Raw genomic sequence first — 56,737 nt, 5'->3', positions numbered from 1 at the left:
TCCCGCGCCAAGGGCGAGCTGCAACAGGTGGCCGTGCTCGCCGCCGAGGCCGCCGACGAGCTGCGCGCCGCCGTCGTCGAGTTGCGCCCCGCGGCCCTCGACGAGGACGGCCTCGTCGCCACCCTGCGCACCCAGATCCACGTCCTCGACCGTGCCCACACCGCGCGCGTGACCTTCGACAGCTGCGGCGTGCGCGCACTGCCCGCCGCCCAGGAGGAAGCCCTCCTGCGCGTCGCCCAGGAGGCCCTGCACAACGCCCTGCGGCACTCCGGGGCGGAGCAGGTGGACGTGGCCCTGGCCCGGCGCGGCACCGGAGCCGTCCTGCGCGTGACGGACGACGGCAGCGGCTTCGACCCCCAGTCGATACGACGGGCCGGACGCCACCTGGGCCTGGTGTCCATGCGTGACCGCACGAGCGGGGTCGGCGGCAGTCTGACGGTGCAATCGGAGCCCGGCAAGGGCACCACGATCGAGATGGAGGTCCCCGGTGGCTGACGCAATCAAGGTGCTGCTCGTCGACGACCACCAGGTGGTCCGCCGCGGCCTGCGCACGTTCCTCGAAGTGCAGGACGACATCGAGGTGGTGGGCGAGGCGGCCGACGGGGTCGAAGGAGTAGCGCGTGCGGAGGAGTTGAAGCCCGACGTCGTCCTGATGGACGTCAAGATGCCGGGCATGGACGGCGTCGACGCGCTCCGCAAGCTCCGCGAGCTGGCGAACCCCGCACGCGTACTGATCGTCACCAGCTTCACCGAACAGCGCACGGTGGTCCCGGCCCTGCGCGCGGGCGCCGCCGGTTACGTCTACAAGGACGTGGACCCGGACGCGCTCGCCGGAGCCATCCGCTCGGTCCACGCCGGGCACATCCTGCTCCAACCCGAGGTGGCCGGCGCCCTGTTGTCCCAGGAGGAGGCCAACTCGGGCCAGGGGAGAGGCGGTTCGCTCACGGAGCGGGAGCGCGAGGTGCTCGGCCTGATAGCGGACGGCCGCTCGAACCGGGAGATCGCGCGGGCCCTCGTCCTGTCCGAGAAGACCGTGAAGACCCACGTCTCGAACATCCTGATGAAGCTCGACCTGGCGGACCGCACCCAGGCGGCGCTGTGGGCCGTACGCCACGGCGTGACCGGCTGATACACGCCGCTCGCGCCCGTACGTCACGGCAATACGGAGGGTTCCCTTCCGGGCTGAGATTCATACCGTCGTGGGAATGTCCCCCGGATGGCGCATCCTTCGCGGATCTCCGCCGTTCTCCAGTGCGTGCTGCGGCGATTGCCGCGGCTACCGCTAGGGAGGGCTTAAGAAAGTGAAGAACCTGAAGAAGGCTGCGGCAGTGACGATGGTGGCCGGCGGCCTGCTCGCCGCTGGTGCCGGCATGGCCTCCGCCACCGACGCGCACGCCGATGGCACGGCCGTGAACTCCCCGGGCATCGTCTCGGGCAACCTGGTCCAGGCCCCGGTTCACATCCCGGTGAACGCGGTCGGCAACAGCGTGAACGTCATCGGCGTCCTGAACCCCGCCTTCGGCAACCTGGGCGTCAACCGCTGACGACCGCCCCACGCCGCGCATAGACCTCCGGCCTTCCGGGCGCTCCCGGGAGGCCGGTCAGTTTTTCGCAGGTCTCCCGCAGACTTTTCCAAAGCCGGTCGGGCACTGTCAGCCCGTCCGGCGTTTGAGGACGAGGCCGTTCAGGCCGATACGGGAGCCTGGGGGCAGAGCCCCCAGGATCGACCACCCAAACTCCGGTCACCCAGCACGAAGAGGCTCACCGAACCCCCCGCTCCCGCTCCTCCACAACGGAGTTGTACGCAGCGACCTGAGCCCGCCGAGCCACCCGCTCCACCGGCCGCAACACCCCGGACCGGGCCGCCATCTCGGCGGAGCTGACCGCGCCCCCGTGCCCGTTCTCCTGGGCGAGGGAGACCAGCAACCCGATCCGCTGCGCCAGCTCCAGCACCCGCACCGCCCGCGGCGGATACCCGGGAGCCAGCACCTCCCGCCCCCGCTCGGCCCGCGCCCGATACGCATCGATCGCCGCCTCCGCCACCGGCCCCGACGCCGCCACGTCCAACCGGGCCAGAACCTCGGTGGCCTCCCGCAACGCCTCGGCCAGCTCCCGCTCAGCCTCGCCCAGCGAGGGCACGTCGGCCGGCGGAGCCTCCCGCACCGCCAGACAGTGCCAGACGACCTCGACATGCACATCGCCGGCCGGCCCGGCCTCGGTCACCTCGGGCACCAGCCCGAGCGCGGCGCCGTAACAGACGACCGCCTCCTCGGCCTCCATCGCCCGCGCGTTGAACTCCGCCGGCCCGCTCAGTCCCAGCGGATGCCCCGGCGCGGGCAGCGCGAGCCGCAGCCCCGTCACGCCGAGCGCCCGCAGCCGCCCCAGCGCGAGCGTGAGCCCGACCGGCCCCGACTCCCCGGGCAGCCCCTCCATCCGGTGCACGGCATCGTCCCCGACGATCGCGAGCACGGCGTCATCAGGTGAGACAAGTCCGGCCAAAAGGGCGTTTCCCCAAGCGGCAAGGCGTCCTGAACGTGGTTCCGAAAGCATGCCTCCACCCTAAGGACCGGACCGATGGAATGGAGCGGCCGACCGGTGGCGTAGATTTCTTCGAGGGCGGCGCCACAGGCGCCCGCGACCGCCGAGACGCCGAGACCGGTCACACTGCAAGGGGAGACAACGCGCTCATGAGCGATGTTCTGGAGCTTCAGGACGTATCCGTGGTCCGTGAGGGCCGGGCTCTGGTGGACCAGGTCTCCTGGTCGGTCAAGGAGGGCGAGCGCTGGGTCATCCTCGGCCCGAACGGCGCCGGCAAGACCACCCTCCTGAACGTCGCGTCCAGCTACCTCTACCCCAGTACGGGCACGGCGGCCATCCTCGGCGAGACCCTCGGCAAGCCCGGCACCGACGTCTTCGAACTGCGCCCGCGCATCGGCATGGCCGGCATCGCCATGGCCGACAAGCTCCCCAAGCGCCAGACCGTCCTGCAGACCGTGCTGACCGCCGCGTACGGCATGACCGCCGGCTGGCACGAGGACTACGAGGACATCGACGAGCAGCGCGCCCGCGCCTTCCTCGACCGCCTCGGCATGACCGAGTACGTGGACCGCAAGTTCGGCACCCTCTCCGAGGGCGAGCGCAAGCGCACCCTCATCGCCCGCGCCCTGATGACCGACCCCGAGCTCCTCCTCCTCGACGAGCCCGCCGCGGGCCTCGACCTCGGCGGCCGAGAGGACCTCGTACGCCGCCTCGGCCGGCTCGCCCGCGACCCGATCGCCCCCTCGATGATCATGGTGACCCACCACGTAGAGGAGATCGCCCCCGGCTTCACCCACGTCCTGATGATCCGCCAGGGCAAGGTCCTCGCCGCAGGCCCGCTGGAGCTCGAGCTCACCTCACGCAATCTCTCCCTCTGCTTCGGCCTCCCGCTCGTCGTCGAGCAGGTGGGCGACCGCTGGACCGCTCAGGGCCTGCCGCTGTCCTGACTCCGTCCTGACTCTGTGAAGTACCCGCGAAAACACGGGTAAGAAGCCCTTCCCGTCACATCGCGCCCTGTCGGAGGCAGGACCCGCGGTCCTACCATGACCATGTGAACGACATCGACGCATGGGTGTGGTGGCTCGTAGGCGCGGCCGCGCTCGGAATCCCGCTCGTGGTGACAGCGATGCCGGAGTTCGGCATGCTCGCGGTGGGCGCCGTCGCCGCCGCCGTCATCGCCGGACTGGGCTTCGGAGCGGTGGCCCAGGTACTCTCCTTCGTCGCCGTCTCGGTCGCCCTCATCGCCGTCGTGCGGCCCATCGCGGCCCGGCACAGTGCACAGCGCCCTCAACTCGCCACAGGCGTCGAGGCGTTGAAGGGCAAGCAGGCCGTCGTACTGGAGCGCGTCGACGGCTCCGGAGGACGGATCAAGCTGGCCGGCGAGGTCTGGTCGGCACGCTCGCTCGACACCGACAGCGCGTACGAAGTGGGGCAGGAAGTGGATGTCGTGGAGATCGAAGGAGCCACCGCGATCGTCATCTGACCTCGTGCGACTCAACTGAACCGAACGGCCCACGAGTTGTGCGTGGGTCTGTCAGACTCGACCAGCAAGATCTTCAACAACCATAAGATCTTCCGAAAGAGCCGAGGCGGAGAAGGGTACGGGGAACGACGATGGAACCGGTCATCATCGTCCTGATCATTCTGGTGGTGTTGGTGTTCATCGCCCTGATCAGGACAATCCAAGTCATTCCACAGGCCAGCGCCGCCATCGTCGAGCGCTTCGGCCGCTACACGCGGACACTCAACGCAGGCCTCAACATCGTTGTCCCGTTCATCGACACGATCCGCAACCGCATCGACCTGCGCGAGCAGGTCGTGCCGTTCCCGCCCCAGCCGGTGATCACCCAGGACAACCTTGTCGTCAACATCGACACGGTCATCTATTACCAGGTGACCGACGCACGGGCCGCCACCTACGAAGTGGCCAGCTACATCCAGGCAATTGAGCAGCTGACGGTCACCACCCTGCGCAACATCATCGGTGGCATGGACCTGGAGCGGACCCTGACCTCCCGCGAGGAGATCAACGCGGCCCTGCGCGGTGTCCTCGACGAGGCCACCGGCAAGTGGGGCATCCGCGTCAACCGCGTCGAGCTGAAGGCGATCGAACCGCCCACCTCCATCCAGGACTCGATGGAGAAGCAGATGCGCGCCGACCGTGACAAGCGCGCCGCGATCCTCACCGCGGAAGGTACGCGCCAGGCCGCGATCCTCACCGCCGAGGGCGAGAAGCAGTCCCAGATCCTGCGCGCCGAGGGTGAGGCCAAGGCCGCCGCCCTGCGCGCCGAGGGCGAGGCCCAGGCGATCCGCACCGTCTTCGAGTCCATCCACGCCGGCGACCCCGACCAGAAACTGCTCTCCTACCAGTACCTCCAGATGCTCCCGAAGATCGCCGAGGGCGACGCCAACAAGCTCTGGATCGTCCCCAGCGAGATCGGCGACGCACTCAAGGGACTGTCCGGGGCCATGGGCAACTTCAGCCCGTTCGGCGGCAATTCAGGCGGAAACTCAGGCGGCGGAGGCAACTCCGGCGGCTCGGAACGCCGAGAGAAGCCGTCCATCGACTGACCCCACCTTCCAGAACTACGTCAGACCCCGCGCCCCCTCTTTGAGGGGGCGCGGGGCTGTAGCCCGGCAGACGCCTAAGCGGCGTCCCGCGCCAACCAAGCCGGCAACGCCTGAAACTCCTCGGCCCCCAGTGTCAGCAGCATCGCATCCTGCGGCGTCGGCTCGAACGGCTGCCGCAGCAGCGGCATCCCCGCCTGCTCCGGAGTCCGGTCCGCCTTACGGTGGTTGTCCTCCGCACACGAGGCGACCGTGTTGAGCCACGAGTCCCGACCACCCTGAGCCCGAGGCACCACGTGGTCCACCGTGGTCGCCCGGCGACCGCAGTACGCGCACCGGTGCCGGTCCCTGACCAGCACACCCCGCCTCGACCACGGGGCTTGTCTTCGGAACGGCACCCTCACGTACCTGCACAGCCGGATCACCCGGGGCACGGGTATGTCGACCGCGGCTCCGCGCATGCGCAGTTCGGGGTGGGCCTGCTCGACAACGGCCTTGTCCTGCAGCACCAGAACGACGGCTCGATTCAGAGTCACCGTCGACAGCGGCTCGAAGCTCGCGTTCAGCACCAGCGTGTCCCGCATCCAGCCCACCTCCCATGCGCACCGGCCCACCCTCTGGCGGGCTTGGATCAACTCTGGCCGGGCACGCCGAGATGGACAACGCAATAAAAAATGCCCGCCTCCGATCACTTCCATGACCAGAGGCGGGCAAACGTTCAATGAACGCTCTGCTTACTCAGCTCTCCGCGGGACTCTTGTACTCGCCGATGAGCTGGGCACGCGCGATCGCGTGGAACCGCAGGTTGAAACCGACGACGGCGGGAGAGGCGTCGGAGTCCGGCCCGAGCTTTTCCTGGTCTACCGCGTACACCGTGAACACATACCGGTGCGACCCGTCCCCGGGCGGCGGAGCAGCCCCGCCGAACTCCTTGCTCCCGTAGTCGTTGCGCGCCTGCACGGCACCCTCGGGCAGCCCCTCGAACTTGCCACTGCCCGCGCCCACCGGAAGCTCGGTCACCGAGGCCGGGATGTCGAACAGGACCCAGTGCCAGAACCCGCTGCCCGTCGGGGCGTCCGGGTCGTAGCAGGTCACGGCGAAGCTCTTGGTCTCCGGCGGGAAGCCCTCCCACCGCAGCTGCGGTGAGGTGTTGCCGGCCGCGTAGACCTGAGCGTCCCTGAGCGTCGCCCCCTCCTCGACGTCCTCACTCGTGACCGTGAACGACGGCACGGGCGGATGGAAGTCATGGGGGAGCGGCCGCCTCTTGAGCTCGGTCACGTCGGTACCTCCTGATCGATTACTGGAATCAGCAGTTCCCGAGCCTAGAACCAGCTGCGCTTGCTGCCGACCTCGGACAGCCACTGGTTGAGGTACGCCGCCCAGTCGGTCCCGTGGAAGTCGTGCAGACCCACCTGGAACGACCGGAACGTGTCACTGCCCTCGCTGAACAGCCCCGGCTTCTTGTCCATCTCCAGGATGACGTCCATGGCGTGCTCGTCGGCCACGAAGCTCAACTCGACCTGGTTCAGCCCCCGGTACTGCGACGGCGGGAAGAACTCGATCTCCTGGTAGAACGGCAGCTTCTGGCGCGTGTTCCGGATGTGCCCGCGCTCCATGTCCGCGTTCTTGAAGCGGAAGCCCAGCTGGATGAACGCGTCCAGGATCGCCTTCTGCGCCGGCAGCGGATGCACGTTGATCGGGTCCAGGTCACCGGAGTCCACCGCCCGCGCGATCTCCAGCTCGGTCCGCACACCGATGTGCATCCCGCGCAGGGCCTGCCCGTCGATCGTGGTGACCGGCGTCTCCCAGGGGATCTCCAGCCCGAACGGCACGGCGTGCACGGCCCCGGCCTGCAGCTCGAAGGCGCCACCGAGCCGCACCTTCGTGAACTCGATGTTCTGCTTGTACTCCTGGTCGCCGCTCTCGACCTCGACCTGCGCCTGCAGGCCCACGGACAGGCCCTCGATCTCCTGGTTCACGGACCCGCCCTGGATCCGCACCTCGCCCTGGACGACGCCGCCCGGAACGACGTTGACCTCGGTCAGCACCGTCTCGACCGAAGCCCCACCGGCCCCCAGGCTCGCGAGCAGCTTCTTGAACGCCATGTCTCTCCTCTTACGTGTGGACCCTTGATCCCTACAAACGCGATCCGGGCGTGCCCGGTTCCGCGCCCTCACCCTGGCAAGCAGACGGAACCTTGACCACCCCTTGGCCCCCACCCGTCTGGACTAGGCTCGGGCGCCATGATCGCTTCACCGGACCGTATGCCACTCCCCAGGGAGTTCTTCGACCGACCCGTACTGGAAGTCGCCCCCGACCTCCTGGGCCGGCTCCTCGTGCGTACGACCCCGGACGGTCCGATCGCCCTGCGCCTCACGGAGGTCGAGGCCTACGACGGTGCGAACGACCCGGGCTCCCACGCCTATCGCGGCCACACGCCCCGCAACGGAGTGATGTTCGGTCCGCCCGGGCACGTGTACGTCTACTTCACCTACGGCATGTGGTTCTGCATGAACCTGGTGTGCGGCCCCGAAGGACGGGCAAGCGCGGTCCTGCTCCGGGCCGGCGAGATCGTCGAGGGTGCCGAGCTCGCGCGTAAACGTCGACTCTCGGCCCGAAATGACAAGGAACTGGCCAAAGGGCCCGCACGCCTGGCCACCGCCCTGGACGTGGGCCGGGACCTGGACGGCACGGACGTATGTACCTCCGGGGACACCCCCCTCCGCATCCTGACGGGCACGCCGATCGCTCCCGACCAGGTACGCAACGGTCCCCGCACCGGCGTGGCCGGCGACGGGGGCGTTCACCCGTGGCGCTTCTGGAGCGCCAACGACCCGACGGTGAGCCCTTATCGGGCCCACGTCCCGAGGCGCCGCCGAAGTTGACTCGCCCTGGGAAGGTGCGTAACGTGGCCCGAGCCGCTGAACCGGGTATGGCAATCGCCAGCAACCGGAAGCGGCCAAACCACTACCTACGATCACCCCTCAGCGGGGGCGAATTCGGCGTGCCCGCATGCCTGAATTCAAACTCGCGGAACTCGATTATGAGTTGCCGAGGGAATCGGCTAACGTAGTGAATGTCGAAAGGCCCCGCCGACAGGGAATCAGGCCCGAAAGGATCTGATAGAGTCGGAACCGCCGGAAAGGGAAACGCGAAAGCGGAAACCTGGAAAGCACCGAGGAAATCGGATCGGAAACGGTCTGATAGAGTCGGAAACGCAAGACCGAAGGGAAGCGCCCGGAGGAAAGCCCGAGAGGGTGAGTACAAAGGAAGCGTCCGTTCCTTGAGAACTCAACAGCGTGCCAAAAATCAACGCCAGATATGTTGATACCCCGTCCGCCGGAATCTTCCGGTGGTCGAGGTTCCTTTGAAGTAAAACACAGCGAGGACGCTGTGAACGGCTGGGCTTATTCCGCCCGGCTGTTCCGCTCTCGTGGTGTCATCCCGATTACGGGACAACATTCACGGAGAGTTTGATCCTGGCTCAGGACGAACGCTGGCGGCGTGCTTAACACATGCAAGTCGAACGATGAAGCCCTTCGGGGTGGATTAGTGGCGAACGGGTGAGTAACACGTGGGCAATCTGCCCTTCACTCTGGGACAAGCCCTGGAAACGGGGTCTAATACCGGATATCACTGTCACTCGCATGGGTGGTGGTTGAAAGCTCCGGCGGTGAAGGATGAGCCCGCGGCCTATCAGCTTGTTGGTGAGGTAATGGCTCACCAAGGCGACGACGGGTAGCCGGCCTGAGAGGGCGACCGGCCACACTGGGACTGAGACACGGCCCAGACTCCTACGGGAGGCAGCAGTGGGGAATATTGCACAATGGGCGAAAGCCTGATGCAGCGACGCCGCGTGAGGGATGACGGCCTTCGGGTTGTAAACCTCTTTCAGCAGGGAAGAAGCGAAAGTGACGGTACCTGCAGAAGAAGCGCCGGCTAACTACGTGCCAGCAGCCGCGGTAATACGTAGGGCGCAAGCGTTGTCCGGAATTATTGGGCGTAAAGAGCTCGTAGGCGGCTTGTCACGTCGGGTGTGAAAGCCCGGGGCTTAACCCCGGGTCTGCATTCGATACGGGCTAGCTAGAGTGTGGTAGGGGAGATCGGAATTCCTGGTGTAGCGGTGAAATGCGCAGATATCAGGAGGAACACCGGTGGCGAAGGCGGATCTCTGGGCCATTACTGACGCTGAGGAGCGAAAGCGTGGGGAGCGAACAGGATTAGATACCCTGGTAGTCCACGCCGTAAACGGTGGGAACTAGGTGTTGGCGACATTCCACGTCGTCGGTGCCGCAGCTAACGCATTAAGTTCCCCGCCTGGGGAGTACGGCCGCAAGGCTAAAACTCAAAGGAATTGACGGGGGCCCGCACAAGCAGCGGAGCATGTGGCTTAATTCGACGCAACGCGAAGAACCTTACCAAGGCTTGACATACGCCGGAAAGCATCAGAGATGGTGCCCCCCTTGTGGTCGGTGTACAGGTGGTGCATGGCTGTCGTCAGCTCGTGTCGTGAGATGTTGGGTTAAGTCCCGCAACGAGCGCAACCCTTGTCCTGTGTTGCCAGCATGCCCTTCGGGGTGATGGGGACTCACAGGAGACCGCCGGGGTCAACTCGGAGGAAGGTGGGGACGACGTCAAGTCATCATGCCCCTTATGTCTTGGGCTGCACACGTGCTACAATGGCCGGTACAATGAGCTGCGATACCGTGAGGTGGAGCGAATCTCAAAAAGCCGGTCTCAGTTCGGATTGGGGTCTGCAACTCGACCCCATGAAGTCGGAGTTGCTAGTAATCGCAGATCAGCATTGCTGCGGTGAATACGTTCCCGGGCCTTGTACACACCGCCCGTCACGTCACGAAAGTCGGTAACACCCGAAGCCGGTGGCCCAACCCCTTGTGGGAGGGAGCTGTCGAAGGTGGGACTGGCGATTGGGACGAAGTCGTAACAAGGTAGCCGTACCGGAAGGTGCGGCTGGATCACCTCCTTTCTAAGGAGCATCTAGACCGCCAGGCGTGCCTGGTGGTCCAGGGCCATTACGTCGGCACACGTTCGACGGTGGTTGCTCATGGGTGGAACGTTGATTATTCGGCATCTTCGGTCATCTCAGGCTGTGAGTACTGCTCTTCGGGGCGTGGAAAGCTGATCATGAGTGGTGGGGGGTGCCGGGCACGCTGTTGGGTGTCTGAGGGTACGGCTGATTGTTAGCTGCCTTCAGTGCCGGCCCCAGTGAACTCGCCGAGTGTGGCGGGGTGATGGGTGGCTGGTCGTTGTTTGAGAACTGCACAGTGGACGCGAGCATCTGTGGCCAAGTTTTTAAGGGCGCACGGTGGATGCCTTGGCACCAGGAACCGATGAAGGACGTGGGAGGCCACGATAGGCCCCGGGGAGTCGTCAACCAGGCTTTGATCCGGGGGTGTCCGAATGGGGAAACCCGGCAGTCGTCATGGGCTGTCACCCTTGCCTGAACACATAGGGCAAGTGGAGGGAACGCGGGGAAGTGAAACATCTCAGTACCCGCAGGAAGAGAAAACAACCGTGATTCCGGGAGTAGTGGCGAGCGAAACCGGATGAGGCCAAACCGTATGCGTGTGAGACCCGGCAGGGGTTGCGTATACGGGGTTGTGGGATCTCTCTTTTACGGTCTGCCGGCCGTGAGACGAGTCAGAAACCGTTGATGTAGGCGAAGGACATGCGAAAGGTCCGGCGTAGAGGGTAAGACCCCCGTAGTCGAAACATCAGCGGCTCGTTTGAGAGACACCCAAGTAGCACGGGGCCCGAGAAATCCCGTGTGAATCTGGCGGGACCACCCGCTAAGCCTAAATATTCCCTGGTGACCGATAGCGGATAGTACCGTGAGGGAATGGTGAAAAGTACCGCGGGAGCGGAGTGAAATAGTACCTGAAACCGTGTGCCTACAAGCCGTGGGAGCGTCGGAATGTGCTTGCACATTCTCGTGACTGCGTGCCTTTTGAAGAATGAGCCTGCGAGTTTGCGGTGTGTTGCGAGGTTAACCCGAGTGGGGAAGCCGTAGCGAAAGCGAGTCCGAATAGGGCGTTTTAGTAGCGCGCTCAAGACCCGAAGCGGAGTGATCTAGCCATGGGCAGGTTGAAGCGGAGGTAAGACTTCGTGGAGGACCGAACCCACCAGGGTTGAAAACCTGGGGGATGACCTGTGGTTAGGGGTGAAAGGCCAATCAAACTCCGTGATAGCTGGTTCTCCCCGAAATGCATTTAGGTGCAGCGTCGTGTGTTTCTTGCCGGAGGTAGAGCACTGGATAGGCGATGGGCCCTACCGGGTTACTGACCTTAGCCAAACTCCGAATGCCGGTAAGTGAGAGCGCGGCAGTGAGACTGTGGGGGATAAGCTCCATGGTCGAGAGGGAAACAGCCCAGAGCATCGACTAAGGCCCCTAAGCGTACGCTAAGTGGGAAAGGATGTGGAGTCGCACAGACAACCAGGAGGTTGGCTTAGAAGCAGCCACCCTTGAAAGAGTGCGTAATAGCTCACTGGTCTAGTGATTCCGCGCCGACAATGTAGCGGGGCTCAAGCGTACCGCCGAAGTCGTGTCATTGCAGCATGAGGGCCAACGCCCGCTGTGATGGGTAGGGGAGCGTCGTGTGCCGGGTGAAGCCGCGCCGGAAGGCAGTGGTGGACGGTTCACGAGTGAGAATGCAGGCATGAGTAGCGATACACACGTGAGAAACGTGTGCGCCGATTGACTAAGGGTTCCTGGGTCAAGCTGATCTGCCCAGGGTAAGTCGGGACCTAAGGCGAGGCCGACAGGCGTAGTCGATGGATAACCGGTTGATATTCCGGTACCCGCTGTGAAGCGTCAAACATTGAATCAGGCGATGCTAAGTCCGTGAAGCCGTTCCGGACCCTTCGGGGAATGGAAAGTGGTGGAGCCGACGGACCAGACTTGTAGTAGGTGAGTGATGGGGTGACGCAGGAAGGTAGTCCAGCCCGGGCGGTGGTTGTCCCGGGGTAAGGGTGTAGCCCGTCATCCAGGTAAATCCGGATGGCATGTGGGTGAGACCTGATGCCGAGCCGATTGTGGTGAAGTGGATGATCCTATGCTGTCGAGAAAAGCCTCTAGCGAGTTTCATGGCGGCCCGTACCCTAAACCGACTCAGGTGGTCAGGTAGAGAATACCGAGGCGTTCGGGTGAACTATGGTTAAGGAACTCGGCAAAATGCCCCCGTAACTTCGGGAGAAGGGGGGCCATCACTGGTGATGACATTTTCTGTCTGAGCTGGGGGTGGCCGCAGAGACCAGCGAGAAGCGACTGTTTACTAAAAACACAGGTCCGTGCGAAGCCGTAAGGCGATGTATACGGACTGACGCCTGCCCGGTGCTGGAACGTTAAGGGGACCGGTTAGTGCGCTTTCGGGCGTGCGAAGCTGAGAACTTAAGCGCCAGTAAACGGCGGTGGTAACTATAACCATCCTAAGGTAGCGAAATTCCTTGTCGGGTAAGTTCCGACCTGCACGAATGGCGTAACGACTTCTCGACTGTCTCAACCATAGGCCCGGTGAAATTGCACTACGAGTAAAGATGCTCGTTTCGCGCAGCAGGACGGAAAGACCCCGGGACCTTTACTACAGTTTGATATTGGTGTTCGGTTCGGCTTGTGTAGGATAGCTGGGAGACTGTGAACTCTGGACGCCAGTTCAGGGGGAGTCGTCGTTGAAATACCAGTCTGGTCGTGCTGGATGTCTAACCTGGGTCCGTGATCCGGATCAGGGACAGTGTCTGATGGGTAGTTTAACTGGGGCGGTTGCCTCCTAAAGAGTAACGGAGGCGCCCAAAGGTTCCCTCAGCCTGGTTGGCAATCAGGTGTTGAGTGTAAGTGCACAAGGGAGCTTGACTGTGAGACCGACGGGTCGAGCAGGGACGAAAGTCGGGACTAGTGATCCGGCGGTGGCTTGTGGAAGCGCCGTCGCTCAACGGATAAAAGGTACCCCGGGGATAACAGGCTGATCTTCCCCAAGAGTCCATATCGACGGGATGGTTTGGCACCTCGATGTCGGCTCGTCGCATCCTGGGGCTGGAGTCGGTCCCAAGGGTTGGGCTGTTCGCCCATTAAAGCGGTACGCGAGCTGGGTTTAGAACGTCGTGAGACAGTTCGGTCCCTATCCGCTGCGCGCGCAGGAATATTGAGAAGGGCTGTCCCTAGTACGAGAGGACCGGGACGGACGAACCTCTGGTGTGCCAGTTGTTCTGCCAAGGGCATGGCTGGTTGGCTACGTTCGGGAGGGATAACCGCTGAAAGCATCTAAGCGGGAAGCCTGCTTCGAGATGAGTATTCCCACCCACTTGATGGGGTAAGGCTCCCAGTAGACGACTGGGTTGATAGGCCGGATCTGGAAGCCCAGTAATGGGTGGAGGTGACCGGTACTAATAGGCCGAGGGCTTGTCCTCAGTTGCTCGCGTCCACTGTGTTAGTTCTGAGGCAACGACTGTTGCCGGCTTTGAGCTGATAAACAAGTGAAGAGTGTGCTTGTTCGCTCGAAACCATTAGGGTTTCGGTGGTTATAGCGTGAGGGAAACGCCCGGTTACATTTCGAACCCGGAAGCTAAGCCTTACAGCGCCGATGGTACTGCAGGGGGGACCCTGTGGGAGAGTAGGACGCCGCCGAACAATCTTTGGAGGACCCCTGGTCCCAGCGTCAAGCTGGGACCAGGGGTCCTTTCGTTTTTCTGAAACAAACACAGCCCGAAGCGCGCCAGATACCCGGCTGCGCGAGAATGACTTGCGGTACCGAAGACAGGAGTCACCCATGTCCACCAACTCTCCCGACGACCGACCGGAGCGCGACCAGCGGCGACGGGACAGTGGGGACCGCGGTGACCGTGGGGGTTACCGTCGGGACGACCGTCGCGGTGACAACCGCGGTGGCGACAACCGTGGTGGGCCCGACCGCGCTGGTGACAGCCGCGGTGGGTCCGACCGTGGAGGCTTCCGTAGGGACGATCGCCGTGGTGACAACCGCGGTGGCGGGTACGGCCGGCGAGACGACCGGCGTGAGGGCGACGGTGGTGGACGTCCGGCGTTCCAGCGAGACGACCGTGGGCCGCGTCGCGACGACCGCAAGGACGACCGTGATCGCGGCTTCCGGCGCGACGACCGCGGAGACCGTGGAGGAGACCGGGGCGAGCGGCCTCCCTTCCGCCGTGACGACCGAGGAGACCGGGGCGAGCGGCCTCCCTTCCGCCGTGACGACCGAGGAGACCGGGGCGAGCGGCCTCCCTTCCGCCGTGACGACCGAGGAGACCGGGGCGAGCGGCCTCCCTTCCGCCGTGACGACCGAGGAGACCGGGGCGAGCGGCCTCCCTTCCGCCGTGACGACCGAGGAGAGCGGCGCGACAACGACCGCGGTGGCTTCCGGCGTGACGACAATCGTGGTGGCGGGTACGGCCGTAGTGACGACCGTCGGAGTGATGACCGCGGTGACCGTGGCGGTTTCCGCCGTGATGACCGTAGGGACGACCGGCGTGACGACAACCGCGGTGGTTCCGACCGTGACCGTGGTAGCTACGGTCGTCGCGACGACCGCAGGGATGACCGCGACCGTGGCTTCCGTCGTGATGACCGTGGAGATCGCGGGGAGCGTCCCTCGTTCCGTCGTGATGACCGTGGAGATCGCGGGGAGCGTCCCTCGTTCCGTCGTGATGACCGTGGAGATCGCGGGGAGCGTCCCTCGTTCCGTCGTGATGACCGTGGAGACCGCGGGGATCGCCCGTCGTTCCGTCGTGATGACCGTGGCGATCGTGGCGAGCGTCCCCCCTTCCGTCGTGATGACCGTGGGGAGCGCAGGGAAGGCGAGCGCGGGGGGTTTCGGCGGGACGACAACCGTGGTGGCGGGTACGGCCGTAGGGACGACCGGCGGGGCGATGATCGTGGTGGACGCGGCGGTCCCCGTCGTGATGACCGCGGTGGTCGGCCCGGAGGTTCCGGAGGCTTCCGGGGGCGGGACGACCGGCAGGGTGGTGGCGGACGGTTCCGTGACGAGCGGGATCGTGACCGTGAGCCGATCAAGCGGCTGCCCATCCCCGAGGACGTCACCGGCGAGGAGATCGACAAGGACGTACGGCAGGAGCTGCAGAGTCTGCCGAAGGGGCTCGCGGAGGACGTCGCCAAGAACCTGGTGATGGTCGCTCGGCTCATCGACGAGGACCCCGAGGGTGCCTACGGCTACTCCAAAGTGGCGCTGCGTCTGGCGTCGCGTGTCGCCGCGGTGCGTGAGGCGGGTGGGTTCGCCGCGTACGCGAACCAGAAGTACGCCGAGGCGCTTGCCGAGTTCCGGGCCGCGCGGCGCATGTCCGGCAGCGCGGAGCTGTGGCCCGTGATGGCCGACTGCGAGCGTGGGCTCGGGCGGCCGGAGAAGGCGCTGGACATGGCCGGGGCGCCCGAGGTGCAGAGGCTGGACAAGGCCGGGCAGGTCGAGATGCGGCTCGTCGCGGCCGGCGCCCGGCGCGACATGGGGCAGCTCGACGCGGCCATCGTGACGCTGCAGAGCCCCGAGTTGGCCTCCAACTCGCTGCAGCCGTGGACCGCGCGACTGCGGTACGCGTACGCCGACGCGCTGCTCGCCGCCGGTCGCAAGGACGAGGCGCGGGAGTGGTTCGCGAAGGCCGTCGAGGCCGACAAGGACGGCAGCACGGACGCCTCTGACCGGCTTGCCGAGCTGGACGGTGTGGAGTTCGTCGACGCCTTCGAGGAGAGCGACGAGGCCGAGGCCGAGGTAGAGGTCGCGGCTGAGGACGACGGCGAGGTCGAGGTCGAGGACGACAAGGACTGATCCGGGTGTGAGGGGCGGGGCCGTGTGGTCCCGCCCCTTTCGCATGTCAGAGGTCCAGTGCGCGCAGCACCAGTCCCGAGGCCGGCTTCGGGCCGAACGACGTCGACTTGCGGGGCATCGTCACTCCCTGGCGGGCCAGGTCGCGGACGACCTCCTCGCGGACCGGGTGCATCAGGACGGCCGTACCGCCGTCACGTTCCGCCTTCTCGACCGTGGCCGCCGTGTCGTGGATGTACGCGATGTGGGCCGGGGAGTCCTCGGGGATGTGCCAGACGTGGTCGAGGAGCGTGGAGTGCAGGACCGTCGCGTCAAGGGTGCGCCAGGCGGCGGGGCGGTCGGCGGGGATCGTACGGGCCAGGAGGTCCGGGTCGGGGCGGTCGACCAGGTGGAAGGCGCCGTCGCCGGCCAGCAGGAAGGCGTTGCCCGCGCAGGCGCTGTCCGCGAGCGCGGCCAGGGCTTCCGACAGCGGCACGGGCAGGTGACGTATCCGGAAGAGGCCCTCCATCGCGGCGAGTGCGTCGGCGACCGGCAGGCCGTGCAGGAGGCGGTGGATGGCGCGGACGCGCAGGGGGTAGCGGGCCGTGTCGACCAGGAGGACGAGGCCGTAGTCCCAGGCGCTGGGGGAGGTGTGCTCACCGCGAAGGCGGCGGTACGTCGCCCAGCGGTGGTGGCCGTCGGCGATCAGCGCCTGGTGCCGGGCCAGGTCGGACTGGATGCGGTCGAGGGCGGCCGGGTCGGTGACCGACCACAGGCGGTGGCTGAAGCCGTCCTCCGTGGTGGTGGCCAGGAGCGGGGGCCGGGCGGCGACCTGTTCCACGACGTCTCTCGCGGCCGACGCCGAGCCGTTGCCGCGGTAGGTCAGGAGCAGGGGTTCGAGGTTCGCGGAGGTGGCGCGCATCAGCGCAGCCCGGTCGGCGACCACATGCGGCATGACGTCCTCGTGCGGCAGCACCACGCCCTCCGAAGGATCCGAGACGCGCAGGGCGCCGATGATGCCGCGCTGCAGCATTCCGTTGCCGTCCTGCTGCTCGTAGACGTACAGGCCCGGTTGTGGGTCTGCGGCCAGTACGCCCTCCGACAGCCAGCGGCGCAGGGTGTCGGCGGCCTGTTCGTTGCGCGCGGTGGGCGTGGTGGCCTGCGGCAGGATCAGGCGGACGATGTTGTACGGGTCGGCGGACTGGAGGTGGTGCAGGCCGTCGGGGCGTACGACGACGTCGTACGGAGGGGACGTCACGGCGGCCAGGCTGCCGACCCGGTCGGGGTCGTAGCGAAGGCCTCGGAACGGGGTGAGTTCCAGGCCTCGGCGCGCCGTTGGTTCCGAGTGACCTGCTGTGTTCATCCCGGCATCGTACGTGTGTCAGAGGCGTGAGGGATGATCGAGGGAAAGCCGTCGAGCGAGGAGCGATGTGGAATGAGCCAGAGCGTCAGGACGAGGCCCGAGGGCAGTGGCCAGGCCCTGAGCGAGGCGTACGACACGGCGCTGCTCGATCTGGACGGGGTGGTGTACGCCGGGGGCAACGCCATCGCGTACGCGGTCGAGTCGCTGGCCACCGCCCGGGCGGGCGGGATGCATCTCGCGTACGTCACCAACAACGCGCTGCGGACGCCGGACACGGTGGCCGATCACTTGACCGAGCTGGGGATCCCGACCGGCGCGGATGACGTCATCACCTCCGCGCAGGCGGTCGCCCGGCTGATCAGCGAGCAGGTGCCGGCGGGGGCGCGCGTGCTGGTGATCGGCGGGGAGGGGCTGCGGGTCGCGCTGCGGGAGCGGGGGCTTGAGCCCGTCGAGTCGGCGGACGACGATCCGGTGGCGGTCGTGCAGGGCTACGGAGGGCCCGAGTTGCAGTGGGCACGGTTCGCCGAGGCCTGCTTCGCCATCGCGCGCGGGGTGCCCTGGTACGCGTCGAACACCGACCTGACGATTCCGAGCGCGCGCGGGATCGCGCCGGGCAACGGCGCGGCGGTGGAGGTCGTAAGGATTGCGACCGGGGCCGAACCGCAGGTCGCGGGCAAGCCGTTGCCGCCCATGCACCGCGAGACGATCCTGCGGACCGGTGCCGAGCGGCCGCTGGTGGTCGGGGACCGGCTGGACACGGACATCGAGGGCGCGTTCAACGGGGAGGTGGACTCGCTGCTCGTCCTCACCGGCGTCACCGACGGCGCGCAGCTGCTCGCCGCGCCGCCGCAGCACAGGCCCACGTATGTCGACGCCGATCTGCGCGGGATGCTGACGGGACAGCCCGAGGTCAGCGAGGCGGGAGAGGGTTTTCGGTGCGGCGGCTGGACGGCGACCGCGGGCACGGACCAGCTGGAACTGGACGGTGACGGCGAGGCCCTGGACGGACTGCGGGCGTTGTGCGCGGCGGCCTGGACGGCTGCCGGTGAGGGGGTGTGCAAGCTGGACGCGGGGAAGGCGCTGGCACGCCTGGAGTTGTGAGCCGACCCGCATGGCGGGCGGGGAGCGGGGAACCTGTGCGTCGCATGGCCGCCGCGACCGGGGATCGGGCGCCAAGGCGAGGTTAGGCTAACCTAACCATGTGTCGCCATCCATCTGCTCGCCTGGAAGCAGGGCGTGCACGGTTACCGACCGGTCCTGGTCGGTATCGGCGTCTCCGCGATCGTCACGGCCGTCAACGGCTATCTGCTCAGCGTCTCCGACATCGTCGACGCCACCCGCGCGGTCGTCTGGATGACCGGGTCCCTCAGTGGTCGCGACGGGGACCAGGTCCGGCCGCTGCCCGGGCTGTGCGCCGTGCCCGTACCGCTCGTCCTCGCACCGGAGTGCTCGGCGGCGTCTACCTGCTGTGGCTGCTGGTCACCGAGCGCAGGGCGGGCCGGATATGAGTGCCCACGGCACCACCGTCGGCGGGCCGAACAATCGAGCAGACCGGACAACGGGGCCGAACAACCAAGGGAGCACCGTGAACCGGCTGTCCGCCGAGAACGTCACCCTCGCCTACGACCAGCGGGTCATCGCCGAGCAGCTCGCGGTGGAGATTCCTGACCACTCGTTCACCGTGATCGTCGGGCCCAACGCGTGCGGCATGTCGACGCTGCTGCGTGCCCTGTCGCGGATGCTGAAGCCGAGCCGGGGCCGGGTGCTGCTCGACGGGCAGGTCATCCAGTCGATACCGGCGAAGAGGGTCGCGCGGACGCTGGGCCTGCTGCCGCAGTCGTCGATCGCGCCCGACGGGATCACCGTCGCCGACCTGGTGAGCCGCGGAAAGTACCCGCACCAGGGCGTTCTGTGCCCGTGGTCGACGGAGGACGAGCGGGTGGTGCAGGAGTCGATGGCGCAGACCGGGGTCGCCGAACTCGCCGATCCGTATGCCGACGAACTGGCGGGAGGGCAGCGGCAGCGCGTGTGGATCGCCATGGCGCTCGCCCAGCAGGCCCCGCTGCTGCTGCTCGACGAGCCGACGACCTGCCTCGACATCCAGCACCAGATCGACGTCCTCGACCTGTGCGCCGAGCTGCACGAGGAGCAGGGGCACACGCTGGTCGCCGTACTGCACGACCTCAACCACGCCGCCCGGTACGCCACCCACCTGATCGCGTTGCGCGAGGGGCGGATCATCGCCGAGGGCGCCCCGAAGGACATCGTCACGGCCGAACTGGTCGAGGAGGTCTTCGGTCTGCGCGCGCTGCCAGGTCATCGACGACCCGGAGACGGGGACACCGCTGGTGGTGCCGGCAGCGCGGCGGGCGCGGGCGGAGGCGAGGGCCGATCTCGGGAAGATGGCTGCTACAGAAGCTTTCTGAGCTGGAGCAGGTCGCGCAGGCCGGCCTCCAGCTTCACCCGGCCCGAGCCCCAGGCCCTGGCGAAGTTCAGCTCGCCGTCGACCAGCGCCACCAGGTCGTCGCCCGCCATGGTCAGTCTGATCTGGGCCTTTTGGGGCGGTGGCCCCTGGATCGTGTCGTGCACCACGATCCGGCCGCCGGTGAGCCGGCCCATGAAGGTGACGTCCAGGTCGGTGATCCGGCAGCTCACCGAGCGGTCCAGGGCAGCGGCCGTGCGGACGTCCCCTTCGGCGTGCTGCATGTTGTCCGAGAGCTTTTCGAGTGCGGCGCGGCACTCCTCGATCGTGGCCATCGCGATCGACGGTACCCCAGGGCTTCGGGGTAGCGTCTGGGCATGAGCGACACAGTGCCGGAGGGCGTGGCTCCCCAGGAGCCGGTGGTCGAACCCGCGTACGACCCTGCCGCCCCCGCCCCGCTGAACGTGCCCCGGCCCCCCACCGGCAACGCCGACGTGGACGCCCAGCTGCAGCGGCTCACCGACGCCGACCACCTCGCCACCGACGGGCATCTCGAGGTGTACGAGGATGTACACCGGGGGCTGCGCGACGCGCTCACCGCGCTCGACGCCCGCCCGGGACCTCCGGCGCCCTCACCGACGTATGACACGAGGGCGCCCTCACCCTCGTACGGAAAGAGGAGCTGAACCGAACGTGGCAGGAGTCGCACGCCGCCGGCTGGACGCGGAGCTGGTCCGCCGGAAGCTCGCGCGCTCGCGTGAGCATGCCGGCCAGCTGATCGCGGCCGGACGGGTCACCGTCGGCAAGACCGTCGCGACCAAGTCCGCCACGCAGGTGGAGACCGCGGCGGCGATCGTGGTCACGGCCGACGGCAGCGATCCCGACTACGTGTCCCGGGGTGGGCACAAGCTTGCGGGCGCGCTGCAGGCGTTCGTACCCCAGGGGCTCGTCGTCGAGGGACGGCGGGCGCTCGACGCCGGCGCCTCCACCGGCGGCTTCACGGATGTCCTGCTCCGCTCGGGGGCCGTACACGTCGTCGCCGTCGACGTCGGATACGGACAACTCGCCTGGACTCTTCGCAGCGATGAACGCGTCACCGTCAAGGACCGTACGAACGTACGCGAGTTGACGCTTGAAGAGATCGATGGGGAGCCTGTGGATCTTGTCGTGGGGGATCTGTCCTTCATCCCGCTCGGGCTGGTTCTGCCCGCTCTGGTGCGGTGCGTGAAGCCGGACGCAGACCTGGTGATGATGGTCAAGCCGCAGTTCGAGGTGGGGAAGGAACGACTGGGGAGCGGGGGAGTCGTACGGAGTTCGCAGCTGCGGGCGGAAGCCGTGCGGGGTGTGGCCCACAAGGCGTGGGAACTCGGGCTCGGGGTGAAGGGTGTCACCGCCAGTCCGTTGCCCGGACCATCCGGGAATGTCGAGTATTTTCTGTGGCTGCGGGCCGGGGCACCCGAACTGGACCCGTCCGATGTTGACCGTGCAGTGGCGGAGGGGCCGCGTTGACACAGAACCGAGCTCGTACTGTTTTCCTGCTCGCCCACACGGGGCGGCCGGCGGCCATCCGCAGCGCCGAACTCGTGGTCAAGGGGCTGCTCCGCGAGGGCATCGGCGTGCGCGTCCTGGAGTACGAGGCCGCCGATCTGCCGCTGCCCGAGGAGGTGGAGCTGGTCAAGGAGGCCACTCCGCAGTGCCTCGACGGGTGCGAGCTGCTCATCGTGCTGGGCGGTGACGGGACGCTGCTGCGCGGCGCCGAGTTCGCCCGGGCCTCCGGGGTGCCGATGCTCGGCGTCAACCTCGGGCGCGTCGGATTCCTCGCGGAGGCCGAGCGGGACGATCTCGACAAGGTCGTCGACCGGGTGGTGACGAAGGCGTACGAGGTCGAGGAGCGGATGACCGTCGACGTCGTCGTTCACCGCAACGGCGACATCGTGCACACGGACTGGGCGCTGAACGAGGCCGCCGTGCAGAAGGTCTCCGCCGAGAAGCTCCTCGAAGTCGTCCTGGAGATCGACGGACGGCCGGTCACCGGGTTCGGCTGCGACGGGATCGTCCTGTCGACGCCGACCGGGTCCACGGCCTACGCGTTCTCCGCGGGCGGGCCCGTGGTGTGGCCCGAGGTCGAGGCGTTGCTGATGGTGCCGATCTCGGCGCACGCGCTGTTCGCGAAACCGTTGGTGACGTCGCCGGACTCCGTGCTCGCGGTGGAGGTCCTGCCGCACATTCCGCCGGGTGTTCTGTGGTGCGACGGACGGCGCACGGTCGAGCTGCCGCCGGGGGCCAGGGTCGAGGTGCGGCGAGGGGCCGTGCCGGTGCGGCTGGCCCGGCTGCATCACGCGTCGTTCACGGACCGGCTCGTGGCGAAGTTCGCGTTGCCGGTCTCGGGGTGGCGCGGGGCTCCGCACTAGGGCCCGGTCGCCCTGGGAAACCTCCACCCGGCCGGGTGATAATGCGCGGCCGATGCACATTCGTCACCTGCACCTTCACACAACGAGCCCGGGGGCCGTCGCACTCCCCGGTGCCGACCTCGTAAGGTCGTAGCCGTGCTGGAAGAGATGCGGATACGGTCGCTCGGAGTCATCGACGACGCGGTCGTCGAGCTGTCGCCCGGGTTCACTGCCGTCACCGGTGAGACGGGTGCGGGCAAGACCATGGTGGTCACCAGCCTCGGGCTGCTGCTGGGTGGGCGGGCGGACCCGGCGCTCGTGCGGATCGGGGCCGGGAAGGCGGTCGTGGAGGGGCGGATCGCCGTTCCCCCGGGCGCCTCGGCCGTCCTGCGCGCCGAGGAGGCCGGGGCCGAGCTCGACGACGGGGCGCTGCTCATCAGCCGTACCGTTTCCGCCGAAGGGCGGTCCCGGGCGCATGTGGGCGGGCGCAGTGTGCCGGTCGGGCTGCTCGCCGACCTTGCCGACGACCTCGTGGCGGTGCACGGGCAGACCGATCAGCAGGGGCTGCTGAAGCTGTCCCGGCAGCGGCAGGCGCTCGACCGGTACGCCGGGGACGCCGTCGCCGGGCCGCTCGCGAAGTACGGCGAGGCCTACCGTCGGCTGCGGGCCGTCTCCGTCGAGCTGGAGGAGATCGTCACGCGCGCGCGTGAGCGGGTCCAGGAAGCCGACATGCTGCGCTACGGGCTCGACGAGATCGCGGGTGTCGAGCCGCGCGCCGGGGAGGACGTCGAACTGGCGGAGGAGGCGGAGCGGCTCGGGCACGCGGAGGCGCTGTCGTCCGCCGCCACGGCCGCCCACGGGGCGCTCGCGGGCAACCCCGAGGACCCCGAGGGCATCGACGCCGCCACGCTCGTCGCGGGGGCCCAGCGCGCGCTGGACGCCGTACGGTCGCACGACCCGTCGCTGGCCGCGCTCGCCGACCGGATCGGGGAGATCGGGATCCTGCTGGGCGACGTGGCCGGGGAGTTGGCGGGGTACGCCGACGATCTGGACGCGGATCCCCTGCGGCTGGCGGCGGTTGAGGAACGACGGGCCGCGCTCGGGGCGCTGACACGGAAGTACGGCGAGGATGTCGCCTCGGTGCTGGCGTGGGCCGAGCAGAGTGCCACGCGGCTGACGCAGCTGGACGGTGACGACGAGCGGATCGACGAGCTGACCGCCGAGCGGGACGCCTTGCGTACCGAACTGGGCGGACTGGCCCAGGCGTTGACGGATGCGCGGGCGGAGGCGGCGGAGCGCTTCGCGGCCGCCGTGACCGCGGAGCTCGCCTCGCTGGCCATGCCCCACGCGCGCGTGTCGTTCGAGATCCGGCAGACCGAGGATCCGGAGGGCGTGGAGGTCGGCGGTCGTACCGTCGCCTACGGCCCGTCCGGAGCCGACGAGGTCGAACTGCTGCTGGCCCCGCACCCGGGGGCGCCGCCGCGGCCCATCGCCAAGGGCGCGTCCGGTGGTGAGCTGTCGCGCGTGATGCTCGCCGTGGAGGTCGTGTTCGCGGGGACGGATCCCGTGCCGACGTATCTCTTCGACGAGGTCGACGCCGGCGTCGGCGGCAAGGCGGCGGTCGAGATCGGGCGGCGGCTTGCCAAGCTCGCCAAGTCCGCGCAGGTCGTGGTCGTGACCCACCTTCCGCAGGTGGCCGCGTTCGCCGACCGGCAGCTCCTGGTCGAGAAGACGAACGACGGGTCCGTGACGCGGTCCGGCGTGAAGGTGCTGGAGGGCGAGGAGCGCGTGCGCGAGCTGTCCCGGATGCTGGCCGGCCAGGAGGACTCGGAGACGGCCCGGGCACACGCGGAGGAGCTGCTGGCCACGGCTCGGGCGGACGGCTAGCGCGGGCAGTATGCGCGGGGGCGTCGACTCGGCTGCTGCGCCCGGGCGCCGGCGCGGAACTGGCGGCCGTCGCGATGGGCGCCGCCGCGGCCGTCCTGCCCGACGACCTCGGCGAACGCGCGATGCTGGGTGGCACCGGGGCACACGCGCTCGGCGCGCCGCTCGGCGCCGTCGTCGTCGCGGGATGGGGGTCCCCCGCTCAAGCGGAGCCGAGAGTGGGGGAGGACGCGCCGGCCTCCTCGCCCACGCCGCCGCCCTCGTGGCCGCAACGGCGTACGGCGACAAGGTGAGCGAGGCGGCGAAGGCGTGGTGATCGATCTCGTGAGAGGTGTCACGGCCGACTTGCCTCGAAGACATTCAGCACCCCCATCCCGCACAGAAACCGCCCCTTCTCACTCGTGTGAGTGACCAACCCCACGGCCCTGCCGCCCCCGCGCCGCCGCCACGTTGCCGGAACACCCGTGCGTGCTGGCATCCTTGGCGTAGTACGTGGAGGAAAGCGCGCGGTTCACCCCCTCCGCCCGATCCTTCTGTACTTTCTTCGTGACCGCCCGACGCCGAACCAGGAGCCCCGGCCACGTGAGCCCCGTGAGCAGCCACTCACCGCACGGCCAGTCGTCGCTGCGCACCGTGCAGGTGCTGGGCGGCGGCAACGCCGGCAGCAGCGCCCATGTGCGTTCGCTGGCTTCGGGGCTTGTCGCGCGGGGCGTGCGGGTCACCGTGTGCGCCCCCGACGAGGCCGATCGCACCTACGACTTCACGGGAATCGGCGCCGAACACGTGCACGTGCCGCGCAGCAGCGATCCGGGATCCGTGGCCGCGCTGCGGGAGGCCTGCAAGGACGCCGACCTCGTGCACGCGCACGGGCTGCACGCCTCCTTCCGCGCCGTGCTCGCCCTCAGCGGGCGGCGGACCCCGCTCGTCGTCACCTGGCACAACCGCACGCAGGCCGAGGGCGCGCGGGCGCATCTGCTGCGTCTGCTGGAGCGAAGGGTGGTGAAGGCCGCCACGGTGGTCCTCGGCACCACCTCGGACCTCGTGGACCGGGCCCGCCGGACCGGAGCACGGGACGCACGGCTCGCCGCCGTCGCGATGCCGGGACCGCGCCGGTCCGCCGAGCAGGAGGACCCCGAGCGGATCGGTTCCAAGATCCGGGCCGAACTCGGCTCCACCGGACGCCCGTTGCTGATGGCCGTCGGCTCGCTCGACCGGCATCGCGGTTACGACACCCTGCTGGACGCCACGCGTACGTGGCGATGCCTCGACCCCGTGCCGCTCGTGGTGATCGCGGGGGAGGGCCCGTTGCGCGCCGATCTGCAGCGCCGTATCGAGGACGAAGGGCTGCCGGTCCGGCTCATCGGACGGCGTGACGACATCGCCGACCTCCTCGCGGCGGCCGAGCTCGCGCTGCTGCCCAGCAGTTGGGAATCGCGTTCCGTGCTCGCGCAGGAAGCCCTCCATGCGCGCGTGCCGCTCGTCGCCACCCGCGTCGGCGGCATCCCCGAACTCGTCGGCGACGCCGCCGAACTCGTCCCGTACGGCGACGCGGAGGCCCTCGCCGACGCCGTCGCCGGTCTCCTCGGGGATCCGGAGCGCCGCGAGCTGCTCAGGGAGAAGGGCACCCGGCAGGTCGCCACCTGGCCGAGCGAGGACGAGACCGTGGCCCAAGTGCTGAGCGTCTACGACGAGTTGACCCAGCACCGGCCGTTCGCCTAGGGGACGTGCCGGCGCGCTCGCAGAGCCAGGCTCAACGCCAGTACCGTCTGCGGGTCGTCGAGGTCCGTGCCGAGCAACTCGCCGATCCGGGCGAGGCGGTTGTAGAGGGTCTGCCGGTTGAGGTGGAGCTCGCGGGCCGTCTCCGCCTTGCGGCCCGCGTGCGCCAAGTACGTCTCCAGGGTGGGCAGAAGGGGCGGCCGGGAGCGGTTGTCGTGGTCGCGCAGGGGCCCGATCGCCCGCTCCACGAAGGCCGCCAGGTCCGGATGGTCGCGCAGACGCCACAGGAGCAGGTCGATGTCCAGGCGGCGGGCGTCGTACCACGTCCGGTCCGACAGGCCCTGCGCCGCCGTCGCCGTCTCCGCCGCGTGCCGCATTCCCGCCGACGCCGCCGCCCAGCCGCCCGCCACCCCGACGACCACCACCGGCGGCTGCGCCCCGGGCCGCTGCATCCCGGCCCGCTCCACACCCGCCCGCAGCGCCGCCGCGACCCGGTCCGCGACCGCCGACCGCTCCGACTCCGAACGCAGGCCCAGCAGCACCGGGACCCGGCCCTCGACAGGTCGTACGCCCAGCAGGACCGGAACCCCCACCGAGGCCAGCTCCTCCGCGACCGCGCGCGCCAGCACCGCCCAGCCCCCGCCCGGTGACACGGTGTCGCCCAGCCGCATCACGACCGGCAGCAGCGGACCGTGGCCGGGCTTGAAGCCCAGCACGCGGGCCTGCGCGGGCGCGTCCTCCGCGGCGATACGGCCCTCGGCGAGATCCGTGAGGAAGTCACCGCGGCCGCGCGCCGCCAGCTCCTCCTCCTGGCGCGCCTGCATCAGGACCACGGCCAGGATGCCGGCGGCCCGTTCGGCCGCGATCCGGTGCACCGGGGCCAGCGGGGCCCGTACGGGGAGGAGGACCAGGCGTGCCCGTACCGACCCCGACCCCGCTCCGCCCCCGGGAACGTCCACGAGGGCCGACCCCGACGGCGGCGGGCCGTCCTTGTGCTGGCCGCGCAGCCCCTCCCACACCTGGAGCGGGTCGGCCCCCTCCGGACCGGCGCCGGCCGCGTACAGCAGTTGGCCGTCCGTGGTCTCCAGGAAGACCGGGTTGCCGCTGAAGTCGGCCAGGATGCCCAGCACCTGGGGCACCCCACCGCCGCCGAGCAGGGCCTCGGTACACCGTCGGTGCACCTCCTCCGCCTGCTGCAGCAGCGCGTAGTGGCCGTTGACGATCTCGGTGTGGACCTCCTCCGTGACCGCCACGAAGGGCACCTCGCGGTGCAGCTGGACCAGCGGGAGCCCCGCCGAGCGGGCCGTGTCGACGAGCGCGGCGGGCAGGCGCGTGAAGCGCGGGCCGAGTTCCACGACGAGGGCCGCGATGCCCCGCTCGGCCAGGGTGCGGACGAACGCCCGCTGGTCGGCCGGCCGGGTCCCGAGGCCGTACCCCGTGGTCAGCAGCAGTTCGCCGCCCTTCAGCAGCGAGGCGATGTTCGGCACCTCGCCCGCGTGCACCCAGCGCACGGTGCGCTGCAGCCGGTCGGCGCCCGCGAGGACCTCCGGCAGCCCGCTGCGCAGGCCGGGCAGCTCCAGCGCCCGCTGAACGGTGATCCCCGCGCCCTGGGTGTCGAATCTGCTGCCCGCACCGCTGTCCGTACTGCTGTCCATGAGCCGGACGCTACCTGCGCCCGCGCCTGTGGGACATCTCCGGGCGGGGTTGGGGCTCGGCCGGCCGGGTAGCGGCCCGAGCATGGACTTCGGTGTGGTCGCCGTGGGACGGGAGGACGACAGCGCGGTGGACGAGCCGCTGCGGGTGGCGGCGGTGGCCGACCGGCTCGGATACCGGGAGGTGTGGGCCGGGGAGGGACCGACCTGGGACTCCTTCGTGCTGGCCGCCGCGATCGGCCGGGTCACCGAACGGGTCGCGCTGACCGCCGGGCCCGTCCCGATCGATCCGGCGCCTCAGCCGCTCGCGCAGGTCCTGGGGAGCATCGCCGGCTGTCTGACCGTGCCGGGGTACAGCGACGGGTTCACCGGCGCCGGCTTCGGCGAGGCCGTGCGGCTGGCCGCCGACGGCGCCGATCGCGGCACCCTGGTCCGGGCGCTGCCGGCGGCGGCCGCCGGCACCGTCGGTCTGGTCGGCGACCTCGACACCGTGCGCGCCCGTGTCGACGCCTACGCCGAGGCCGGGCTCGACGAGATCGCCCTGGTGCCGGCCACGGCGGCCGATCCGGCGGGGGAGCACACGCTGGGGGCGCTGGAGGCTCTCAGGACGGCTTGATGTTGTGGTTGAAGCGGAACACGTTGTCGGGGTCGTACGACCGCTTCACGTCCGCGAGCCTGCGCGCGTTCTCGGTGCCGAGGCCTGCCACGACCCGGTCGGTGCCCTCGTCCCCGATGAAGTTGAGGTAGACCGCGCCCGTGCTCCACGGCTGCACGCCCGCCCGTACGTCCCGGACCCACTGGATGCATCGCTCGTCGTCCGCCGGGTCCTCCCACAGCCCGAAGGGGTGCACGGCCCACGGCGCGTCCCGGTAGGGCACCGGGTACTCGTGCGGACCGGTGCCGATCGCGCCGCCCTGCGGGAACAGCGCGTGCAGGGTGCCCGTCGGCGTGGGCAGGGCCAGACCACTGGCGCAGAACGCGTCCACCAGGTCGTCCGGAGCGCCGGTCAGATACTCCGCCGACCAGTAGTTCCGCATTCCCGGAGGATCGTCGAGCATGCACTGCACGTCGGCGTACGGCATCGCCCCGACGATCTCCGACTCATGCGGCAGCGCCAGCAGCGGCTCGGCCAGTTTCCGCAGGTCCGCCTCGGCGCCGGCGTAGGTCAGCAGCACCCCGCACAGCAGCGAGCCGACCAGGTGCGGCGGGACGAAGTCCTCGGGCGGGCCGGTGACGTAGATGACGGCACCGCTCGCCTCGTCCGGGCCGGCCGTGATCACATCCCGGTAGGTGCGCGTGGCCTCCGGCCCGAACTCCGGCAGATACAGCACGAACGCAATGGAGAACTCGGGCAGTTCGTGCAGTTTCAGGGTGAGCGCGGTGGCGATGCCGAAGTTGCCGCCACCACCGTGCAGGGCCCAGAACAGGTCGGGGTTGTCGTCGGCGTTCGCATGGATCAGCTCGCCGTCGGCGGTGACCAGTTCGACGCCGAGGAGGTTGTCGACGGCGAGTCCGCAGCAGCGGTCCAGCCAGCCCGAGCCGCCGCCCAGAACGAAGCCGCCGACACCGGTCGTGGAGGCGCGGCCGCCGGTCGTGGCCAGGGCGTGGGGCTGGCAGGCCCGGTCCAGCTCGCTCATGGTGGCCCCGCCCGCGATCCGTACCGCCTCGGCGGCCGGATCGACGGTGACCGTGCGCATGTGGCGCAGATCGACCACGAGGGCGCCGTCGCCCACTGCCATGCCCGCCACGCTGTGCCCGCCCCCGCGTACCGCGACCGGCAGGTCCAGCTCACGGGCGAAGCGCACCGACCGCACGACGTCGGCCTCGTTCACGCACTGTGCGATCACGGCCGGACGCCGGTCGATCATCGCGTTGAACACGATCCGGGCCTCGTCGTAGCCCGGATCTCCCGGGGCGAACACGTCGCCGACCAGATCCTCGCGCAGCGCGGCGACGGCCGCGCCCGCCTTCGATGGGGAAGCCATGCGGCGCCCCCTTCCGTGCAGGGGCTGTTGGCTCCAGCGTAGGCGGGCCCGGTCCGGCGGTCCTGTTCAGCCGCCGTCGGTCACCGATCCGTAAGGTTCAGCCGCCGTACGCCCCCGACGCCGTCAGGCGCAGCGCCGTGTCGATCAGCGGGACGTGGCTGAAGGCCTGCGGGAAGTTGCCGACCTGGCGCTGGCGCTTGGGGTCCCACTCCTCGGCGAGCAGGCCCAGGTCGTTGCGGAGCGCGAGCAGCTTCTCGAACAGCTTGCGGGCCTCGTCCACGCGGCCGATCATCGCCAGGTCGTCCGCCATCCAGAACGAGCAGGCCAGGAAGGCACCTTCGTCGCCGGGGAGCCCGTCGACGCCCTCGCTCTCGCCCTCGGTCGGGTAGCGCAGGATGAAGCCGTCCGGCGTCGACAGCTCGCGCTGGATCGCCTCGATGGTGCCGATCACCCGCTTGTCGTCCGGGGGCAGGAAGCCCATCTGCGGGATCAGCAGCAGCGACGCGTCCAGCTCCTTCGAGCCGTAGGACTGCGTGAAGGTGTTGCGCTCCTTGTCGTACCCCTTCTCGCACACGTCCCGGTGGATGTCGTCGCGCAGCTCGCGCCACCGCTCCAGCGGGCCGTCGGCGTCACCGGACTCGATGAGCTTGATCGTGCGGTCCACGGCGACCCACGCCATGACCTTGGAGTGCACGAAGTGCCGCCGCGGGCCGCGCACCTCCCAGATGCCCTCGTCCGGCTCGTCCCAGTGCCGCTCCAGGTAGCGGATGAGCTTGAGCTGGAGCAGGGAGGCGTAGTCGTTACGGGCCAGGCCCGTCATGTGGCCGAGGTGCAGGGCCTCGGTGACCTCGCCGTACACGTCGAGCTGGAGCTGGTGTGCCGCGCCGTTGCCGACGCGCACGGGAGCCGAGTTCTCGTACCCGGGCAGCCAGTCCAGCTCCGCCTCGCCGAGCTCCCGCTCGCCTGCGATGCCGTACATGATCTGCAGGTTCTCGGGGTCGCCCGCCACCGCCCGCAGGAGCCACTCGCGCCAGGCGCGGGCCTCCTCGCGATAGCCGGTGCGCAGCAGTGAGGAGAGGGTGATGGCCGCGTCGCGCAGCCAGGTGTAGCGGTAGTCCCAGTTGCGGACGCCGCCGATGTCCTCGGGGAGGGAGGTGGTGGGGGCGGCGACGATGCCGCCGGTCGGGCCGTAGGTGAGCGCCTTGAGCGTGATCAGCGAGCGGATCACCGCCTCACGGTAGGGACCGTGGTACGTACAGTGCTCCACCCACTCGCGCCAGAACTCCTCGGTCGCCTGCAGCGACTGCTCCGGCTCCGGCAGCGCGGGCGGTTCCTTGTGCGAGGGCTCCCACGAGATGGTGAACGCGATCCGGTCACCCGGGGCGACCGTGAAGTCCGCGTACGTCGTGAGCGACTTTCCGTAGGTCTCGGCCTCCGTGTCGAACCACACCGAGTCCGGACCGGCGACGGCGACCGTACGGCCCTCGTGCTTGTGCACCCACGGCACCACACGGCCGTACGAGAAACGCATCCGCAGGGCCGAGCGCATCGGGACGCGGCCCGAGACGCCCTCGACGATGCGGATCAGCTGGGGGGCGCCGTCACGCGGGGGCATGAAATCGGTCACCCTGACCGTGCCGCGCGGGGTGTCCCACTCGGATTCCAGGATCAGGGAGTCGCCGCGATAGCTGCGCCGGGCCGCGGTGGGCGGCTGCGCGTCGGACGCGTGGGCGGGGCCGAGCCGCCAGAAGCCGTGTTCCTCGGTGCCCAGCAGGCCGGCGAAGATGGCGTGCGAGTCGAAGCGGGGCAGGCACAGCCAGTCCACCGTGCCGTCCCGGCAGACCAAGGCAGCGGTCTGCATGTCTCCGATGAGTGCGTAGTCTTCGATGCGCCCGGCCACGTGCAACTCCAGTCGAACGGCCACGTCACCCCCAAAGGGGGCTGTCGCTGATGCGGTCAAGGGGTCGTTGTAATGCGTCGTTGAGCGGTGAAGCAAAGCAGGCGTCAAGCCGTGTGGCAAAACGACGATCTCTACTCAACGAACTGACGAGCTCACGTTGTTCCGGTGCGTACGGGCGGGGGTGGTGCCGTGTTGCCGGCCGGGCTCGGTAGCGAGTGTCCGAGCAGGATACGACGCACGTAGATGATCTGCGTGCCGCTCCCGGCAACCCGGATAGGCCGAACGGGTGAGCAACGGGTGAAAAACATGTACGCCTGTGCACGTTCGTGGTGACTCGTGTACAGAGCGTGGCCGGAAGCCGTGCCGTCCGGGCGCTGATACCCTGGTAGCCCGTGGACCGGTGGGCACGAAACCCCCGAACCGCAGCGACGGCAGCACCGGAAATCTCCGGTCGGCAGCCGCACAGCACCCCAGACCGCGACCACGGGAGCCCCCCTTTGGCCATGCCGCCCGCTGCTTTCCGAAACAGCACAGCCACGACGACCAAGCACATCTTCGTCACCGGGGGTGTCGCCTCCTCGCTCGGCAAGGGCCTCACCGCCTCCAGCCTCGGCATGCTGCTCAAGGCGCGGGGACTGCGCGTCGTGATGCAGAAACTCGACCCGTACCTGAACGTCGACCCGGGCACGATGAACCCCTTCCAGCACGGTGAGGTCTTCGTCACCAACGACGGCGCCGAGACCGACCTGGACATCGGACACTACGAGCGCTTCCTCGACCGCGACTTGGACGGCTCCGCCAATGTCACCACGGGCCAGGTCTACTCGACGGTGATCGCCAAGGAGCGGCGCGGCGAGTACCTCGGCGACACCGTGCAGGTCATCCCGCACATCACCAACGAGATCAAGCACCGCATCCGCCGCATGGCGACCGACGAGGTCGACGTCGTCATCACGGAGGTCGGCGGCACGGTCGGCGACATCGAGTCGCTTCCCTTCCTGGAGACGGTCCGCCAGGTCCGTCACGAGGTCGGCCGTGACAACGTCTTCGTCGTCCACATTTCCCTCCTGCCGTACATCGGCCCGTCGGGAGAGCTGAAGACGAAGCCGACCCAGCACTCGGTTGCGGCCCTTCGGAACATCGGTATCCAGCCGGACGCCATCGTGCTGCGCTGCGACCGCGAGGTCCCGACCGCGATCAAGCGCAAGATCTCGCTGATGTGCGACGTCGACGAGGCGGCCGTGGTCGCCTGCCCCGACGCCCGTTCGATCTACGACATCCCGAAGACCGTGCACGGCGAGGGCCTGGACGCCTACGTCGTCCGCAAGCTGGACCTGCCCTTCCGCGATGTGGACTGGCGGACCTGGGACGACCTGCTCGACCGCGTCCACAACCCCGACCACGAGATCACCCTCGCCCTGGTCGGCAAGTACATCGACCTGCCCGACGCGTACCTCTCGGTCACCGAGGCGCTGCGCGCAGGCGGCTTCGCCAACAAGGCCCGCGTGAAGATCAAGTGGGTCACGTCCGACGACTGCAAGACCCCGGCCGGTGCCGCGGCGCAGCTCGGCGACGTCGACGGCATCTGCATCCCGGGCGGCTTCGGCGACCGCGGTGTGCTCGGCAAGGTCGGTGCGATCAAGTACGCCCGCGAGAACAAGATCCCGCTGCTCGGCCTCTGCCTCGGCCTGCAGTGCATCGTGATCGAGGCCGCGCGCAACCTGGCCGACATCCCGGACGCCAACTCCACCGAGTTCGACTCCGCCACCGGCCACCCGGTCATCTCGACCATGGCCGAGCAGCTCGACATCGTCGCCGGCGAGGGAGACATGGGCGGCACGATGCGCCTGGGCATGTACCCGGCCAAGCTGGCCGAGGGCTCGATCGTGCGCGAGGTGTACGACGGCAAGGAGTACGTCGAGGAGCGCCACCGTCACCGTTACGAGGTGAACAACGCCTACCGCGGGGAGCTGGAGAAGAAGGCCGGCATCCTGTTCTCCGGCACGTCGCCCGACGGCAAGCTCGTGGAGTACGTGGAGTACCCGCGCGAGACGCACCCCTACCTGGTGGCGACCCAGGCGCACCCCGAGCTGCGCTCGCGTCCGACCCGGCCGCACCCGTTGTTCGCGGGCCTGGTGAAGGCCTCGGTCGAGCGGAAGAATTCCAACTGACACGAGAGTTGTACGGTGACCGGGGTGCTCGCATTCAAAAGGTGAGCACCCCGGCTTCATGTGCCGTGTCGTCTCAATGCGTGCGGAAGGACTGGGCATGACGATCAAGGACTCCCCCGAGGAGTGGGAGATCCGGGCGACGGAGACCCCCTTCGTGGGCAACAAGACCTCCGTGCGCACCGACGACGTGGTCATGCCCGACGGGCATGTGGCCCGCCGCGACTACCAGGTCCACCCCGGCTCGGTCGCCGTCCTCGCCCTCGACGGCACGGGGCGGGTCGTGGTCATCCGCCAGTACCGCCACCCCGTGCGCCACAGGCTGTGGGAGATCCCGGCCGGCCTGCTCGACGTGCCCGGCGAGAACCCGCTGCACGCCGCCCAGCGGGAGCTGTATGAGGAGGCGCACGTCAAGGCCGAGGACTGGCGGGTGCTGGCCGACGTCTACACCACCCCCGGCGGCTGCGACGAGGCCGTGCGCATCTTCCTGGCCCGCGACCTGTCCGAGGCCGAGGGCGAGCGCTTCGAGGTCGAGCACGAAGAGGCCGACATGGAGCTCGCGCGCGTGCCCCTGGACGTGCTCGTGCGAGGCGTGCTCGCGGGCGAGCTGCACAACAACTGCCTTGTCGTCGGCGTCCTTTCGCTGATCGCCGCGCAGAACGGGGACGGGCTCGACGCCCTGCGCCCGGCCGAGGCCCCGTGGCCCGCGCGGCCCTTCGAGTCCTGAACGCATCCGCGCGCCTACCGGTGTGACCATCGGCTGATCCGATCGAGGGACGCGTCCGCCGCGCTCCGCCCGGTAGGTAGCAGAGCGTGAACTAGGCTCTGAGCACGCCCGAACCGGAGTCCCGGCGGGCTTGCGCGTGCGGTGGGACGGGAGCGTGGCCCGTGACGGATCAGGCGGTGGACACAGACGGCGCAGAGCGGTCGAGGCACGCCGCTGACGAGGGCCGGTTCCTGGGCCGTACAAGGGAGTTGAAGGAACTGCGCGCCGACATCGAGCGCGCGGGCCTGGACACCCTCTCCGGCCGCAAGGCCCCTCGCGCGCGCGTGCTGCTGATCGCCGGCAGACCCGGATCCGGTCGCACCGCACTCGCCGAGGAACTGGTCCGGCAGGTTGCAGACCGTTACGACGACGGGGTGCTCCGGGCCCGTCTGAGTGAACACGACGGCACGCCCGTCCCCGTCGAGCGCACCGCCCGCGAACTGCTCTCCGCACTGCGGCTGCCCACCCCCGCCGGAGCCGCCGACGACGACCTGGCCGATGCGCTGCGCGCCGCCCTCGCCGATCGCCGGGCCCTGGTCCTGCTCGACGACGCGGCGCACGCCGAGCAGGTCGACGCCCTGTTGCCGGACACGCCGGAGTGCCTGGTCGTGGCCGTTTCCGAGGGTCCCCTCACCGGCATCTCCGACGTCCGCCCCTGCACCCTCGGCGGCCTCGACACCAAGTCCGCCCTGGAGCTGCTCACCCGGCACATCGGCTCGGTCCGCATCACCGTCGACCCCCGCGCCGCCGAGGGTCTGGTCGAGGTGTGCCAGGGCCAGCCCGCCGCGCTGGTGCTGGCCGGTGGCTGGCTCGCAGCCCGCCCCAAGGCGGCGGTCGCCGACCTCGCCAAGCAGCTGCACACGGAGGGTGACGAGGGCACGCCCCTCAGCCGGGTCTTCGGGCTCGTCCACAGCTCGCTGCCCGCGCCGACCGCCCGGACTCTGCGGCTGCTCGCCCTCGCCCCGGCGGGCCTCGTCGACCCGCACACGGCGTCCGCGCTCGCCGGCTGCTCGGTGAACGACGCCCGCACCGCGCTGGACGGCTTCGTCGACCTCGGCCTGCTGCGGGCGACGGACTCGCCGCTGCCGCAGTACGAGGTGCCGAGCTGTCTGCAACCCCTGCTGAAGGCGCTCACCGGGACCCAGGACCGTCCCGGCGAGCTGCAGCTGGCCCGTGCCCGCATGCTGGAGCGGACGGTGCGGTTGCTGCAGTCGTGCCGGACGATCACCGAGACGGACGACCCCGAGGCGCGCGAGAAGCTCCAGGACATGCCGCGCTCCCTGCGCTTCTCCACCCCGCGCGCTGCCGAGGACTGGCTGCGCGTGCGCAGGCCCGCCCTGCTGGCCGCCGCCCGGCTCGCCGTGGCCGACGGGGAACTGGACACACTCGCCCGCCGCCTGATGTCCCAGCTGGTCAAGGCCATGGTCGCGCACTTCGGCACCCAGGCCGCCGCACCCGACCTGTACGGCATCCACCGGCTCGTCCTGGATGTGGCCGAGCGGCGGAAACTGCCCCGCGAGAAGGCCGCCGCCCTGCTGAACCTGGGCGACCTGGACGCCCAGACCGGCCGTACCCGGGAGGCACTGGCGCGGTATCGGGCCGCGCTGGACGCCGGACGGCAGGCGAATGACCCGTATGCGACCGGTCGCGCGATGGAATCCGTAGGCGGTGCGCATCTGGAGGTGGGGGACTACGACCGGGCCGCCGACTGGTTCGGCCGCGCCCTCGCCGAGCGCCTGGCCCGGGACGAGCGCACGGGCGCCGCCCGCCTCTACGGCCGGATCGCCGTGGCGCACACCTACGCGGGCCGCTACGGGGAGGCGCTGCGCTGCTGGCGCGCGGCGGTCGCCGGATACCGCAAGAGCGGCGATGTCGCCGCCCACGCGCGGGCGTTGAGCGAACTCGCGCGGGTCCAGGAGTACGCGGGACGGCACGAGGAGTCGCTGCGCACCTGCCAGGAGGCGGTCGAGCTGGCGCGGCGCGCCGAGGACGTACGGCTGCAGGCGGCGCTGCAGCTGCGGCTCGCCGACACGCTGGAGCGCCTGGGCGATCCCGCCTCGGCTCAGCTGCACCGGGGCACGGCCGAGCGGCTGCTGGGGGAGGAGCGCGAGGAGGGAGAACCGGGGCTTGAACCCCTTGATCCACAGCAACAGGACGTTAACGCCTACGAAATCCGTAGTGCTTCCGATAAAGATTGACGCAATGAAAGGCTAGACAGAGAGAACGCCTTCATTAGACTGGCTCTGCCGCACCTTCTCCTGCGGTGTCTCCCGGTGTGCCCATGCATGCCTGGGTATGTGTTGTATTGCCCTACACCCACTGAGCCAAGGACCGTGATCCACGTGAAGGTCGGCATCCCCCGCGAGGTCAAGAACAACGAGTTCCGGGTGGCCATCACCCCCGCCGGTGTGCACGAGCTGGTGCGCCACGGCCACCAGGTCGTCATCGAGCGGGGTGCCGGCATCGGCTCCTCGATCCCGGACGAGGAGTACGTCGCCGCCGGCGCCCGGATCCTGGGTACCGCCGACGAGGTGTGGGCCACCGCCGACCTGCTGCTGAAGGTCAAGGAGCCCATCGCCGAGGAGTACCACCGCCTCCGCAAGGACCAGACGCTCTTCACGTACCTGCACCTGGCCGCCTCCAAGGAGTGCACCGACGCGCTCATCGAGTCCGGCACCACGGCGATCGCCTACGAGACCGTCGAGCTCCCCAGTCGCGCGCTGCCGCTGCTCGCCCCGATGTCCGAGGTCGCGGGCCGGCTGGCCCCGCAGGTCGGCGCCTACCACCTGATGCGCTCGGCAGGCGGCCGCGGTGTGCTCCCCGGCGGCGTCCCCGGCACCCAGCCCGCGAAGGCCGTCGTCATCGGCGGCGGCGTCTCCGGCTGGAACGCGACGCAGATCGCCGTCGGCATGGGCTTCCACGTCACGCTGCTCGACCGCGACATCAACAAGCTCCGCGAGGCGGACAAGGTCTTCGGTACCAAGGTCCGGGCGATCATGTCCAACACCTTCGAGCTGGAGAAGGCCGTCCTGGACGCCGACCTCGTCATCGGCGCCGTCCTCATCCCGGGCGCGAAGGCCCCGAAGCTGGTCACCAACGAGCTCGTCTCCCGCATGAAGCCGGGGAGTGTCCTTGTCGACATCGCGATCGACCAGGGTGGCTGCTTCGAGGACTCCCGTGCGACCACGCACGCCGAGCCGACCTTCACGGTCCACAACTCGGTCTTCTACTGCGTCGCCAACATGCCCGGCGCGGTGCCCAACACCTCCACCTACGCGCTGACCAACGCCACCCTGCCCTACATCGTCGAACTCGCCGACCGGGGCTGGGTGGAGGCGCTGCGCCGGGATCCCGCGCTCGCCAAGGGCCTCAACACCCATGAGGGCAAGGTCGTTTACCGCGAGGTCGCCGAGGCGCACGGCCTTGAGCATGTGGAGCTCGAGACCCTCCTCGGCTGAACCCCGACCGGGCTGTTCGTCGCCGAGCCGCTAAGTCACCATTCGGTAAAAGGCGATACGTCAACACAGGTCGTCAACCGTGCGCACCAGGCCGGACCTTGCCCGACAAGGTCCGGCCGGATGTGTGTATGGTCACTTTGCGGCTCTCGGCCAACTCGCCTCGAACGTAACCCTTTGGTCGATTCGCACACCGGTGAAACCTGCCGTGCGACGGCCGTACGCCCTTGACAGAGGGATGTTTCATTGCCGACACATCCTGCCGGGTCCGGCGGATTGTGTTGCTGCGGATGCCCGACACGCCATAGAGTCGCCAACCGTCGGCTTGGTGTCACGCCGACCTGTCTAGAAGTTTCCTGGTCACCAAGGAGGTAAGACGACTTGTGAATGAGTCGACATTTTCTCCCGGGGGTGGTCAACCAGGAACGCCTGTACGGGACCAGGGTCCCGCGGGGTTCGAGGCTGTCGGCTCCGTTGCTGTGCGTACCTTCGCAGCCCGACAGAGCCCGGGTCCGCAGGTGATCCGGACAGCACACAAGAGCATGGATGGCCATCACGTGAACGCCATGGCCGGCGACGGAAGTGGCGCGCCCCACAACCACCTCGCCGTCTACGACGAACTGCCCGAAGGGCACTTCTACGATCCCGACGCGGAGTACGAGCCGGATCCCGAGTACGCGGCCACGCTCGCGCCCGACGCCGCCCGGCAGCGCCGTGAGCGTGTCGGCCCGACCGGGCGCCCGCTGCCGTACTTCCCGATCCCGGGCCCGCTGACCGACCACGGCCCCGCGAAGATCATCGCGATGTGCAACCAGAAGGGCGGCGTGGGCAAGACGACGTCGACCATCAACCTGGGTGCCGCGCTCGCGGAGTACGGCCGGCGCGTGCTGCTCGTGGACTTCGACCCGCAGGGCGCGCTGTCGGTGGGCCTCGGCGTCAATCCGATGGAGCTCGACCTCACCGTCTACAACCTGCTCATGGAGCGGGGCATGGCGGCCGACGAGGTGCTCCTGAAGACGGCGGTCCCGAACATGGACCTGCTGCCCAGCAACATCGACCTGTCCGCCGCCGAGGTGCAGCTGGTGAGCGAGGTCGCGCGCGAGTCCACGCTCCAGCGCGCCCTGAAGCCGCTCATGGCCGACTACGACTACATCGTGATCGACTGTCAGCCCTCGCTCGGCCTGCTCACCGTCAACGCGCTGACGGCCGCGCACAAGGTGATAGTGCCGCTCGAGTGCGAGTTCTTCGCGCTGCGTGGTGTCGCCCTGCTGACGGAGACCATCGAGAAGGTCCAGGAGCGGCTCAACCCCGAGCTGGAACTGGATGGCATCCTCGCCACGATGTACGACTCGCGCACCGTGCACAGCCGTGAGGTGCTCGCGCGTGTCGTCGAGGCGTTCGACGACCACGTCTACCACACGGTCATCGGGCGCACCGTCCGCTTCCCGGAGACCACGGTCGCCGGTGAGCCGATCACCACGTACGCCTCCAACTCCGTCGGCGCCGCCGCCTACCGTCAGCTCGCCAGGGAGGTGCTCGCCCGGTGTCACGCCGAGTGAGTCTGCCGGGGGCCGACGAACTCTTCCGTACGACAGGGGGAACGGCGCTCCAGCCGTCCACTCCGCGGCGGGGGGCCAACGGCGAAGCCCGTGTGCCCGCTCCCGCGGGGGAGAGCGACGGGGCCGCGGCCGCGTCGTCCGAGGACGCCCCGCAGTCGGTGCCCGTGCAGGGCGGCGACGGCGAGGGGGCGGAGCATGTGGCCGCGGAGTCGGAGTCGGCCGACGGCGGGGAGTCCCGCAGCCGGGCCGCGACCGGGGAGAGCTCCGGGCGACGTCAGGGGGCGCAGGAAGGTTCTGCCGCGGCCTCCGGCAACGCCCAGCCCCGCAAGCGCGGACGGAGCCCCTCGCGTCGGCCCAGCGGGCGCGAGCGGCACGACGAGAAGATCACCGTGTACGTGTCCGCCGAGGAGCTCATGGACCTGGAGCACGCGCGCCTGGTGCTCCGGGGCGAGCACGGGCTGGCGATCGACCGCGGGCGGATCGTCCGTGAGGCGGTCGCCGTGGTGCTGGCCGATCTGGAGTCCCGCGGGGACGCGAGCATTCTCGTACGCCGACTGCGCGGGCGGTAGCGGTAGCCTGCGGAGGCCATGACCTCCAACGACGTTCCCGCCCCCGGCGCCTCCGCCGGCCGTCGGCGTGCGCTGGGGAGGGGCCCCGCAGCGGGCACTCCGCGGGCCGAGCCCACGGCACCGTCCGCGGTGGAGCCGCCCCTCGCGGAGCCTCCGGCCCCGACGGAGGCGAAGGCAGAGGCGCTCGTCCCCGAGCCGGTTCCCGGGTCGACGACGCCTGTGGCGCCGGTGCTGGAGGCGGAGGCGGTCTTCAAGCCGGAGGTCCTGACGCCGGAGCCCGTGCACGTGCCCCAGGCCGTGGTGCCCGAAAGCTTCGTCGAGTCCGGCGTCGGAGCAGGGGTCCCGGAAGCGGGAGGGGTGTCCGAAGGGGCTTTCCGTGATCCCGACGAACCCGGCGACGGTGTCTTCAAGGTCCGGCTGTCCAACTTCGAGGGCCCCTTCGACCTGCTCCTCCAGCTGATCTCGAAGCACAAGCTGGACGTCACCGAGGTCGCGCTGTCCAAGGTGACCGACGAGTTCATGGCGCACATCCGCGCGATGGGGCCGGACTGGGATCTGGACCAGACGACCGAGTTCCTGGTCGTCGCGGCCACACTGCTCGACCTCAAGGCCGCCCGGCTGCTGCCCTCCGCGGAGGTGGAGGACGAGGCCGACCTCGCGCTCCTCGAAGCGCGCGACCTGCTGTTCGCGCGGCTGCTGCAGTACCGCGCGTACAAACAGATCGCGGACATCTTCAACCGCCGCCTCGACGAAGAGGCCCGCCGCTACCCCCGTACCGTCGGCCTCGAACCGCACCACGCCGAGCTGCTGCCCGAGGTGGTCATCAGCATCGGCGCGGAGGGCTTTGCGAAGCTCGCCGTCAAGGCGATGCAGCCCAAGCCCAAGCCGCAGGTGTACGTCGACCACATCCACGCGCCCCTGGTCAGCGTGCAGGAACAGGCCGGGATCGTGGTGGCGCGGCTGAGGGAACTCGGCCGGGCCAGCTTCCGGGTGCTGGTCGAGGACACCGAGGACACGCTCACCGTCGTGGCGCGCTTCCTGGCGCTGCTGGAGCTCTACCGGGAGAAGGCCGTGGCGCTGGACCAGGAGACGGCTCTCGGCGAGCTGATCGTGCGCTGGACCGGTGGGGACGGCGACGAGACGCCCAGGGTGACGGACGAGTTCGACCGACCGCCCGAGGAGCCCAAGGACGGCAAGGGTGACAAGGGCGGTCAGGACGGCAAGGGCGAAGGCAAGGAGGAGAAGGCGTGAGCGAGGAGACCACCGACGTTCCGGCCGGGCTGCGCACCGTCGCCGACCTCGACCTCAAGCCCGCTCTGGAGGCCGTCCTCATGGTCGTGGACGAGCCCGCCACCGAGGAGCACCTCGCGAAGATCCTCCAGCGGCCCAAGCGGCAGATCGGGGACGCGCTGCGGGAGCTCGCCGACGAGTACACCGTCCAGGGCCGCGGTTTCGAGCTGCGGCTGATCGCCGGCGGCTGGCGTTTCTACTCCCGCCCCGAGTACGCGGCGGCCGTGGAGGGCTTCGTACTGGACGGCCAGCAGGCCCGCCTCACCCAGGCCGCACTGGAGACACTGGCGGTCGTCGCCTACCGCCAGCCGGTGAGCCGCAGCCGCGTCTCGGCCGTACGAGGAGTCAACTGCGACGGGGTCATGCGCACCCTCCTGCAACGCGGTCTGGTCCAGGAGGCGGGCACGGAACCCGAAACAGGTGCGATCCTGTACACGACGACGAACTACTTCCTGGAGCGGATGGGCCTGCGCGGTCTGGACGAGCTCCCGGAACTCGCGCCCTTCCTCCCGGAGGCGGAGGCGATCGAGGCCGAGACGCTGGAAGGGGTCCCGTCGTTCGATCCGGACGCACCGGATGCAGATGCAGACGACACGACGACGACGGAACTTTGATGCGAAGCAGTGGCAGCGGCAGTGGCAGGAACAACGGGCGCGGCAACCCCCGCGGTAGCGGTGGGGGCGGCTCCCAGCCGAAGGGCGGGGGAGGGCGCGACGACAGGCCGAAGCGCGCGGGCAAGCCCCGTCCCGAGGAGCGCCGCTACGACGTGGGCCCCGGCGCCACCCACGAAGGACCGAAGTCCGGGCGCGGCGCCTCCGCACGGGGAGGTGCCAAGGGCGGGCCCAAGCAGGGCCAGGGCACCGGGCGCGGCCGTTCGGTCCCGGCGACCTCCCGCGAGTACGAGGCGAGGGCCGAGGAGCGCAACCGCGAGCGGTACGCGGGCAAGAAGGACGTCAAGCTGCCCAAGACCTTCCCGGGCGCCGAGCAGGAGGGCGAGCGGCTGCAGAAGATCCTCGCGCGCGCGGGCTACGGCTCCCGGCGTGCCTGCGAGGAGCTGATCGAGCAGGCCCGCGTCGAGGTCAACGGCGAGATCGTCCTGGAGCAGGGCAAGCGCGTCGACCCGGAGAAGGACGAGGTCAAGGTCGACGGGCTGACGGTCGCGACGCAGTCGTACCAGTTCTTCTCGCTGAACAAGCCGGCCGGCGTCGTCTCGACGATGGAGGACAACGAGGGCCGGCAGTGCCTCGGCGACTACGTGACGAACCGCGAGACGCGGCTCTTCCACGTCGGCCGGCTCGACACCGAGACCGAGGGCGTCATCCTGCTCACCAACCACGGCGAGCTGGCGCACCGGCTGACCCACCCCAAGTACGGCGTGAAGAAGGTCTACCTCGCGCACATCGTGGGCCCGATCCCGCGCGACCTGGGCAAGCGGCTCAAGGACGGCATCCAGCTGGAGGACGGGTACGCGAAGGCGGACCACTTCCGGGTCGTCGAGCAGACCGGCAAGAACTACCTCGTCGAGGTCACCCTGCACGAGGGCCGCAAGCACATCGTCCGCCGGATGCTCGCCGAGGCAGGCTTCCCCGTCGACAAGCTGGTGCGGGTCGCCTTCGGGCCGATCACCCTGGGCGACCAGAAGTCGGGCTGGCTGCGGCGGCTGTCCAACACCGAGGTCGGGATGCTGATGCAGGAAGTCGACCTCTAGAGATCCTCTGGAGATTCGTCTCCAGCGATCCGTTCTCCAGCGATTCGTTTTCGCTCTCTCGCCGGTCTGTACTGCGTGACCGGCGAGAGGAGTGGGCAGGCATGGCTGCTACGACGACGGACCGCGACGAGTTCGTCCGGCTGACGGACCCCTACCGGCGGGAGCTGCTCGCGCACTGCTACCGGATGCTCGGCTCGGTGGACGAGGCCGAGGACCTGGTGCAGGAGACGTATCTGCGGGCCTGGCGGTCCTACGACGGCTACGAGGGCCGGGCCTCCCTGCGGACCTGGCTCCACCGCATCGCCACCAACACGTGCCTGACGGCGCTGGAGAGCCGTGCGAGGCGTCCCCTGCCCTCGGGGCTCGGCGCGCCGTCCCAGGCGCCTGAGGAGGCGCTCAGGGCCCCTGTCACGGACGTTCCCTGGCTGCAGCCGCTGCCCGACTCGCTCGTCGACCCGGCGACCGTCGTGACCGCCCGCGGCAGCCTGCGGCTCGCCCTGGTCGCCGCGCTCCAGCATCTGCCCGCGCGGCAGCGGGCCGTGCTCATCCTGCGGGACGTCATGGCCTGGCGGTCGCACGAGGTCGCGGCGCTGCTCGGGACGTCGGACGCGGCCGTCAAGAGCGCCTTGCAACGCGCGCGTGCCCGGCTCGACGAGATCGCCCCGGACGAGGATCTCGTCGTGGAGCCCGAGGGCGCGGCGGACCGTGACGTCCTCGACCGGTACATGGCCGCCTTCGAGCACGCTGACATGGACGCGCTGCTCGACCTCCTCCAGGACGGCGTCGAGCTGGAGATGCCGCCCCACCTGGAATGGTTCCGCGGCAAGAAGGACGTGCTGCTGTTCCTGCGGTCCCGGGGGCACGGGGAGGGCCGCTACCGGATGCTGCCCACGCGCGCGAACGGGCAGCCGGCCCTCGTCATGTACGTGCGCGGGGCCGACGGCGTCCTGCGCGCGCACTCCGTGCAGGTGCTCACCGTCGAAGGCGGCACGGTGGCCCGCATCACGGCCTTCATCGACCTGGACCAGGTCGTCCGCTTCGGGTTCCCCCGGGCGATGTCGTGCAGTGAGTCCGCGCCCGAGCCTGCAGGGCAGGGTGGACTCCGGTGAACGCCGGGGATCTGCTGGAGCGTTCGCTCGCGTATGCGCTGGGGAGCGTCGCCGGGGTGGCGCCCGGTGGGCTGGGCCGGGGCACGCCGTGCGGGCGGTGGGACCTGCGGGAGTTGCTCGCGCATCTCGACGACTCGCTGGACGCCCTGCACGAGGGGCTGACGGGCGGGCGGATCGGGGTGTTTCCCCGGGAGCCGGAGGCCGTCGACCCCGCGTGCGCGTTCCGCACGCGCGCGTGTGCCGTGCTCGGTGCCTGGGCGGCCGGGCCCGGGGAGCGGGTCCTGGTGGGTGAACTGCCGCTGGACGTGCGGGTGATGGCCGCCGTGGGGTCCGTGGAGATCGCCGTGCACGGATGGGACGTCGCGCAGGCCTGCGGGCGGCCGCGGCCCATCCCGGCCCCGCTCGCGGCCGAGCTGCTGCCCGTCGCGCGGTGCGTGGTCGCCGACGAGGACCGGGGCGTGCGGTTCGCCGAGCCGGTCACCGTGGCGGCGTGCGCGCCGCCTCAGGTCCGGCTGCTGGCCTTTCTGGGGCGGCGCGATTCCTTTCCGGGATGAGGGTGGTCTGCCTTCCGTGAGCGACCTCAAGAGCTCACGGAAGGAACCCCCGTCATGACCGACACACTGCGTGTCTCCGTAACCGAACCACCCACCGAAACGGCCCCGGCCCGACCGGTGTGGACCGTCGTCCTCGCCGGACTGGGCGCGCTGCTCTGCTCCCTGGACGTCGTGGTGGTCGCCACCGCGCTGCCCGCCCTGCGGGCCGATTTCGGGGCGAGCCTGTCGGACCTGGAATGGACGATCAACGCCTACAACCTGGTCTTCGCCTGCCTGACCCTGACCGGCGCCGCGCTCGGCGACCGGTTCGGACGGCGGCGGATGTACCTCGTCGGGCTCGCCGTCTTCACCCTCGGCTCCGCCGCCTCCGCGCTGGCGGGCGGCCCCGGGCCGCTCATCGGCGCGCGCGTGGTGCAGGGCGCCGGCGCGGCCGTACTCCTCCCGCTCACCCTGACCCTGATCAGCGACGCGTTCCCGGCCGAGAAGCGGGGCGTCGCCATCGGTGTGTGGGGCGGGGTGACCGGGCTCGGGGTGGCCGCCGGACCCGTGCTCGGCGGGGCTGTCACCGAGGGCCTGTCCTGGCAGTGGATCTTCTGGCTGAACGTGCCGATCGGGCTCGCGATGCTGCCCCTCGCCGCCACGAAGCTCCGCGAGAGTTACGGCACCCGGCCCCAACTCGACCTGGTGGGCCTGGTGTTGGCGGCCGTCGGCCTGACGGGCCTGGCCTGGGCGCCGGTGCGGGCCCCGCAGGCCGGGTGGGGGAGCGCCGAGGTGCTGTCCGCGCTGGCCACGGGGGTCGTGTTCACGGCGGCCTTCCTCGCCTGGGAACGCAGGGGCGCCCGGTATCCGATGCTGCCTCTCGGGCACTTCCGGAACCGCGGCTTCTCCACCGCCAACGCGGTCGCCTTCCTTCTCTTCGGGTCCCTGCTGGGCGCCCTCTTTATGATCACGCAGCTCTTCCAGACCGGGCTCGGCTACTCCCCGCTGGAGGCGGGCGTGCGCATCCTCGTCTGGAACGCCATGCCGCTGCTGGTCGCCCCGGTCGCGGGCGCGCTCGCGGACCGCTTCGGCACCCGGCCCTTCCTGCTCGCCGGCATGGTCCTGATGGCCACCGGCCTGGCCCTGCTGGCCTGGCAGGTCGAACCCGGCGTCGGATACGGCCAGTTGGTCGTCCCGCTGATCATCGCGGGCATCGGCATCTCCATGGTGTTCCCGAGTGTCGCGAACGCCGTGACCTCGTCCGTGCCCCTCGGCGACGCGGGCGTCGCGGCCGGCGTGAACAACGCGCTGCGCGAACTCGGCGGAGTCTTCGGCGTCGCCGTCGCCGCTCTCGTCTTCACGCAGTACGGCGGCTACGGCTCGCCCGCCGCCTTCCTGGACGGCTGTGCGCCGGCGCTGTGGGTGTCGGCGGGGGCCGCGGGAGCCGGGGCGGTGGTGGCGGCCTTCGCCCCCTCCCGCACGCGCGCGTGATCTCGGTCCGTGCCGTCGAGCAGCCGCTGCGTGCTCTCGGCGGCACGGACCGCGGCCGTACCGCAGCAGTTGTTGAACAGCACGTGGAGCTGGTCGACGCGCGTGGCCAGCGCCCGCAATCGCGGCAGCCACCCGACGAGTTCGTCCTCGCCGTAGTCGAACCGGAACCGGTCCTCCTTGCTCCCCGACCCCCAGGCGGCGCTCCGCCCGTGGAACCGGACGACGGACAGCCGCCGCGAGGTGACCGGCGTGACGGGCGGGACGGACGAGGGCAGCGTCTGCGTCATGTCGACCGCGATGGCGGTCATGCCGTACCGGGTGAGCAGCGCGCGGGTCGCCTCGGCCCACTCCTCCCGCCACCAGCCGGGATGCCGGAACTCCACGGAGACCGGCCACCCAGCGGTCCGCTCGGCGCACTCACGGAGGAACTCGCCGGCCCGCCGCCCGGGCCGGACCCACGGCGGTAACTGGAACAGCACGCTGCCGAGCCGGCCGGCCGCGCGCAGCGGCCCGATGCCCTCGGTGAACCGCGCCCACACCTCGTCGAGCGCCTTCGGGTCCCCCGGATCGGCGGGCAGCCCGTCCGGCATCACCGAACTCCGCGTCGGATGGCCGGTGAGCAGCGAGAACGCCTTCACGTCGAAGACGAAGCCGTCCGGTGTGCGCTCGGCCCACAGCCGGCAGGTGCGGGCGCCGGGCAGCGCGTAGTACGCCGAGTCGACCTCGACGACCGGGAACCGCCCGGCGTAGTGCCGCAGTCTCCCCTCCGCGTCCCGCCGCCCCGGCGGATACCAGCCGCTGCCGACCAGCGCCCGGTCCGTCCATGAACACGTGCCCACCAGCATTTCGCCCATGGGCCCCCGGTTACCCCCGCGGGGGTTGTGGAAGCACACCGGGTCTGTTTATAGTCGCAATGACTATTAAGGGGGCGGGTGAACATGGTCCACGACAAGGGGAGTTACGACAGGTACGCCTACGAACCCTTCGCCGTCACCGTGGACCTCGCTGTCCTCACCGTCCGTTCCGGCGTGCTCCATGTGCTGCTCGTCGAGCGCGGACACGAGCCGTACGCCGGACGCTGGGCGCTGCCCGGCGGCTTCGTGGAGCCGCGTGAGTCGGCGGAGACGGCCGCCCGGCGCGAACTCGCCGAGGAGACCGGCCTCGCGGACGTCACCGGTCTCCACCTGGAGCAGTTGCGGACGTACAGCGAGCCCGACCGCGACCCCCGGATGCGGGTCGTGTCCGTCGCCTTCACCGCGCTGCTGCCCGACGCGCCCGAACCGCACGCCGGCAGCGACGCGGCGCGGGCGAGCTGGCTGCCGTACGACGCGGCGGGCCCGCTCGCCTTCGACCACGACCGGATCCTGGCCGACGCCCACGAACGCGTCGGTGCCAAGCTCGAGTACACCTGCCTCGCCACCACCTTCTGCCCGGCCGAGTTCACGCTCGGCGAGCTGCAGCAGGTCTATGAGACGGTGTGGGGCACCGCCCTCGACCGTCCCAACTTCCGCCGCAAGGTGCTCGCCACGCCCGGCTTCGTCGCCCCGGTCCCCGGTGGTGCGCGACTGACCGGCGGCCGCGGCAAACCGGCCGCGCTCTACCGCGCGGGCCCGGCCACCAGCCTCTCTCCGCCGCTTCTGCGACCGCCCCCGGAAGGACGCCCCGCATGACCGCGACAACCGTCAGGAAGCAAGCCGCCACAGGTGCGTTGACCGGACTCGCCCTCGGGGACGCGCTCGGTTTCCCGACCGAGTTCAACGACGTGCCGTCGATCCTCGCCACATGCGGGCCGTGGCGGGAGATGCGGCTGCCGACGCCGGCGATCGTCACCGACGACACACAGATGACGCTGGCGCTGGGGCGGGGTCTGCGGACGGCGATGGACCGGGGAGTGCTCGGGCCCGAGCACATGACCGAGGCTGTTCGGCGGGAATTCGTCGCCTGGAACCGCTCGCCGGAGAACAACCGCGCACCGGGCAACACCTGCGTCAGGGCGTGCGAGCTGCTGGAGCGCCCGGACCTGGTCTGGCAGGACGCCGGCCAGATCGGCTCCAAGGGCTGCGGTGCCAACATGCGGGTCGCTCCCGTCGGGCTCGCGCCCGGTCTGAGCGATGAACAGCGGGCGGGCGCAGCCCAGTTGCAGTCCGCGCTCACGCACGGGCATCCGACGGCCCTGGCCGCCTCCGACCTCACCGCGCGTGCCGTACGGCTGCTCGCGCAGGGTGCCCGGCCGGCCGAACTCGTGGACCTGCTGCAGCTGTACGCGCACGACAACCGCAGTCAGTACCACCACCGCTGGCTCGGCGACCTGTGGACCCGCGCCGATGACCCCACGCCCGAGCAGTTCATCGCCCGCGGCTGGGACGAGTGCCTGGAGATCCTCGGCCGCCTTCGCGACGCCGTGCACTCGGCCGACCCGGAGGCCGACCCGTGTCTGGCCACCGGTGCCGGCTGGATCGCCGAAGAGGCCCTGGCGACCGGCCTGTTGTGCTTCCTGCTGTTCGTCGACGAACCGGTGACGGCCGTCCGGAGGGCCGCCTGCACCTCCGGCGACTCGGACTCCATCGCCTGTCTGACGGGGGCCTTCGCGGGGGCGTGGCTGGGCGCGGACGCCTGGCCCACCGAGTGGGTGGACCGGATCGAGTACCGGGGCGACCTGCTGACCTTCGGAGCCCTCTGGGATTCTTGAGGCATGATCGACGCCCTGGACATCGACCTGACGCCTGTGGTGGCCGAGCAGCCCGACCCGGTGCTGTTCGCCACCATCTCCGGCGCCCACCTCTACGGCTTCCCGTCCCGCGACTCGGACGTCGATCTGCGGGGCGTGCACCTGCTGCCCGCGGCGGACCTGGTGGGACTGCGGGAGCCGGAGGAGACCCGGTCCCGGATGTGGGACCGGGACGGCGTCGAGATGGACCTGGTCACCCACGACCTGCGCAAGTTCGTACGGCTGATGCTGCGCCGCAACGGCTACGTCCTGGAGCAGCTGCTCTCGCCCCTGGTCGTGCACACCACCGAGGCCCACCAGGAACTGGCCGCGCTCGCTCCCGGCGTCCTCACCAGCCACCACGCCCACCACTACCGGGGCTTCGCCGTGACCCAGTGGCGGCTGTTCGAGAAGACCGGCGAACTCAAGCCACTGCTCTACACGTTCCGGGTGCTGCTCACCGGTATCCGTCTGATGCGCGGCGGCGAGGTGCAGGCCCATCTGCCCACGCTGCTCGGTGAGGTCGGCGAGGCGCCCGCGTATCTGCCGGAACTGATCGCTGCGAAGGCGGAACACGAGCACGGGGCCGCGGATGTCGACCACGCGCGTGTGCAGGCCGACGTCGAGCGGCTGCACGTGGTGCTGGACGAGGAGCAGGCGACCTCGGCCCTACCCGACGCCCCCGGCGTCCACGACGCCCTGCACGACTTCGTCGTACGCATCCGGCTCGACCGGCCGGAGGGCTGAGGTACGGCGGACGCGGACGAGGAAGTCCTCGACGCGGCGGTGGTCCGGCTCCTCGGGCAGTGGGCTGTGCAGGGCCGCCTCGTCCGCCTCGCCCGCCAGGCGGTTCATCCAGGACTCGACGTCCGGCCAGGAGACCTCGCCACGCCTGACCGCCAGCAGCGGCTCGCGCCGGTCGCCGACGTCGATGGTGAGGGCGCCCGTGCGCAGCAGGTCGCGGGAGGTCATCAACAGGCGCAGCAGGTGCATGGCGTGCTTCCAGCGCGGGGCTCCGTGCGTGCGGACGTCGGCCTCCAGCTTCCTGTGCTGGCCGAGGGCGTAGCGGGTGAACGTCGCGTGGGCCCGGCGGGACAGGAACGCCCCGCGCAGCGCGAGGAGTTCACGGCCCGTGTCGTCGACGTACTCCACGAGCGGGGAGTGCAGGCACTCCAGGATGTTCGGGTTCGCCCGCAGCGCCAGCTCGCAGAAGCGCTCCAGCTCCCAGCCGAACTGCTCCTCGGCCGGGCCCTCCACGTGCGTCGGCGGCTTCTCGAAGCGCCAGAACAGGGGAGTGGGGGCCACGAACACGCCCCGGCGATCGGTGTCGCTGCCCTCCGTCGCCAGACCGAAGGCACGCGAACCCATCACGCACGCGTAGATCGTGTGGTCGCGTACCAGGGTCTCGGGGTGCATGCCCGGGAGCGTACGCGGAGCCTCACGCCAGGCGGATCGAATTTCCCTCCACCTTGATCTGCTTCGCGGGCAGCGGCTTGGGCGCGGGACCGCCGGCCACCGAGCCGTCCGTGACGCGGTACTTGCTGCCGTGGCAGGGGCAGTCGATGGTGCCGTCCACGACCTTGCTCACCGTGCAGCCCTGGTGGGTGCAGACCGCCGAGAAGGCCTTGAACTCGTTCTTCGTCGGCTGGGTGACCACGACCTTCTCGTCGTTGAAGATCTTGCCGCCGCCGACCGGGATCTCGGACGTCTTCGCCAGCTCCTGCCCGCCGGAGGCGTTCACGGAGGAGGACCCGGAGTCGCTGTTGTTGTCGCCGTACTTGCTGCAGCCCGCGGCGAGCGTGGCCGCGCCCGTCGCGAGGAGAACCGTGCGCCGAGTCGAGCGGTGGGTCATGTCGTCACTCCGAACGTACGGAAGAACCAGAGGGCGGAGGTCAGCCAGATGAGGGTCAGGGCGGTGAAGACCAGCCCACCGACGAGCGGCAGCAGCCAGTCGGGCAGCCGCTGCGAGCGGAGCAGCAGCATCTTGGCGCTGAACGCACCGAAGAAGAAACAACCCAGGGCGGAGTGCAACAAAACGCGTGTTTCGTACGTCTGGTAGCCCAGCGCGTAGAGGCAGTGCACGGCGACCGGGACCGCCACCAGGAACGCGATGCGGCCCGACCAGCGGTGCAGTGCGGGCGCCCAGCGAGGGCCCGGCAGCTTGCCGTACACCATGAACGCGCTGACGACCTGGACGAGCGCGAAGAAGAAGGCGGTCGTGGCCAGCCACGACTTCACCGCGCCCGTGCTGCTGAACCCCGCGATGTTGTAGGCGGTCCCGGCCGGGTCGTGGGTCTTGCCGTACACGCCGAGACCGACGGCCACCGCGGCGGCGACGAGGGCCGGCACCAGGTAGCGGGCCGGGCCGGGCGCGCGGTGGGCGGGCCCGGGCGAGGGGAAGTTCTGGGTGGCGGCGTTCGGGTCGACGGTCATGGTCGGCTCCCTGGAGCGGACGACGGTGTCAGGGGGTGGCGGGACGTGCCGTGAGCTTCTGTCCGTCGACCGTCACCGCGCCCGTCTCCGGGGCGATGGTGGGTGCGGCCGAGGCGCGTCCGTCGCGGGTGACGATGCCGACCTGCCTTCCGCCCGGCAGGACGATCCAGCCGCCGTCGAGCCTGGCACCGCGCACCGTCGCGGTCGCCCGGTACAGCCCGGACGGCTTCTTGGCCTCGTCGGCGGTGAAGGCGTAGTGTCCGCCGCCCACGTCGACCGAGCCGTGGATGCGCTTGCCCTGCTGGAGGGTGCCGTTCAGCTCGTCGCCGTTCTTGCCGGTCAGCCGCATGCTGCCGTCGTCCTTGACGTCACCCCTCAGCCACGACTCCTTGGAGCGGCCGTCGCAGAAGTAGGCGATCGCCTTACGGTCGCGCACCGTCACGGCGACGGCGGAGGAGTCGTCGTCGGTCCGGCCGGCGTAACTGGCGTCGGGCACCGGTACCCGCGAAGGCGACGGGCTGGGCGAAGCGGTGGTCTTCCTGGGGGCCGGCGACGCCGCGGCGGGCGGCGACTCCTTCTTGGGCGTGGACGAGACGGTCTTCGTACCCGTCGTCGCGTTGAGCGACAGCATGAACAGGCCGAGCAGCAGTCCCGCGAGCAGGGTGATCAGCGGTCCAGGACGCTTCATACGGGCCTCCCCCGAGGCGAGTGTCCTGCCATCAGAGCGGACCGGCGGGCTGCCGTAAAGAGGCGCAGAGGGGCATCTCGCGCCAAGTAGCGAAATCGGGGCGATTCGGTGACATTGGCAATGTCTCCGGTACGCGCGGCGAGCGGTGTGCGCGGTGCTCTCCCGTCTCAGCGGGCGGGCGTCGCGTACGTCGCCCGTCGTGGGCTGGCTAGGCTGGACGGCCGTAGAGCCGATCCGTACATCAGCAAGGAGCCAAGCCGTGGCGGTACGAGCGGTCCGGGGAGCCGTCCAACTGGAACGGGACGAGGCCGGCCACATGGACGAGCAGGTCGGAGCCCTGCTCACCGCCGTCCTCGAGCGGAACGACCTGACCGGCGACGACCTGATCAGCATCTGGTTCACGGCGACGCCCGACCTGCACAGCGACTTCCCGGCGGCCGCCGCCCGCAAGCTCGGCATCGTCGACGTACCGCTGATCTGCGCCCAGGAACTGGACATCGAGGGCGCGCTGCCCCGCGTCGTCCGCGTCCTCGCGCACATCGAGTCCGAGCGGCCCCGCGCCGACATCGCCCATGTCTACCTCGGCGCCGCGGCGGCCCTGCGCAAGGACATCGCCCAGTGAGAACCGCCCTCGTCATCGGCACCGGGCTGATCGGTACGTCCGCCGCCATCGCCCTGTCCCAGCGGGGCGTCGTCGTCCACCTGGCCGACCACGACCCCGGGCAGGCCCGTACGGCCGCAGCGCTCGGCGCCGGCACCGACGAGGCCCCCGACGGGCCGGTAGACCTCGCGATCATCGCAGCGCCGCCCGCGCACGTGGCCGGGGTGCTCGCGGACGCCATGCGCCGGGGCGTGGCCCGCGGATACCTGGACGTGGCCAGCGTCAAGGGCGGCCCGCGCCGCGAGCTGGAGACTCTGGGCCTGGATCTTTCGGCCTACATCGGTACGCACCCCATGTCCGGCCGGGAGAAGTCCGGTCCGCTGGCGGCGACCGGCGACCTCTTCGAGGGCCGCCCCTGGGTGCTGACGCCCACCCGGGACACCGACACCGAGGTGCTGAACCTCGCCCTGGAGCTGGTCTCGCACTGCCGTGCCGTGCCGGTCGTCATGGACGCCGACGCGCACGACCGCGCCGTCGCCCTGGTCTCCCACATGCCCCACCTGATGTCCAGCATGGTGGCCGCGCGCCTGCAGAACGCCGACGAGGCGGCCGTACGGCTGTGCGGTCAGGGCATCCGCGACGTGACCCGGATCGCCGCCTCCGACCCCGGGATGTGGATCGACATCCTCTCCGCGAACCCCGGCCCGGTGGCCGACCTGCTCTCCGACGTCGCCACCGACCTGGAGGAGGCGTTGCAGGCGCTGCGGTCCCTGCAGTCCTCCGACGAGGCCAAGCGGCGTGCGGGCACGTCCGGCATCGAGGACGTCCTGCGGCGCGGCAACGCCGGGCGGGTCCGCGTCCCCGGCAAGCACGGGTCCGCTCCGCGGGCGTACGAGGTCGTGGCCGTCCTCATCGACGACCAGCCGGGTCAGCTGGCACGGATCTTCGCGGACGCCGGCCGGGCCGGGGTCAACATCGAGGACGTACGCATCGAGCACGCGACCGGGCAGCAGGCGGGTCTGGTCCAGCTGATGGTGGAGCCACAGGCGGCGCCGGTACTGACGGCGGCGCTGCGGGAGCGGGGCTGGGCGATCCGGCAGTAGGTTCTCGCCCCCGCCGCCCCTGTGGTGCAGCGACGAACCTCGGCCAAGGACCACTCGTCCGGTCGAGTGGTCCGCACCCAGTAACCTTGTGCAGGGCACGATCCCGCCCCACACTCCCACCGCACCGCACCAGGAAGGTGTCCCCCCGTGGAAAACGGCGTCGCCAAGCCCGTGATTGTCGCCATCGACGGCCCGGCCGGCACGGGCAAGTCGAGCACGTCGAAGGCCGTCGCCGCACAGCTCGGACTGAGCTACCTGGACACCGGCGCCCAGTACCGGGCGATCACCTGGTGGATGGTGAGCAACGGGATCGACATCGACGACCAGTCCGCGATCGCCGCCGTGACGGGCAAGCCCGAGATCGTCTCCGGCACGGACCCGGCCGACCCGACCATCGAGGTCGACGGCACCGACGTGGCCGGCCCGATCCGCACCCAGGAGGTCTCCTCCAAGGTCAGCGCGGTCAGCGCGGTGCCGGAGGTGCGCACCCGGATCACCGAGCTGCAGCGATCGGTGGCCGCCGCCGCGGAGCACGGCATCGTCGTCGAGGGCCGCGACATCGGTACGACCGTGCTGCCCGACGCCGACCTCAAGATCTTCCTCACCGCCTCCCCGGAGGCCCGCGCCGCCCGCCGCAGCGGTGAGCTGAAGGGCGCCGACGTGCACGCCACCCGCGAGGCGCTGATCAAGCGCGACGCGGCCGACTCCTCCCGCAAGACCTCGCCGCTCGCCAAGGCGGACGACGCGGTCGAGGTGGACACCACCGAACTCACGCTCCAGCAGGTCATCGAGTGCGTCGTCACCCTCGTCGAGGAGAAGCGGGCCGGCAAGTGACCGCACCCTCCCTCCCCTCCGAGAAGGGCGCCGAGGTCGGCCGGCGTATCGGCGTCGGCCTGATGTACGGGCTGTTCAAGCCCCGTGTGCTGGGTTCCTGGAAGGTGCCCGCGAGCGGCCCGGTGATCTTCGCCGTCAACCACTCGCACAACATCGACGGCCCGATGGTCATGGGCGTGGCGCCCCGGCCGACGCACTTCCTGATCAAGAAGGAGGCGTTCATCGGCCCGCTCGACCCCTTCCTGCTCGGCATCGGGCAGGTGAAGGTCGACCGGTCGGGCGCCGACCGCGGGGCGATCACGCAGGCCCTGGACGTCCTGTCGGCCGGGGGAGTCCTCGGTATCTTCCCCGAGGGCACCCGTGGCGAGGGCGACTTCGCCGCACTGCGCGCCGGGCTCGCGTACTTCGCGGTCCGCAGCGGTGCCCAGATCGTCCCTGTCGCCGTCCTGGGAAGCTCCGACAGGCCCGGACGGTTGATAAAGGCGCTGCCTCCGCTGCGCACCCGCATCGACGTCGTCTTCGGCGACCCGTTCGAGGCGGGCGACGGAAGCGGACGCCGTACACGCAAGGCGCTCGACGAGGCGACCGAACGCATCCAGAAGCAGCTCACCAGCCACCTGGAAAACGCCAGGCGCCTCACCGGGCGCTAGGCGACACTGAGTAGTGGATCAACCGGCGAAAACCGGGTGTTCCACCGACCACCACGAATGAACGACGAGGTACGGACTTCATGAACGACCACATCCACTCCGACGGCTCGGGCGAGGAGCACGACCACGGAGCGCTTGGCGACGCCGAGTACGCGGACTTCATGGAGCTCGCCGCGGAAGAGGGCTTCGACATCGAGGACGTCGAGGGCGCCATCGAGGCGGCGGGTCACGGCCCGCTGCCCGTCCTCGCCGTCGTCGGCCGCCCGAACGTCGGCAAGTCGACACTCGTCAACCGCATCATCGGCCGCCGCGAGGCCGTCGTGGAGGACAAGCCGGGCGTCACCCGCGACCGCGTGACCTACGAGGCCGAATGGTCGGGCCGCCGCTTCAAGGTCGTCGACACCGGCGGCTGGGAGCAGGACGTCCTCGGCATCGACGCCTCCGTGGCCGCACAGGCCGAGTACGCGATCGAGGCCGCCGACGCCGTCGTGTTCGTCGTCGACGCCAAGGTCGGCGCGACCGACACCGACGAGGCGGTCGTACGACTGCTGCGCAAGGCCGGCAAGCCCGTCGTGCTGGCCGCCAACAAGGTGGACGGCCAGAGCGGCGAGGCGGACGCGGCCTACCTGTGGTCGCTGGGCCTCGGCGAGCCGCACCCGGTCTCCGCGCTGCACGGCCGCGGCACCGGCGACATGCTGGACGCCGTCCTGGAGGCGCTGCCGGAGGCGCCCGAGCAGACCTTCGGCACCGCGGTCGGCGGTCCCCGCCGCATCGCTCTGATCGGCCGGCCGAACGTCGGCAAGTCCTCGCTCCTGAACAAGGTGGCGGGCGAGGAGCGCGTCGTCGTCAACGAGATCGCGGGCACCACCCGCGACCCGGTCGACGAGCTCATCGAACTCGGCGGCGTGACATGGAAGTTCGTCGACACCGCCGGTATCCGCAAGCGCGTCCACCTCCAGCAGGGCGCCGACTACTACGCCTCGCTGCGCACCGCTGCCGCCGTCGAGAAGGCCGAGGTCGCGGTCATCCTGATCGACGCCTGCGAGTCCATCTCGGTCCAGGACCAGCGCATCGTCACCATGGCCGTCGAGGCGGGCCGCGCGATCGTCCTCGCCTTCAACAAGTGGGACACCCTCGACGAGGAGCGCCGCTACTACCTGGAGCGCGAGATCGAGACCGAGCTGGCCCAGGTCGCGTGGGCGCCCCGGGTGAACGTCTCGGCGCGCACCGGCCGCCACATGGAGAAGCTGGTCCCGGGCATCGAGACCGCCCTCGCCGGCTGGGAGACCCGCGTCCCCACGGGCCGTCTGAACGCCTTCCTCGGCGAGCTGGTCGCCGCCCACCCGCACCCGATCCGCGGCGGCAAGCAGCCCCGCATCCTCTTCGGCACGCAGGCCGGCACCAAGCCCCCGCGGTTCGTGCTCTTCGCCTCCGGCTTCATCGAGGCGGGCTACCGACGCTTCATCGAGCGCCGGCTGCGCGAGGAGTTCGGCTTCGAGGGGACGCCGATCCACATCTCGGTGCGGGTGCGCGAGAAGCGCGGCAGGAAGAAGTAGCGCAGACATGGCGGAGGGGCGGCCCCGACCGGGGCCGCCCCTCCGCCATGTCTCACACGCCGTGTCTCACAGGATGCTGCGCGGACCGGGTGGCAGTGCGGCCGGCACATGGTGCATTCCCGTGCCCGGCTGCCCGCTCTGCCCGACGCGCTGCCACTGCGACTGCTGCCGGGCGCTGAAGGCCCCGGCGCTGTAGGCACTGTACGAGCTGCTGAACGACCCCGGCCGGTGCCCGTCGTGCGGCAACGAACTGTTCGGGATGTTCCCGAAGGCGGTGAACCCCAGGTTCTCCTCGCCGCTGCGGTCTCCCGGCAGTGTGCG

Annotated in this window: 51 protein-coding genes, 3 rRNA genes and 3 pseudogenes (2 of these 57 cut by a window edge); 41 read left to right on the top strand and 16 right to left on the bottom strand. The window is 69.8% G+C overall.

From position 1 onward, the window contains the following. The 3 genes from ACYUED_RS09835 to chpE form a co-directional block, all read left to right on the top strand. Positions 1–495 carry the 3' portion of a GAF domain-containing sensor histidine kinase gene (locus ACYUED_RS09835; RefSeq protein ID WP_491291887.1) on the top strand. Its footprint begins 651 nt before the window's first position, so only the last 495 of its 1,146 coding nucleotides appear in the window; the start codon falls outside the window, past its left edge; the stop codon is at positions 493–495. Continuing rightward, entirely contained in the window at positions 488–1,129 is a 642-nt protein-coding gene (locus ACYUED_RS09830) for a response regulator (protein WP_491291886.1), read from the top strand. Before ACYUED_RS09835 ends, ACYUED_RS09830 begins: the two co-directional genes overlap by 8 nt. A 172-nt stretch (positions 1,130–1,301) precedes the next feature. Next, on the top strand, positions 1,302–1,544 hold the full coding sequence (gene chpE / locus ACYUED_RS09825) for a chaplin ChpE (protein WP_491291885.1): 243 nt from the start codon (positions 1,302–1,304) through the stop codon (positions 1,542–1,544). A 217-nt stretch (positions 1,545–1,761) separates the two neighbouring features. Here chpE and ACYUED_RS09820 read toward each other — a convergent pair whose 3' ends face one another. After that, positions 1,762–2,550 carry an Rv1486c family protein gene (locus ACYUED_RS09820; protein ID WP_491291884.1) on the bottom strand — a complete coding sequence of 263 codons (789 nt, stop codon included), beginning with the start codon at positions 2,548–2,550 and terminating at the stop codon, positions 1,762–1,764. 137 nt (positions 2,551–2,687) lie between these two features. On the opposite strand from ACYUED_RS09820, the gene ACYUED_RS09815 reads away from it, so the two are divergent. The 3 genes from ACYUED_RS09815 (at position 2,688) to ACYUED_RS09805 (ending at position 5,109) form a co-directional block, all read left to right on the top strand. After that, positions 2,688–3,485: an ABC transporter ATP-binding protein gene (locus tag ACYUED_RS09815; RefSeq protein ID WP_266511776.1), complete on the top strand. Its 798-nt coding sequence runs from the start codon at positions 2,688–2,690 to the stop codon at positions 3,483–3,485. 104 nt (positions 3,486–3,589) lie between these two features. Next, positions 3,590–4,021 carry an NfeD family protein gene (locus ACYUED_RS09810; RefSeq protein ID WP_491291883.1) on the top strand — a complete coding sequence of 144 codons (432 nt, stop codon included), beginning with the start codon at positions 3,590–3,592 and terminating at the stop codon, positions 4,019–4,021. 131 nt (positions 4,022–4,152) lie between these two features. Next, complete coding sequence (locus ACYUED_RS09805; protein WP_266511772.1) at positions 4,153–5,109, top strand: SPFH domain-containing protein; 957 nt, start codon at positions 4,153–4,155, stop codon at positions 5,107–5,109. 74 nt (positions 5,110–5,183) lie between these two features. Here ACYUED_RS09805 and ACYUED_RS09800 read toward each other — a convergent pair whose 3' ends face one another. From ACYUED_RS09800 to ACYUED_RS09790, 3 genes are all read right to left on the bottom strand, one after another. Beyond that, the gene (locus ACYUED_RS09800; protein ID WP_266585642.1) at positions 5,184–5,690 is read right to left on the bottom strand and encodes an HNH endonuclease; all 507 of its coding nucleotides are present in this window, start codon (positions 5,688–5,690) and stop codon (positions 5,184–5,186) included. A 154-nt stretch (positions 5,691–5,844) separates the two neighbouring features. Beyond that, positions 5,845–6,384 (bottom strand): YbhB/YbcL family Raf kinase inhibitor-like protein, encoded by a 540-nt coding sequence (locus ACYUED_RS09795; RefSeq protein ID WP_491291882.1) that lies wholly within the window; start codon positions 6,382–6,384, stop codon positions 5,845–5,847. 44 nt (positions 6,385–6,428) lie between these two features. Further along, positions 6,429–7,211 (bottom strand): sporulation protein, encoded by a 783-nt coding sequence (locus ACYUED_RS09790; protein ID WP_491291881.1) that lies wholly within the window; start codon positions 7,209–7,211, stop codon positions 6,429–6,431. Between the two features lie 138 nt (positions 7,212–7,349). Here ACYUED_RS09790 and ACYUED_RS09785 point away from each other — a divergent pair, with 138 nt between their 5' ends. The 6 genes and pseudogenes from ACYUED_RS09785 to ACYUED_RS09760 all read left to right on the top strand — a co-directional run bounded on the left by ACYUED_RS09785 (position 7,350) and on the right by ACYUED_RS09760 (position 15,908). After that, positions 7,350–7,991, top strand: coding sequence for a DNA-3-methyladenine glycosylase (locus ACYUED_RS09785; protein ID WP_491291880.1), 642 nt, complete (start codon positions 7,350–7,352; stop codon positions 7,989–7,991). A gap of 576 nt (positions 7,992–8,567) precedes the next feature. After that, positions 8,568–10,093, top strand: a 16S ribosomal RNA gene (locus ACYUED_RS09780). Between the two features lie 316 nt (positions 10,094–10,409). Continuing rightward, positions 10,410–13,527 (top strand): 23S ribosomal RNA (locus tag ACYUED_RS09775). 103 nt (positions 13,528–13,630) lie between these two features. Further along, positions 13,631–13,747 (top strand): 5S ribosomal RNA (gene rrf, locus ACYUED_RS09770). The 16S, 23S and 5S rRNA genes sit together here, the layout of an rRNA operon. 682 nt (positions 13,748–14,429) lie before the next feature. Further along, positions 14,430–15,014: pseudogene (locus ACYUED_RS09765) on the top strand (tetratricopeptide repeat protein); the annotation flags it as partial. 135 nt (positions 15,015–15,149) lie between these two features. Further along, positions 15,150–15,908 carry a tetratricopeptide repeat protein gene (locus ACYUED_RS09760; protein WP_491294198.1) on the top strand — a complete coding sequence of 253 codons (759 nt, stop codon included), beginning with the start codon at positions 15,150–15,152 and terminating at the stop codon, positions 15,906–15,908. A 46-nt stretch (positions 15,909–15,954) separates the two neighbouring features. On the opposite strand, the gene ACYUED_RS09755 is transcribed toward ACYUED_RS09760, so the two are convergent. Further along, the gene (locus ACYUED_RS09755) at positions 15,955–17,247 is read right to left on the bottom strand and encodes a DUF1015 domain-containing protein (RefSeq protein WP_491291879.1); all 1,293 of its coding nucleotides are present in this window, start codon (positions 17,245–17,247) and stop codon (positions 15,955–15,957) included. Between the two features lie 72 nt (positions 17,248–17,319). Here ACYUED_RS09755 and ACYUED_RS09750 point away from each other — a divergent pair, with 72 nt between their 5' ends. From ACYUED_RS09750 to ACYUED_RS09740, 3 genes and pseudogenes are all read left to right on the top strand, one after another. Further along, on the top strand, positions 17,320–18,348 hold the full coding sequence (locus ACYUED_RS09750; RefSeq protein ID WP_491291878.1) for an HAD hydrolase-like protein: 1,029 nt from the start codon (positions 17,320–17,322) through the stop codon (positions 18,346–18,348). A gap of 102 nt (positions 18,349–18,450) precedes the next feature. Then, positions 18,451–18,687 (top strand): annotated as a pseudogene (locus ACYUED_RS09745) (iron chelate uptake ABC transporter family permease subunit); the annotation flags it as partial. A 145-nt stretch (positions 18,688–18,832) separates the two neighbouring features. Further along, positions 18,833–19,673, top strand: a pseudogene (locus ACYUED_RS09740) (ABC transporter ATP-binding protein). On the opposite strand, the gene ACYUED_RS09735 reads toward ACYUED_RS09740, so the two are convergent. Continuing rightward, on the bottom strand, positions 19,657–20,004 hold the full coding sequence (locus ACYUED_RS09735) for an SCP2 sterol-binding domain-containing protein (protein ID WP_491291877.1): 348 nt from the start codon (positions 20,002–20,004) through the stop codon (positions 19,657–19,659). The pseudogene ACYUED_RS09740 and the gene ACYUED_RS09735 sit on opposite strands and share 17 nt — an antisense overlap. 42 nt (positions 20,005–20,046) lie before the next feature. Here ACYUED_RS09735 and ACYUED_RS09730 point away from each other — a divergent pair, with 42 nt between their 5' ends. From ACYUED_RS09730 to recN, 4 genes are all read left to right on the top strand, one after another. After that, entirely contained in the window at positions 20,047–20,355 is a 309-nt protein-coding gene (locus ACYUED_RS09730; protein WP_491291876.1) for a hypothetical protein, read from the top strand. A 7-nt stretch (positions 20,356–20,362) separates the two neighbouring features. Continuing rightward, positions 20,363–21,178: a TlyA family RNA methyltransferase gene (locus ACYUED_RS09725; protein ID WP_491291875.1), complete on the top strand. Its 816-nt coding sequence runs from the start codon at positions 20,363–20,365 to the stop codon at positions 21,176–21,178. Next, positions 21,175–22,080 carry an NAD kinase gene (locus tag ACYUED_RS09720; RefSeq protein ID WP_266511738.1) on the top strand — a complete coding sequence of 302 codons (906 nt, stop codon included), beginning with the start codon at positions 21,175–21,177 and terminating at the stop codon, positions 22,078–22,080. Before ACYUED_RS09725 ends, ACYUED_RS09720 begins: the two co-directional genes overlap by 4 nt. Positions 22,081–22,227: 147 nt before the next feature. Next, positions 22,228–23,946, top strand: coding sequence for a DNA repair protein RecN (gene recN / locus ACYUED_RS09715; protein ID WP_491294197.1), 1,719 nt, complete (start codon positions 22,228–22,230; stop codon positions 23,944–23,946). Here the strand turns inward: recN and ACYUED_RS09710 are convergent. Then, positions 23,943–24,149, bottom strand: coding sequence for a hypothetical protein (locus ACYUED_RS09710; protein WP_491291874.1), 207 nt, complete (start codon positions 24,147–24,149; stop codon positions 23,943–23,945). The genes recN and ACYUED_RS09710 overlap by 4 nt on opposite strands. Before the next feature lie 376 nt (positions 24,150–24,525). Here ACYUED_RS09710 and ACYUED_RS09705 point away from each other — a divergent pair, with 376 nt between their 5' ends. After that, entirely contained in the window at positions 24,526–25,662 is a 1,137-nt protein-coding gene (locus tag ACYUED_RS09705) for a glycosyltransferase family 4 protein (RefSeq protein ID WP_491291873.1), read from the top strand. On the opposite strand, the gene ACYUED_RS09700 is transcribed toward ACYUED_RS09705, so the two are convergent. After that, entirely contained in the window at positions 25,659–27,314 is a 1,656-nt protein-coding gene (locus ACYUED_RS09700) for a PucR family transcriptional regulator (protein WP_491291872.1), read from the bottom strand. The genes ACYUED_RS09705 and ACYUED_RS09700 overlap by 4 nt on opposite strands. Before the next feature lie 82 nt (positions 27,315–27,396). On the opposite strand from ACYUED_RS09700, the gene ACYUED_RS09695 reads away from it, so the two are divergent. Beyond that, positions 27,397–27,927, top strand: a complete 531-nt coding sequence (locus ACYUED_RS09695; protein WP_491291871.1) for an LLM class flavin-dependent oxidoreductase — start codon at positions 27,397–27,399, stop codon at positions 27,925–27,927. On the opposite strand, the gene ACYUED_RS09690 is transcribed toward ACYUED_RS09695, so the two are convergent. Both ACYUED_RS09690 and ACYUED_RS09685 read right to left on the bottom strand, forming a co-directional pair. Next, positions 27,914–29,296, bottom strand: coding sequence for an FAD-binding oxidoreductase (locus ACYUED_RS09690; protein WP_491291870.1), 1,383 nt, complete (start codon positions 29,294–29,296; stop codon positions 27,914–27,916). The two genes, ACYUED_RS09695 and ACYUED_RS09690, sit on opposite strands and share 14 nt — an antisense overlap. Before the next feature lie 97 nt (positions 29,297–29,393). Then, on the bottom strand, positions 29,394–31,196 hold the full coding sequence (locus ACYUED_RS09685; RefSeq protein ID WP_266588489.1) for a glycoside hydrolase family 15 protein: 1,803 nt from the start codon (positions 31,194–31,196) through the stop codon (positions 29,394–29,396). A 503-nt stretch (positions 31,197–31,699) separates the two neighbouring features. Here ACYUED_RS09685 and pyrG point away from each other — a divergent pair. The 12 genes from pyrG (at position 31,700) to ACYUED_RS09625 (ending at position 45,844) form a co-directional block, all read left to right on the top strand. Continuing rightward, entirely contained in the window at positions 31,700–33,367 is a 1,668-nt protein-coding gene (gene pyrG, locus ACYUED_RS09680; protein WP_266585649.1) for a CTP synthase, read from the top strand. Between the two features lie 97 nt (positions 33,368–33,464). Then, positions 33,465–34,091, top strand: a complete 627-nt coding sequence (locus tag ACYUED_RS09675) for an NUDIX domain-containing protein (protein ID WP_491291869.1) — start codon at positions 33,465–33,467, stop codon at positions 34,089–34,091. A gap of 161 nt (positions 34,092–34,252) precedes the next feature. Continuing rightward, positions 34,253–36,328 carry a tetratricopeptide repeat protein gene (locus ACYUED_RS09670; protein WP_491291868.1) on the top strand — a complete coding sequence of 692 codons (2,076 nt, stop codon included), beginning with the start codon at positions 34,253–34,255 and terminating at the stop codon, positions 36,326–36,328. A 144-nt stretch (positions 36,329–36,472) separates the two neighbouring features. Continuing rightward, entirely contained in the window at positions 36,473–37,588 is a 1,116-nt protein-coding gene (ald, locus tag ACYUED_RS09665) for an alanine dehydrogenase (protein ID WP_491294195.1), read from the top strand. A gap of 380 nt (positions 37,589–37,968) precedes the next feature. Next, positions 37,969–39,144 (top strand): ParA family protein, encoded by a 1,176-nt coding sequence (locus tag ACYUED_RS09660; RefSeq protein WP_266795841.1) that lies wholly within the window; start codon positions 37,969–37,971, stop codon positions 39,142–39,144. Next, on the top strand, positions 39,129–39,713 hold the full coding sequence (locus ACYUED_RS09655) for a hypothetical protein (protein ID WP_491291867.1): 585 nt from the start codon (positions 39,129–39,131) through the stop codon (positions 39,711–39,713). Before ACYUED_RS09660 ends, ACYUED_RS09655 begins: the two co-directional genes overlap by 16 nt. An 18-nt stretch (positions 39,714–39,731) precedes the next feature. Next, positions 39,732–40,964, top strand: a complete 1,233-nt coding sequence (locus ACYUED_RS09650; RefSeq protein ID WP_491291866.1) for a segregation and condensation protein A — start codon at positions 39,732–39,734, stop codon at positions 40,962–40,964. After that, positions 40,961–41,617: an SMC-Scp complex subunit ScpB gene (scpB, locus tag ACYUED_RS09645; RefSeq protein ID WP_266511700.1), complete on the top strand. Its 657-nt coding sequence runs from the start codon at positions 40,961–40,963 to the stop codon at positions 41,615–41,617. Before ACYUED_RS09650 ends, scpB begins: the two co-directional genes overlap by 4 nt. After that, positions 41,617–42,711 carry a pseudouridine synthase gene (locus tag ACYUED_RS09640; protein ID WP_491291865.1) on the top strand — a complete coding sequence of 365 codons (1,095 nt, stop codon included), beginning with the start codon at positions 41,617–41,619 and terminating at the stop codon, positions 42,709–42,711. Before scpB ends, ACYUED_RS09640 begins: the two co-directional genes overlap by 1 nt. A 101-nt stretch (positions 42,712–42,812) precedes the next feature. Then, on the top strand, positions 42,813–43,820 hold the full coding sequence (locus tag ACYUED_RS09635; RefSeq protein WP_491291864.1) for a sigma-70 family RNA polymerase sigma factor: 1,008 nt from the start codon (positions 42,813–42,815) through the stop codon (positions 43,818–43,820). After that, a complete protein-coding gene (locus tag ACYUED_RS09630) occupies positions 43,817–44,374 on the top strand; it encodes a TIGR03086 family metal-binding protein (protein WP_491291863.1) in 558 nt (185 codons plus the stop codon). The genes ACYUED_RS09635 and ACYUED_RS09630 overlap by 4 nt, the downstream gene beginning before the upstream one ends. Positions 44,375–44,428: 54 nt before the next feature. Beyond that, on the top strand, positions 44,429–45,844 hold the full coding sequence (locus tag ACYUED_RS09625; RefSeq protein WP_491291862.1) for an MFS transporter: 1,416 nt from the start codon (positions 44,429–44,431) through the stop codon (positions 45,842–45,844). Here ACYUED_RS09625 and ACYUED_RS09620 read toward each other — a convergent pair. Next, positions 45,727–46,698 (bottom strand): DUF72 domain-containing protein, encoded by a 972-nt coding sequence (locus ACYUED_RS09620; protein WP_491291861.1) that lies wholly within the window; start codon positions 46,696–46,698, stop codon positions 45,727–45,729. The genes ACYUED_RS09625 and ACYUED_RS09620 overlap by 118 nt on opposite strands. 84 nt (positions 46,699–46,782) lie before the next feature. Here ACYUED_RS09620 and ACYUED_RS09615 point away from each other — a divergent pair, with 84 nt between their 5' ends. The 3 genes from ACYUED_RS09615 to ACYUED_RS09605 are packed head-to-tail and all read left to right on the top strand — an operon-like array spanning position 46,783 to position 49,298. After that, positions 46,783–47,514 carry an NUDIX hydrolase gene (locus tag ACYUED_RS09615; RefSeq protein WP_491291860.1) on the top strand — a complete coding sequence of 244 codons (732 nt, stop codon included), beginning with the start codon at positions 46,783–46,785 and terminating at the stop codon, positions 47,512–47,514. Then, positions 47,511–48,533 carry an ADP-ribosylglycohydrolase family protein gene (locus ACYUED_RS09610; RefSeq protein WP_491291859.1) on the top strand — a complete coding sequence of 341 codons (1,023 nt, stop codon included), beginning with the start codon at positions 47,511–47,513 and terminating at the stop codon, positions 48,531–48,533. The genes ACYUED_RS09615 and ACYUED_RS09610 overlap by 4 nt, the downstream gene beginning before the upstream one ends. 3 nt (positions 48,534–48,536) lie before the next feature. Next, complete coding sequence (locus ACYUED_RS09605) at positions 48,537–49,298, top strand: nucleotidyltransferase domain-containing protein (RefSeq protein WP_491291858.1); 762 nt, start codon at positions 48,537–48,539, stop codon at positions 49,296–49,298. On the opposite strand, the gene ACYUED_RS09600 is transcribed toward ACYUED_RS09605, so the two are convergent. From ACYUED_RS09600 to ACYUED_RS09585, 4 genes are read right to left on the bottom strand one after another with little or no spacing between them, the layout of a single operon-like run. Next, a complete protein-coding gene (locus ACYUED_RS09600; RefSeq protein WP_491291857.1) occupies positions 49,221–49,967 on the bottom strand; it encodes a nucleotidyltransferase domain-containing protein in 747 nt (248 codons plus the stop codon). The two genes, ACYUED_RS09605 and ACYUED_RS09600, sit on opposite strands and share 78 nt — an antisense overlap. Before the next feature lie 22 nt (positions 49,968–49,989). Further along, entirely contained in the window at positions 49,990–50,403 is a 414-nt protein-coding gene (locus ACYUED_RS09595; protein ID WP_491291856.1) for a Rieske (2Fe-2S) protein, read from the bottom strand. Beyond that, entirely contained in the window at positions 50,400–50,984 is a 585-nt protein-coding gene (locus ACYUED_RS09590) for a DUF6529 family protein (protein ID WP_491291855.1), read from the bottom strand. The genes ACYUED_RS09595 and ACYUED_RS09590 overlap by 4 nt, the downstream gene beginning before the upstream one ends. 28 nt (positions 50,985–51,012) lie before the next feature. Further along, the gene (locus ACYUED_RS09585; protein ID WP_491291854.1) at positions 51,013–51,672 is read right to left on the bottom strand and encodes a hypothetical protein; all 660 of its coding nucleotides are present in this window, start codon (positions 51,670–51,672) and stop codon (positions 51,013–51,015) included. A gap of 259 nt (positions 51,673–51,931) precedes the next feature. Here ACYUED_RS09585 and aroH point away from each other — a divergent pair, with 259 nt between their 5' ends. The 5 genes from aroH to der all read left to right on the top strand — a co-directional run bounded on the left by aroH (position 51,932) and on the right by der (position 56,416). Beyond that, positions 51,932–52,294 (top strand): chorismate mutase, encoded by a 363-nt coding sequence (gene aroH, locus ACYUED_RS09580; RefSeq protein ID WP_491291853.1) that lies wholly within the window; start codon positions 51,932–51,934, stop codon positions 52,292–52,294. Then, entirely contained in the window at positions 52,291–53,376 is a 1,086-nt protein-coding gene (locus ACYUED_RS09575; protein WP_491291852.1) for a prephenate dehydrogenase, read from the top strand. Before aroH ends, ACYUED_RS09575 begins: the two co-directional genes overlap by 4 nt. Before the next feature lie 147 nt (positions 53,377–53,523). Further along, positions 53,524–54,210: a (d)CMP kinase gene (cmk, locus tag ACYUED_RS09570; protein ID WP_491291851.1), complete on the top strand. Its 687-nt coding sequence runs from the start codon at positions 53,524–53,526 to the stop codon at positions 54,208–54,210. Further along, positions 54,168–54,860, top strand: a complete 693-nt coding sequence (locus ACYUED_RS09565; RefSeq protein ID WP_491291850.1) for a lysophospholipid acyltransferase family protein — start codon at positions 54,168–54,170, stop codon at positions 54,858–54,860. Before cmk ends, ACYUED_RS09565 begins: the two co-directional genes overlap by 43 nt. Positions 54,861–54,940: 80 nt before the next feature. Continuing rightward, positions 54,941–56,416: a ribosome biogenesis GTPase Der gene (gene der, locus ACYUED_RS09560; protein ID WP_491291849.1), complete on the top strand. Its 1,476-nt coding sequence runs from the start codon at positions 54,941–54,943 to the stop codon at positions 56,414–56,416. 66 nt (positions 56,417–56,482) lie between these two features. On the opposite strand, the gene ACYUED_RS09555 is transcribed toward der, so the two are convergent. Then, positions 56,483–56,737, bottom strand: the 3' portion of a protein-coding gene (locus tag ACYUED_RS09555) for a hypothetical protein (RefSeq protein ID WP_491291848.1). Its footprint extends 135 nt past the window's final position; 255 of the gene's 390 nt are visible here — the last part of the coding sequence; its start codon lies off the right edge, out of view; it ends in the stop codon at positions 56,483–56,485.

Source organism: Streptomyces sp. DF42 (assembly GCF_058267695.1).
Note: the sequence above shows the minus strand (reverse complement) of the source record. Positions and strands in the feature narration are given on the sequence as shown.

Coding starts and splice junctions, on each gene's coding strand:
- ACYUED_RS09800 (WP_266585642.1), bottom strand. CDS start 5,690: ATGCGGGACACGCTGGTGCTGAACGCGAGCTTCGAGCCGCTGTCGACG.
- ACYUED_RS09675 (WP_491291869.1), top strand. CDS start 33,465: ATGACGATCAAGGACTCCCCCGAGGAGTGGGAGATCCGGGCGACGGAG.
- ACYUED_RS09650 (WP_491291866.1), top strand. CDS start 39,732: ATGACCTCCAACGACGTTCCCGCCCCCGGCGCCTCCGCCGGCCGTCGG.
- pyrG (WP_266585649.1), top strand. CDS start 31,700: ATGCCGCCCGCTGCTTTCCGAAACAGCACAGCCACGACGACCAAGCAC.
- ACYUED_RS09610 (WP_491291859.1), top strand. CDS start 47,511: ATGACCGCGACAACCGTCAGGAAGCAAGCCGCCACAGGTGCGTTGACC.
- ACYUED_RS09585 (WP_491291854.1), bottom strand. CDS start 51,672: ATGAAGCGTCCTGGACCGCTGATCACCCTGCTCGCGGGACTGCTGCTC.
- ACYUED_RS09600 (WP_491291857.1), bottom strand. CDS start 49,967: ATGCACCCCGAGACCCTGGTACGCGACCACACGATCTACGCGTGCGTG.
- ACYUED_RS09805 (WP_266511772.1), top strand. CDS start 4,153: ATGGAACCGGTCATCATCGTCCTGATCATTCTGGTGGTGTTGGTGTTC.
- ACYUED_RS09605 (WP_491291858.1), top strand. CDS start 48,537: ATGATCGACGCCCTGGACATCGACCTGACGCCTGTGGTGGCCGAGCAG.
- ACYUED_RS09635 (WP_491291864.1), top strand. CDS start 42,813: ATGGCTGCTACGACGACGGACCGCGACGAGTTCGTCCGGCTGACGGAC.
- ACYUED_RS09615 (WP_491291860.1), top strand. CDS start 46,783: ATGGTCCACGACAAGGGGAGTTACGACAGGTACGCCTACGAACCCTTC.
- recN (WP_491294197.1), top strand. CDS start 22,228: ATGCGGATACGGTCGCTCGGAGTCATCGACGACGCGGTCGTCGAGCTG.
- ACYUED_RS09640 (WP_491291865.1), top strand. CDS start 41,617: ATGCGAAGCAGTGGCAGCGGCAGTGGCAGGAACAACGGGCGCGGCAAC.
- der (WP_491291849.1), top strand. CDS start 54,941: ATGAACGACCACATCCACTCCGACGGCTCGGGCGAGGAGCACGACCAC.
- ACYUED_RS09590 (WP_491291855.1), bottom strand. CDS start 50,984: ATGACCGTCGACCCGAACGCCGCCACCCAGAACTTCCCCTCGCCCGGG.
- ACYUED_RS09690 (WP_491291870.1), bottom strand. CDS start 29,296: ATGGCTTCCCCATCGAAGGCGGGCGCGGCCGTCGCCGCGCTGCGCGAG.
- ACYUED_RS09735 (WP_491291877.1), bottom strand. CDS start 20,004: ATGGCCACGATCGAGGAGTGCCGCGCCGCACTCGAAAAGCTCTCGGAC.
- ACYUED_RS09595 (WP_491291856.1), bottom strand. CDS start 50,403: ATGACCCACCGCTCGACTCGGCGCACGGTTCTCCTCGCGACGGGCGCG.
- ACYUED_RS09820 (WP_491291884.1), bottom strand. CDS start 2,550: ATGCTTTCGGAACCACGTTCAGGACGCCTTGCCGCTTGGGGAAACGCC.
- ACYUED_RS09790 (WP_491291881.1), bottom strand. CDS start 7,211: ATGGCGTTCAAGAAGCTGCTCGCGAGCCTGGGGGCCGGTGGGGCTTCG.
- ACYUED_RS09755 (WP_491291879.1), bottom strand. CDS start 17,247: ATGAACACAGCAGGTCACTCGGAACCAACGGCGCGCCGAGGCCTGGAA.
- ACYUED_RS09620 (WP_491291861.1), bottom strand. CDS start 46,698: ATGGGCGAAATGCTGGTGGGCACGTGTTCATGGACGGACCGGGCGCTG.
- ACYUED_RS09625 (WP_491291862.1), top strand. CDS start 44,429: ATGACCGACACACTGCGTGTCTCCGTAACCGAACCACCCACCGAAACG.
- ACYUED_RS09815 (WP_266511776.1), top strand. CDS start 2,688: ATGAGCGATGTTCTGGAGCTTCAGGACGTATCCGTGGTCCGTGAGGGC.
- ACYUED_RS09695 (WP_491291871.1), top strand. CDS start 27,397: ATGGACTTCGGTGTGGTCGCCGTGGGACGGGAGGACGACAGCGCGGTG.
- ACYUED_RS09785 (WP_491291880.1), top strand. CDS start 7,350: ATGATCGCTTCACCGGACCGTATGCCACTCCCCAGGGAGTTCTTCGAC.
- ACYUED_RS09750 (WP_491291878.1), top strand. CDS start 17,320: ATGAGCCAGAGCGTCAGGACGAGGCCCGAGGGCAGTGGCCAGGCCCTG.
- ACYUED_RS09730 (WP_491291876.1), top strand. CDS start 20,047: ATGAGCGACACAGTGCCGGAGGGCGTGGCTCCCCAGGAGCCGGTGGTC.
- ACYUED_RS09700 (WP_491291872.1), bottom strand. CDS start 27,314: ATGGACAGCAGTACGGACAGCGGTGCGGGCAGCAGATTCGACACCCAG.